Origin of the sequence: Amaricoccus tamworthensis, assembly GCF_049800875.1 — a bacterium.
GTDB classification, from domain to species: Bacteria; Pseudomonadota; Alphaproteobacteria; order Rhodobacterales; family Rhodobacteraceae; genus Amaricoccus; species Amaricoccus tamworthensis.
In genome coordinates this window covers 1-56,276 of sequence record NZ_JBNAFV010000015.1, presented here as the reverse complement: position 1 = coordinate 56,276, position 56,276 = coordinate 1, and the positions used below count along the sequence as shown (strand labels likewise).

Sequence of the window (56,276 nt, the reverse complement as noted above, 5' to 3'; positions counted from 1 at the left end):
GGCAATCAGCATCCCGTTCACGAACCCGACCAGCAGCGCGGCCAGGATTGCCACCATAGCCGACAGAAGGAACGAGTTCCCCCCCTCCATCAGAACCGAAATCACCATCGCCGCGAGCACAACCGTCGATCCGACCGAAAGGTCAATCCCCCCGGACGCGATCACGGCGGTCATGCCAATCGCGATGATGGCCACAAAGGCAAAGTTCCGCGCGACGTTAAAGAGATTGCGCTCGGTCGCGAAGGAATCCGTCATGAAGGTCAGCGCGAGGCAGGCAAGAACCGCGGCGACAAAGACCCAGAACGCCTGAATGTTGAGAATGCGGGACAGCACCGATTTGTGCTGGCTGTGTCCGATAACCTGTTCAATGGATGTCATGTCCGTCCCCCCTTACGCGGTCTCGATGGCGCCGGTGATGAGGCCGGTGACCTCCTCGGGCGAACTGGCGGCCGTGGCCTTGCTGGCCACCAGATGGCCGCGACGCAGCACGGAAATCCGGTCGCATACGGAAAACACGTCGGGCATCCTGTGACTGATCAGGATCACGCTGATCCCACGGTCCCGAAGCCTGCGGATCAGGTCGAGAACCTCCGCCACCTGGCGTACGGAAATGGCCGCGGTCGGCTCGTCCATCATGACGATCTTCGCCTCCGACAGCAGCGTGCGCGCAATTGCCACCGCCTGCCGCTGCCCACCGGACATGCGCCGCACCAAGTCGCGCGGGCGTGTTTCGGATTTCAGCTGTGCAAACAACTCCGCCGCCCGCCCGCTCATGGCCTTATAGTCGATCACGGATACCGGGCCGAATTTCCGCATGGGCTCGCGCCCCAGAAAAACGTTGGAGGCCGCCGAGAGATTGTCACACAGGGCCAGGTCCTGGTAGACGACCTCGATCCCGGACTGCTGCGCGTCGAGCGGTTTGGAAAACTCCACCACCTTATCGTCTATGCGGATTTCACCTTCGCTGGGGTGAAAGTTCCCGGCAACAATTTTGACAAGTGTGGATTTCCCCGCGCCGTTGTCTCCCATGAGGCCGAGCACCTCGCCGGGCGCGACCTCCAGGGACACGTCCTGCAGGGCCTGGATCGCGCCGAAATGCTTGGACAGCCCGATCAGTTTCAATCGTGACATCTTCCCTCCCAATATTTTTTTTGCCGCATCTGACCGCGTATTCCGGCGCTTGCGGCCGGTTCAACGAAGTCGCGGATGTATACTTCAGCAGTAACCACATACATACTTGACGGATTAATATTAGTAAATATTATTCAGTCATCAACCGGGGGCTATCATGGTGCTGCTTTCAACGGCAACGACCGGAAAAGCTGGCGAAAATGTTCCGGCGCGGCTGCGTCCCGGCAACGCATTTCCACCCGCCACATCACCGAACCCCGCACAGACGGATGTCAGAAAATGCGGATGATCCGGCAGCACCATTACATCGCGCACCGGCCATCCCACGAACAGGAGGAGCCTTTCAAACACCGGACCTGACACATCAACCACTCGCATGCGCCCCAGGGCCATCCGGCCAGGGGATAGCAGAGACGTTTTTGAGGATCAGATCGAGCGGGCGTGGATAACAAGAATCGCGGCACAGGCGACCCACGCAACAGCCGGCATCCGGATCAGCGGGTGCCGGAAACAAACCAAAGAATAAACCTAGGGAGCGACTGAATTGAAACGCAAAATTATACTCATGGCCGCGGGTGCGGCTCTTGCCCTCTCCGCCGGCGCGGGTCTGGCGCAGGATAAGAAAACCCTCGCCATCGTGGTCAAGGGCCTCGACAACCCCTTCTTCGAACAGATCAACCTCGGCTGTCAGCAGTGGATGGAGGAAAACGCCGACAGCGAATACGAGTGCATCTATACCGGCCCGGCCTCCTCCGCGGACGAGGCGGGCGAGGTTCAGATCGTTGACGACCTTCTGACCCGTGGTGTCGCCGCCATCGCCATTTCGCCCTCAAACGCGCCCGCAATGGCCAATCGCGTGCGTTCCATCGCGCCGGATGTGCCGGTTATGACGGTTGACGCGGATTTCCTTGAGGCCGACCGTGATCTGCGCGCCACCTATCTCGGCACGGACAACTACCTGATGGGCGTCTACATGGCGGAACAGGCCATGGCCCTGAAACCCGAGGGCGGGTCCGTCTGTCTGCAGCTCGGTAACGTGGCGGCTGACAACATCAACGCCCGCGCCCAGGGCTTCCGCGATACCGTTGGTGCGGCCGAGGGCATCGACCGTCTGGCGGGCGAAAACGGCTGGACCGAGGTTGAGGGCTGCCCGGTCTTCACCAATGACCAGGCCGATCTCGCCAACCAGCAGATGGCCGACACCTTCATCGCCAATCCGGACCTCGACGCCTTCATCCTGATCGGCGGCTGGGCCCAGTTCGCGCCGCAGGCCTACACCCAGGTGACGGACCAGGTGATGGACAAACTCGAGAGCAAAGAGCTGATCATCATCGCGGGCGACACCCTGCCGCCACAGACCCAGGCCTTCCGCGAGGGCCGCAGCCATGCACAGGTCGGCCAGCGTCCCTTCGAAATGGGCTACCGCGCGCCGGACGTGATGATCCAGCTGATCAATGGCGAGGAGGTTGAGGATCCGATCTTCACCGGCCTCGACGTCTGCAACGGCGAGGATCACGGCTTCTGCGCCGACAACTGATATCAAAACCCGTCGCGCCGGCTCCCTTGACGGGGTCGGCGCGGCGTCCATCGGGCTCAAATATTAGTAATATTAACTGATATGACCGGCATTTATGATGCCAGTCCACGGCGGAAAATGCGAGAGTAATCCCGCCCATCCCGCGGACCCAAATCAAGAACAGATCAGGTACGTCCGCAGCTTTCCTCCAATTCGTCGTTAACATTAATCAAAAAAGTTCATTGGCATGTGACGCCTTAAGGTTAATGTCCCTCCTGTTTCAGGGGGTACTACGACAGGGAGTGAGAAAATGGGGAAGATCTTTCTGGCGGCGATTGCCGCCGCTGCGCTGGGGACCATGACGTCCGCCGCCGAACTCAAGTTTGCCAACTTCACACCGCCATTCCACACCATCAACGCGTCCGTGATCGAAAAGCTCAACGCGGAGGTCAGTGCGGCCACCGATGGCGGGTTGACGGTACGCGGCTATCACGGCGGGGAACTCGGCGCGGGCCCGGCGGAACAGTATGTCCGCGTGCTGCAGGGTGTGACCGACATGGCCTGGGGTCTGCCCGGATACACCTCGTCGCAGTTTCCCAAAACCATGATTGCCGAACTGCCCGGCGCCATTCCGGTCGACGCGCCCGGCTATGAGGCACTGTGGAACGCCTATGAGGACAACCTCGCGGACGAGTTTCCCGGAACCGTGCCGCTGGCCCTGTGGGCGTCCGAGCCCAACATTATGATCATGAAGGATCACGAGATCCGTAAACCGGAAGACCTCGCCGGTCTGAAAATCCGCGTCGCGGGCGCAACCGCCGCGGATGTTGCCACGGCCCTCGGCGCAACCCCGGTTCAGATGCCGATCAGCCAGGTCTACAACGCGCTTCAGACCGGCCTGATCGACGGCGTTTTTACCGGCTCCTCCACGCTGACCGACTTCAAACTTGAGGAGATCGCCAACAGCTACACCTATGGCGCACCTCTCGGACGCCTGGTGTTCTACACCGTGCTGAATGAGAACGTGTACAACGCCCTGTCCGACGACCACCGGGCCGCCATCGACGCGGCCTCCGGCATCCCCCTCTCCCGCAGCGCCGAGGAGGCCTGGCTCGCCACCGCCGATGCGGCAACACAGGCTTCACGGGATGCGGGCGATAACGTCATCATTGAGCTGACCGACACGGAGATCGCGGCCTTTTCCGATGCGGTCGCGGATGTGGTGAACGCCTATGTCGGGGCCCATGACGGCGCCGCAACCCTGAGTGCGTTGCGCGGCGAATAGCCACATGAATGCGGTTCGCAACATCGCGGACAGGCTGATTGGCCTGTCCGCCATACTGGGGTCCATTGCCCTGCTGATCGAAGTCGGCATCATCCTGGTGGATGTGATCGGCCGCGCCTTCGGCGTTCCGCTTTACGGCTCCCAGGATTACGTGACCATGACCATGGTGATCCTCGTCTTCGGCGGGATGGCCGCCTGCGACCGGCGCGGGGGCCATATCGCGGTGGATCTGTTCCAGGGCAAAATGTCCGACCGCATGAACCGCATCATCAACATCCTCTCCGCCCTGCTCGGCGCCGTGGCCTTCCTGGCCATTGCCTGGGCGGTGCTGGAAAGCTCCCGTCTGTCGCAGATGCTCAACCTCTCCACCAACCTCATCCAGCTGCCCAAAGCCTGGTTCCAGTGGGCGCTTTCCGGCTTTGCCCTGCTGACGGCTTTGGGAATGCTCCTGCGGGCGGTTGAGCTGACTGTCACGGGCCGCAACATCCATGACGACACCGGCGCGGAGAGCCTGGCTTGAGTGCCGGAGCGGTCGGCACGCTGGGAATTGTCGTACTCTTCATCCTCCTGCTCATCCGCATCCCCGTGGCCTTCGCCATGTTCGCGGTGGGCTTCGCCGGCATCTGGGCCCTGAACGGCTGGAACGCGGCCATGGGGTTGATGGCCTCGGAGACCTTCACCCTCGCCTCCTCCCCCGAACTGGTCGTGGTGCCGCTCTTCATCCTCATGGGCAATGTCGCCAGCGCCACCGGCATGAGCCGGCGGCTCTACGACGCGGCCTATGCCATCGTGGGCCAGGTCCGCGGCGGGCTGGCCTCCGCCACGGTCATCGGCTGCGGCGGATTTGCGGCTCTGGCCGGATCCTCCGTGGCCTCCGCACTTACGATGGGCAAGGTCTCGCTCGCGGAAATGGACCGGTTCCACTACGACCGGCGGCTGGCAACCGGCGTGGTGGCCGCCGGGGGCACGCTCGGCATCCTGATCCCGCCATCCACCGGCTTTGTCATCTACGCCATCCTGACCGAACAGAGCATCGGGCGGCTGTTCCTGGGCGGCGTCCTGCCCGGCCTCCTGCTGCTCCTGGCATTTTTGATCACCGTCACCATAATCTGCACCATTCGCCCCGACCTTGGGCCCCGCGGTCCCGCGACCACGCTGCGCGAGAAACGGCGTGCGATGCTTGGCGCGCTGCCGGTCCTCGTGATCGTCTTCATGACCATCGGCGGCATATATGGCGGGTTTTTCTCGCCGGTGGAGGCCGCCGGTGTGGGCGCGGGTCTGGTGATCCTCTACGGCGTCCTGATCCGCACGCTGACCTTCGCCATCCTGTGGAAATCCACCCGCGACAGCGTGGTCACAACCGCCACCGTCATGCTGATCTTGATCGCCGCACACATGATCAATCCCTTCCTCGCACTAAGCCACATCCCCTCCGCAATAGGGGAGCAGATCGTCGCCCTCGACCTGTCCGCGACGGGGACCCTGGTGATGATCCTGGCGATCTACCTCGTGCTCGGCTGCTTCCTTGAGGGTTTCGCGATGCTGGTCCTGACGTTGCCGATCTTCTTCCCGGTGATTGTCGAGCTTGGCATCGATCCGGTCTGGTTTGGCGTTCTGGTTGTACTGACACTGGAAATGGGCCTGATTTCGCCCCCTGTCGGTCTCAATGTATTCATAGTCAAATCCGTTGCGCCGAAGGTTCCGCTGGGGGACATCTTTGTCGGAGTCATTCCGTTCTGGATCGCGATGCTGGCGACACTCGCGGTTCTGATCACCTTCCCGCAAATCTCCCTTATCCTGCCCAACACCATGATCGGATAGGCGGGCCAGCCGACTGCAATCCGCAGCCGGCGCTGGCCATGGCGACGCACCATTCTCCGTAAAGCAGGAGGCGAATCACCTGAAGTGCCCGCCTAAAAAACGCACTGTCCCGTGAGCAATCAGGCCGCCATCAACCACGCTGCGCCCGATTATTGAGACTTCCGGGTTCCGCCCTGAGCTTTCAGTGCCACAGCCGGGCCATCCGCACCAAAATATTACCGCATTGGACCCTACGTTAACCCAGAAAACATATGACGAACTCAATACACTTTTGTATGGTAGACTAGTGTATCAGTGAAATGGACATGCTTTTCCCGGTAGTGAGTGCAACATTGGGAAACCATTCCGTTGAAACCTTTAAAGAGGGGAGATGTGCTTTCCATGTTGCCTGATAATTTCAGCGACCCGGAAGGTCAGAAAGACCAGGAAGCCCGCAGAAAACGCGGCGACATCGTTCGGGAAATTCACGAGATGCTGCTCTCGTGGCCCAAACAGCCCGCCAATGCCAGCGGAAGTTCCACTGGCGCGGGCCAGATTCGACGCGGCGGATGGGTGAGAAAAGCCCTGCCCGGTCTCAAAACCTGAACTGCGACGGGCCGGGACCCGTCAGCCACCATAGGTTGACCAGTCGACCTTACTCCAGATTTCCGCTTCGGCCGCTGCGGTCAATGCGTCGAGGTTCCCACGGGCCTCATATACAATCCCCGTCCATTTTTCGACCAGCTCAACGAACCGTTCGGCCGCCGCCCCGCCCTGCGCAACACGCGCCGCCGTATCAGCTCGGATGAACGCCTCTGACGCCTCGTGCAGTGTCGGATCAGGCTCAATCGCCTCCACACCCTTCTCCACCAGGGTCATCGCAACCTCGAACGGCAATTCCTCCGCCCAGCGGGCGGTCAGGTCAAAATTGGCCCGCGCCGTCGCGCCGGTCAGGAACGCGCGTTCCTCCTCGGTCAGCGCCTCCCATGCGGGCCGCGCCACCGTGAAATTCGACGTCACGTAAAGCAGCCCCAAAGGCAGCAGCGTCACATGATCCACAACATCGAAAAACCGGTAGAGGTCCAGATCCACACTCCGCGCGATCGTCCCGTCAATGACGCCCCGCGACATGGCCTGAAACACCGCGCCATCGGGAAGCTCCACCGGCTCCGCACCGAAGTTCTCCGCCCACCTGGCGTGGGGCGCGGTTTCCGCGCGCAGCTTCAGCCCCTCCAGGTCCTGCGCCGTCCCGACCGGCGTGGTGGTCAAGAGACCATAGACGCCCGACGACCCGGACCCGAGATACACAAGCCCCGCCCTGGAAAACTCCTTCTGGCATGGCCTGCAGGTAACAACATACTCCGTCATCGCCAGCGCCATCGCATACGGGTTCTTCCCCATCAGCGCCAGGTCCGCGGGCATGATGGTGCTCTCCATCCCTTTCGGGAACCGCAGCGGCGGAAAGTATCCTATATCAATGAGATTGGTCTGCAGCGCGTCCATCATCTGCGGCATGGCGACCTCATCGCGGTCGAGGATGACCGCCGCCATCGTGCCGCCTGACGCCTCCTCCAGGTACTCCGCGAACCGCTCATACATGTAATGAGCCGGATGGTCGTCCGGCACGCCCGGCGCCACCCGCAGATCCCTCGCGTCCGCTCCCGTCGCCATCAGCGACGCGGCCAGCACCATGCCTGCGATCCTCGAAACCCCTGTCATCCCGCTTCCTTCCAATGCCATCTCAACGCCGACCCGCCGGGCCACGCTTTCGCGCACGCCGCTCAAAGCACTGAATGTGGCAAAACCAGATGCGACGATCCATCGTGCGGTCTCCAAATTCGATGATCGGACGCAGCAATTTATCCTTTTAAATTATCGCCTGGATATATCAATATGGACGACAGGGAGAAACGCCACATGAAAACAAAGGCCGCCAAACCAGGCCACCCGCCGCACATCATTCGCGGCCCGGTCCGTTCCGCTGACGCACACACCGGACGGCCCACGTAATGCGCATTTTCAGGGGAACGGACGCCGCGCTGCACTGGCGCGAGGATGGCGACCCGCAGGGAATGCCGGTCGTGTTCGCCAATTCCCTCGGCACCGATCTCCGGCTCTGGGACGGCATCATCGACCTCCTGTCGCCCGACCTGCGCCTGGTCCGCTTCGACAAGCGTGGCCACGGCCTGTCCTCCCGGCCGCCTGGCCCCTACAGCATCGGCGACCTGGCCGGCGACACCGCCGAACTGCTCGACCAAATCAACGCCGGCCCCTGCGTCTTTGTGGGTCTCTCCATCGGCGGCATGATCGCCCAGGCCCTCGCCGCCAGCCGCCCTGACCTCGTACGCGCCGCAGTGCTCTCCAACACCGCCGCCAAAATCGGCACGCCGGAGATGTGGCAGGAGCGCATCGACGCCGTCGAGGCGGGCGGCATCGAGGCCCTGGCGGATGGGGTCATGGACCGCTGGTTCAGCCCTGAATTCCTTGAGACCGACGAACTGATCCTGTGGCGCAACATGCTCACCGGCACCCCGCCCGCCGGCTACGCCGCCTGCTGCGCAGCGGTGGCATCCGCGGACCTGGCTGAAAGCACGTCCCGCCTGCGCCAGCCCGTGCTGGGCATTGCGGGCACGCTCGACCTCGCCACCCCACCCGAACTGGTGGCGGAAACCACGGCGCTGGTGACCGGCTCAAAATTCACTGAGATCCCCGGCGTCGGCCATCTACCCTGCGTCGAGGCGCCGGAGCACTATGCCGGCATCATAAGCGATTTCATTGAAGAGGTGCGCCCGTGACGGACCGTTATGAGAAGGGCATGGAAACCCGCCGCGCCGTTCTGGGCGACGCCCATGTGGACCGCGCCGAGGCCGCCAAAACGCCCCTCGACGAGGCCTTCCAGACCCTCATTACCGAGGGCGCCTGGGGCACGGTCTGGTCCGGCGACGGCATCAGCCGGCGCGAACGCTCCATGCTGACCCTCGCCCTGCTGGCGGCCTGCGGCAATTTCGACGAGATCCCCATGCATATCCGCGCCACCGCCCGCACCGGTGCCACGAAACAGGACGTGATCGAGACCTTCCAGCACGTCGCGATCTATGCAGGCGTCCCCAAGGCAAACCACGCGCTCAAACTCGCAAAAGCCACCTATGCGGAAATGGAAAGCGGGGGCGCGGACACGGACGGGAATAGGAAAGGCGGGTCCGGCGATGACGTATAAGGGCGAATTTTACCAGCGCGACCGGGAATGGCACCCGCCGTCCCTCACCCCCGACTACAAGACCAGCGTCGCACGGGCTCCGAAACACGCGCTGCTGTCGCTGCAAAACTCCGCCAGTGAAATCACCGGTCCGGTCTTCGGCCATGACGACATCGACCCGATGGACCGTGACCTGATCCACAATTACGCCCGGCCCGGCGAGGCCGCCATTGGCGAGCGCATCATCGTCCACGGGCACGTTCTGGACGAAAACCGCCGCCCCGTCCCCAACACCCTGGTGGAGGCCTGGCAGGCCAATGCGGGCGGGCGCTACCGCCACCGGAAGGATACCTATCTCGCTCCCATCGACCCCAATTTCGGCGGCTGCGGCCGGACCCTGACGGATGAAAACGGCTATTACTATTTCCGCACCGTCAAACCCGGTGCCTACCCCTGGCGCAACCGGGTCAACAACTGGCGTCCCGCCCATATCCACCTCTCGGTCTTTGGCACGGGCTTCGCGCAGCGGCTGATCACGCAGCTCTATTTCGAGGGCGACCCCCTGATCCCCAAATGCCCGATCCTCAACGCCATCCCCAATCCGGAGGCGGTGCAGAGCCTCGTTGCCGTGCTGGACATGAACGCCACCATCCCGCTCGATACCATGGCCTGGCGGTTCGACATTGTCCTGCGCGGCCGCCGCTCCACGCTCTTTGAAAACCGGCTGGAGGGCAACTGATGGCGCAGCACCTCGATTACCTGAAGGAAACCCCGTCCCAGACCGCGGGTCCCTACGTGCATATCGGCCTGGCGCCCGGGGCCGCGGGCTTTGACATCTACAAAACCGAACTGGGCAAGGACATCGCCGGTCCCAACGCGGCGGGCGAGCGCATCCGCGTCGAGGGCATGGTGACCGACGGCATCGGCGCGCCGGTGAAGGATGTGATGCTCGAGGTCTGGCAGGCCAATGCAAGCGGCGTCTACGCCCATCCCGAACACCCGGGCGAGGTTGAGGACGGCTTTCGCGGCTGGGGCCGCGTCATCTCCGACTTCAACACCGGCGAGTGGTTTTTCGACACGGTCAAACCCGGCCCGGTGATGGGCCGTTCCGGCCGGCCAATGGCCCCGCATATCAACCTCTGGATCGTCGCGCGCGGCATCAATATCGGGCTGAACACCCGCATCTATTTCGACGACGAGGCCGAGGCGAACGCCGCCGATCCCGTGATCAACCTCATCGAGTGGGAATCCAGGCGCAAAACGATCATTGCAAACCGCAGCGAAAAAGACGGTAAGGTTGTGTACCGCTTCGACATCCGGCTACAGGGTGAGAATGAGACCGTTTTCTTCGATATCTGAGCGCGGAGGCCGCCAATGACCAACCCCTGCATCATCTGTGTGGCCATCACCGGCTCCGTGCCCACCAAAGCCAACAATCCCGCCGTGCCGGTCACCGTGCCGGAGCAGATCGAGAGCACCCATGAGGCGTTTGAGGCCGGGGCCAGCATCGCTCACTGCCATGTGCGCAACGCCGATGAGACGCCAACCTCCGACCCGGAGAAATTTGCGCTGCTCAAGGAAGGCATCGAGAAACACTGCCCCGGCATGATCGTGCAGCTGTCCACCGGCGGACGCTCCGGCGCCGGTCACGAGCGCGGCGGCATGCTGCCCCTCAAACCTGACATGGCATCGCTCTCGGTGGGGTCCAACAACTTCCCCACCCGCGTCTATGAAAACAGCCCCGATCTCGTCTCCTGGCTCGCCAGCGAAATGCGCACGCACCAGGTCACGCCCGAGATCGAGGCGTTCGACCTAAGCCACATCATACAGGCCATCCGCCTGCATGGCGAGGGCGTGCTCTACGGCAAACTCTATGTCCAGTTCGTGATGGGCGTGAAGAACGCGATGCCGGTGGACCGGGAAGTCTTCGACTTCTACGTCTCGATCATGAAAACCCGTGCGCCGGATGCCAACTGGTGCGCGGCGGGCGTGGGACCGGGCCAAATCCTCGTCAACGAATGGGCCATCGCCGCCGGCGGTCACACCCGCACCGGGCTTGAGGACAACATGCGACTCGACCGTGAGACGCTCGCGCCGTCAAACGCCGCGCTGGTCAAACGCGCTGCGGATCTGTGTGAGAAATATGAGCGCCCCGTCGCCACGTGGGAGCAGGCCCGCGAGATTCTCGGGGTTCCCCTGCGGACCTGAGGGGGCGTTCGAGGCTTCAGAGAGCGTTCACAGGAACCTTCAGCATCGGATTGCCGTCTTTATCCTTCGGAACGTTACCTGCGCGCATGTTCACCTGGAGCGACGGGATGATGAGCTTCGGCATGTCGAGCTGCGCGTCCCGCTCGGTGCGGAATTTCACAAACTCCTCACGGGTTTTGCCTCCGCCCACATGGATGTTGTGCGCCTTCTCGTCGGCCACCGTGGTCTCCCACTGAATGTCCCGCCCGTTGGGGCCGTAATCATGGCACATGAAGAGCCGCATCTCGTCCGGCAGGCTCAGAACCTTCTGGATGCTGTCATAGAGCTGCGCCGCATCGCCGCCGGGGAAATCCGCCCGCGCCGACCCGCCATCGGGCATGAACAGCGTGTCGCCCACGAAGGCCGCATCCCCCATCACATGCACCATGCAGGCGGGCGTGTGACCCGGCGTGTAGATCGCAAAAGCCTGCATGTTTCCAATCTGATAGGTGTCGCCATCCTTGAAAAGGGCGTCGAACTGAGACCCGTCACGCTGGAATTCCGTGCCCTCGTTGAACACCTTCCCGAAGGTGTTCTGTACCACCATGATTTTGTCCCCAACCCCGATTTTGCCGCCCAGCTTCTGCTGGATGTAAGGCGCGGCGCTCAGGTGGTCGGCATGCACATGCGTCTCGATGATCCAGTCGAGGGTCAGGCCGCGTTTTTCAACCTCCGCGATCAGTGCGTCGGCATGGTCATAGGTGATCCGGCCCGCCGCGTAATCGATGTCCATCACGCTGTCCACGATGGCGCAGTGATCGCTGGACGGGTCCTTCACGATATAGCTGATGGTGTTGGTCGCTTCGTCAAAATGCGCCGAAACGTCCGGTTTGACGGTCATGTCCACAGGATATGTCAATTTTAACTCCCTCCCTCAGTTCTGCGAAACCACCTTCGGCTCGGGCGTGCGCGCGCGGATGGCGCGCGCCACAAGAATGCCCGCGACGAGCGAAACCATGAAGATCCAGACGCCCGGATGACCGGTGCCAAGCGCCGGCAGAGCGGCACCCGGACAGAAACCGGCAATGCCCCAGCCTATGCCAAACAGGGCCGATCCGCCCACCAGTGGCAGGTCGATATCCCGGCGCGTCGGCAGAGAGAATGACGTTCCAAGCAGCGGCGCGGGACGCTTCAAAACGAACCGGTAGCCCGCCCATGTCACCACCAGCGCACCGCCCATCACGAAGGCAAGACTGGGGTCCCAGCTGCCTGCGACGTCGAAAAAGTTCAGCACTTTCGCGGGGTTGATCATTCCGGACACCGCAATCCCCACCCCGAAAATCAAACCGATGACGTAGCTTGCAATCAGACGCATGGCTCAGCCTCCCAAAACATGGCGCACGACAAACACCGTGACACCGGTTGTCAGCATGAAGGTCACAACCGCAACGGCCGAGCGTGGCGACAGGCGTGCAAGGCCGCAAACCCCGTGGCCGGAGGTGCAGCCCGAGCCGTATGTCACGCCGATGCCCACCAGAAATCCACCGATGATCAGCATCGGGACCGAGAGCGGCACCTGCACGGCGGGCATGGATCCGGTGACCCACATCACGGCGAGCGGACCGGTCACCATTCCGGCCACCAGCGCGGCGCGCCAGGCGAATTCGGAGCCGCTGTCAGGCTGTATCAACCCGGCCAGAATGCCCGTGGCCCCCATGATTCTTCCCAGAAATGCCATCAGCAGAACGGCAGCGAATCCGATCAGCATACCGCCGCCAAGTGACTGAAAAGGTGTAAAAACCGTCTCCATAATTCCTTCCCCGCGGGTTCACCCGCACTGTTTGATGATGCCTTTATGACATATCACGTCCCCAATGGTCGGTGACGATGTCACCAAAGCCCGCGGAAACCATCAGGAGCCGTGCGTGGCCAGTTTTTCAAGCTTTGCCCGGTCGGTCAAAGTCACCTTTCCGCGGCTCTGTTCGATCCAGCCGCGGCGCTGGAATTCCTGGAGCTGGCGGGAGATCACCTCGCGGGCGGTGCCGAGCTCGACGGAGAGCTTTTGGTGGGTGATCGCGATGGTGTCGGAGCCGTTGGACAGGGTCACCAGTTTGTCGGCCAGACGGACGTCGAGACGCTGGAAAGCGACCTCGTCGATCATGCGGAAGAGGTCGGTGATGCGGCGGGAAAATGCAGCAAAAACAAAGCTTCGGAAGGGTTCGGAGCGGGCCACGAGGTCGTCGAACACGGCGCGGGGCACGGCGGCGGCGCGCACGTCGGTCTCGGCGATGCCTTCGGCGGAATAGTCCTCATAGGCCAGCAGACAGGCGGTGGTCAGAACACAGCTCTGCCCGGCCTGGATGCGGTAGAGCACGATCTCATGGCCGGTGTCGGAGACCTGCTGCACCCGTACGGTGCCGTCGAGCAGAAAAAGCATGTTTTCCGGGGAGTTACCGGGACCGAAGATCACCGTACCCCCCGGCACGTCGAGCACCGCGCTGCGGTCCAGAAGCAGCTTTTTCGTCTCAGGATCAAGCCGTGACAGGCCCGGAAACCTCTCGACCCACTGATCCTCACCCACCTGTTGTAGCGTCATTCCAATCCTCCACGTTTGGGATGGAGTTTGGGGATGTAACCGGCTGCGTCAATACGTCACACGGGGTCGTGCGAAGTGCGTTTTGGGTGCCCAGGTGGCACAGATGTGCAGAAAAGTGGCACAGATTGTGAGGCAAATGGCACAGATTGCTGGGGGTTTTGCAGTTTTGGGACGAAAAGCCCGCCAAAATGGCCGATTTTGCACGGGGTTTTGCCCCGCGACCGGTGTCGTCAGGCCGAGCGGTTTTTATTGGGTGGTCCGCTGTCGTTTGCGCCGGGATCGTCCTGATGGATGGTGTCCAGAAGTTCGGCGACGGAGTCGCGCGGGACGGAATGGCTGAAGTAGAACCCCTGAACCTCGGTGCAGCCCTCGTCGCGCAGACGCTGAAGCTGGCGGTCGGTCTCGACGCCCTCGGCGGTGGTGCTCATGCCGAGGCTCGCGCCGAGACCCGCGATGGCGCGGATGATGGCGGCGGCGTCGGGTGCCACGGCGATATCGTCGACGAAGGACTTGTCGATCTTGATTTTGTCGAGCGGGAATTTCTGCAGGTAGCTCAACGAGCAGTAACCGGTGCCAAAATCGTCCATCGAGATGCGCACGCCAAGCTCGCGGATGCGGTGCAGGATGCCGGTCGTGGTCTCGGTGTCCTGAAGCAGGACGGTCTCGGTGATTTCCAGTTCAAGCCGGTGCGGCTCCAGGCCTGAGCGGTTCAGCGCCATGACCACGTCCATCACCAGATCCTCGTCGCGGAACTGCATGGGCGAAAGGTTGACCGCGACGCGGATGTTCTCCGGCCAGGTTTTGGCGTCCATGCAGGCCTGCATCAGCACCCAGGAACCGATCTGGGTGATCAGGCCGGTTTCCTCGGCGACCGGGATGAAATCGTCCGGCGCGACGCGGCCGCGCTGGGGATGGTTCCAGCGGATGAGCGTCTCAAAACAGCTGACCCGGCTGGTTTCGATATTCACGATGGGCTGGTACTCGACCACGAATTCGCCGTTGGCGAGCGCGGCGCGCAGGTCGATCTCCAGAGCGCGGCGTTCCTGCATCCGCTCGTCCATGCCCGCCTCGAAGAAACGGTAGACGCCACGGCCGTCCCCCTTGGCGCGATAAAGCGCGAGGTCGGCCATTTTCACAAGCGAGTCGGCGTCATTCGCGTCCTGCGGCGCATGGGCGATGCCGATGCTGGAACCGATCACGACCTGATGGCCTTCCAGAACGTATGGCTCGCCCAGCGTGTCTATTATGCGCATTGCGAGTGCCGCCGGGGTCAGGCCGTCGCCGAAATCCTTCATGATGACGGCAAACTCGTCGCCGCCGAGACGGGCCACAAAATCCGTTTCGCGCAGTGTGCCACGCAGACGGTCGGCCACGGATTTCAGAAGCTTGTCGCCAACCGGATGGCCGAGCGTGTCATTGACCGGTTTGAACTGGTCGAGATCGAGACAGAACACGGCCAGTTCGCCACCCCGCTCCACGCCCTTGAGCGCATTGCCGAGTTCCGTGCGGAAGCTGGCGCGGTTGGGCAGGCCGGTGAGGTCGTCATAGCGGGCCATGTATTCGATTTTGGCCTCGGCCGCGCGGCGCTCGGTCACGTCCTCGAAGGTCACGACCCAACCTTCCTCGTTGCGCGGCGAGATGTGGATTGAGATGGTCTGGCCGTTGGAGAGATCATCCTGAAGCGTGCTTTCGCGGCCCGTGGACGCGGCGCGCTGATAGCGGTCCAGCAGCCTCGCAACCGTGGCGTCCCGGAAGGCGCCGGTGCCGATCATGGCCCGGACGATCCGTTCCAGCGACGTGCCATGCTCCGCGACGGAAGGGTCGAGCCGGTACATCTCAATGAAACGGTCGTTGCAGATGATGAGGTTAAAATCACCGTCGAACAGGCACAGCCCCTGGGACATGTTGTTCAGCGCGGCATCAAGGCGGCTGTTGCGTTTCTGAATCTCCGCCTCGGAACGGGCCTCAAGCTCATTCCGGGCCTGCGTGAGATCCTCCATCAGACATTTATAGCGTCGGGCCAGCTGCCCGATTTCGTCCCGGCGCTCCAGCAGGTCCTCCGGCAGGTCAACGTCGCCGGTGGCGGCGCGCCTGCTTACCATACTGTCGGCGAGCGTCACGATCGGCCGAACCACGACGTGGCGTATGGTCAACATCAGGATCTTGATGACCACCAGCGCCGATGCGGTGCCAATCACCGCCATCCGCATTGCGTGGTCCATCAGTCTGTCCATGGGCTGACTCTCATCCCATGCAACGGCGACCGAGCCGACGACCCGGTTGCCAACAATGGCCCTTACCGGCACGGCAATGAACTGGTGCGGGTGGGAATGCGCGTCGATCACCTCGCCTGCATCAATGGCGTTTGCTGCCATTTCAGCGAGCAGTTGGGTGTCGTCGCTCCCGGCCTGACCGGTCCGGTACTGCCTTAGAACCCTGCCGTCCGTGGTCTGTACGATGATGGCGGAAATCCTGGCGCCGTGACCGTCGCGCTTGTCCTGATTGTAGATAAAGTCATAGAGCACGTTTTCCAGATACTGCGTATCGCGGCGCTGGATGCCGTGACGGGCCTGCTGCGCGATGATCAGCGTCTGGTTCATGTCGGATTTGTGGACCACGTCGGTGGTGTGCCGGTACTCGGTCCAGACACCGATGCAGATCATGTAAGCGAAGGCCGCAAACAGCACGCCGGCCAGCAGGATCATCACCCTGCCGCCCAGGGACCTGCGGATCCCCGTGATTTTTGCCTTAAGCCCCGCCAGCATGCCCTATTCCGCCTTCACCTTACCGTGCAAACGGACGGGACAGCCGTGTGTGACAGCCGCATGACTGCGGGCCGCCAAACCTGTGCCAATCGCGAACCTGTCGTGTCGCATATCCGAGAACCCCATTTCCTGGCTGCGTGGCATATAGGGGCGGGGCGGTTTAATTTGAGTTATCGGGGTAGCACCAAGTATCCGGATTTTAGTTTGAAATTGAATGACTTGCGACATCAATTGTTCGCGTTCCGCCCCGTGCGGCCCGCTGCTGTTGCGAAAAATCGTGTGCTACGCGGCAAATTTCCTGCGTCAATTCCGCTCTGTGTCACGGAAACGACAAAGAGAATGGTTAATGGGCTGTGAACGAATGGACTGCCCAGCGGGGCGCCCAGCCAACACCTGTTAGCGAGGATTGACGACTATGGATATCAAATCAACCACGGACCTGTCTTGGGACGAGTTTGACGAGCTGCGCGACCCCCGCCCTGCCGGGAATGATTTTGACCGGGTTGTCGAAGCCGCTCTGTCCCGCCGTGGTTTCCTCAGCGGCGCCGTGGCCTTCGGTTCGGGTGCGATGGTATTCGGCTCCGGCGTTCTGGGCTCCGCCACTTCCGCCCAGGCACAGGCCGCAGGCTTCGCGTTTGAGCCAATTGGCACCGCGACCGATTTCGACGTTCACGTGCCGGAAGGTTACCAGTGGAAACCTCTGGTCCGCTGGGGTGACGCGCTGTTCTCCGAAGCCGACGGCGCTTATTCCCCCGAAATCGGTGTGCCGGTTGAAATGTCCGACAAGGTCTTCGGTGAGAATACCGACGGCATGGAACTGTTCGACGTGGACGGTAAGGAGATCATCACGATCAACTCCGAATACGTGAACCCGGACATCAACCTCCCCGCCGACAGCGAGGGCGTGCCGAAAAACGCTGACGAGGTAACCCTGCTGAAGAACATGCAGGGCGTAACGGTGATGGAAATCGCCGACAACGGCAACGGTTATGAGGTGGTCAAGGACAGCCCCTACAACCGTCGCATCACCCATGAGACCGAGATGACCATGGACGGCCCGGCCGCCGGGTCCGATCTCGTGAAAACCAATGCCGATCCGGAAGGCATGTCTCCCAAAGGCACCATGAACAACTGCGGTTCCGGCCGGACGCTCTGGGGCACCTATCTGACCTGTGAGGAAAACTTCAACGGTTACTTCGGTGCGACCGGCGAGTACGATGAGACTGATGGTTTCGTTCGCTACGGCATCGGTGCCGAGGGCCGTTACGCCTACGAAAAATTCGACGAGCGGTACGACCTGTCAAAAGAACCCAACGAGCCGAACCGTCATGGCTGGGTAACCGAGATCAACCCGTCCGACCCCGAAAGCACCCCGGTCAAGCACACCGCTCTGGGCCGTTTCAAGCACGAGAACGCCGCCATGGCCCAGGCCGCTGACGGTCGCATCGTGGTCTACATGGGCGACGACGAGCGTGGCGAGTTCATGTACAAGTATGTCTCGAACGGCACCTGGGCCGAGGGTCAGCCGACCGATGGTCTTCTGTCCGACGGCACCCTGTTCGTGGCGAAGTTCAACGAGGACCAAACCGGCGAGTGGCTGGCCCTGACACCGGAGTCCACCGGCATGGAACTGGCTGATCTGCTGGTGCATGCCCGTATCGCCGGCTCGAAGGTTGGTGCGACCACCATGGACCGTCCCGAGTGGATTGCCGTGAACCCGCTGAAGGCCGAGGCCTACTGCGCCCTGACCAATAACAAGAACCGTGGCGTCAAACCCAATGCCGGTGGTGACGAGACCCCGGTGGGCGGCCCGAACCCGCGTGAGACCAACAATTTCGGTCAGATCGTGCGCTGGCGCCCGGAAAACGACGACCACGGCACGGTTGATTTCACCTGGGATCTCTATGTCATGGCCGGCAACCCGGAGGTGTATGACAACGCCTATGCCGGTTCGGAAAACGTGACGCCGGGCAACATGTTCAACTCCCCCGACGGCATGATCTTCGACACCAAGGGCACGCTGTGGATCCAGACCGATGGCGACTACTCCAACGAGGGTGAGTTCGCCGGTCAGGGCAACAACCAGATGCTGGCCGGCAACACCGAAACCGGTGAGATCGCCCGCTTCCTGACCGCGCCTTACGGTGCCGAGGTAACAGGCCTGTGCTGGTCACTGGACAAGAAAGTTGCCTTCGTCGGCATCCAGCACCCCGGCGGTTCCTGGCCGGACGGTGAGGGCAAACCCCGCTCCTCCGTCATCGCCGTATGGCGTGAGGACGGCGAGGCCGTTGGCTAAGTAAGCGGTTTTTACCGAGTAATCAGTACCGACGGCGGGCGTTTCATGCGCCCGCCGTTTTTTTATGCACCGCCGTGACCCGAGGCGCGACGCGCCATGCCCGACTTTGGGAGGGCTCCGATCCGGGAGACCAGCGCGTTTCGATCAAACCCGCAGACGTGCTGAGCGAAGGCCGTCGTCGGGGATGCCCTCCCGGGGGGAAAGTCGGGCATAGCGTGTCGTGCCGACACGCCGGGAGGGTTGCGGGACCTTTGCCCCATACCCGGCGAGGCACGGGAAAACGCTCGCATTACGGGTGGTTGCCCCCCGTGGGCTTACATGCCTAAAGTGCGGCCATTCCGGAGGAGGGCCGCGACGGGTGGCCGTTCAATCAACAATGAAAACACTGAACAAAGGTGACCAATGTCCCTGACCGATCCACATCGTCTGTTTCCCACCGACCCCGCGACGCGGGGGATTGCGCGCAGGCTGTTCAACAGCCTGGAAGGCGTGCCGATCATCAGCCCGCACGGGCATTGCGACCCGCGCTGGTTTGCGGAAAACGGCCGTTTCCCCAACCCGGCGGAGCTGTTCGTGATCCCCGACCATTACGTGTTCCGGATGCTGGCAAGCCAGGGCGTGCCGATGACCGATCTGGGGATTCCGCGCATCGATGGCGGTGAGACGGAGACCGATCCGCGCGCGATCTGGCGGCGGTTTGCGGAACACAAGCACCTGTTCCGGGGCACGCCATCGGGCATGTGGCTCGACCATTCCTTCGAGCATCTGTTTGGCCTGACCGAGCGTCTGAGCGCCGGGACGGCGGACATGTACTACGACCATATCGACGCGAAACTGGCGACCGAGGAGTTCCGGCCGCGCGCGCTGTTTGAGCGCTTCAACATCGAGGTTCTGGCCACGACCGAGGGCGCGCTGGATGACCTGAAATGGCATAAGGCGATTAAGGAAAGCGGCTGGTCCGGCAATGTTGTCACAACCTACCGGCCCGATGCGGTTGTGGACCCGGAATTTGAGGGCTTTGCGGACAATATCGGCAAACTCTCGGATCTGACCGGCGAGGATGCGACCGCCTGGGACGGCTACCTGGCGGCGCACCGGGCGCGGCGGGCCTATTTCCAGGAACATGGCGGCGCGGTGGCCTCCGACCACGGCCACGCCACGGCCCGTACGGCGAACCTTGGGAAAGCGGATGCGGCGGCGCTGTTTGCAAAGGCGCTGAAGGGCGAATGCTCGGCGGAGGAGGCGGATCTGTTCCGCGGCCAGATGCTGACGGAGATGGCGCGGATGAGCCTCGACGATGGCATGACGCTGCAAATCCATGCGGGTTCACGGCGCGGGCATTCGGCGCAGGTCGCGGCAAAGCATGGACGGGACATGGGCTTCGACATCCCGGGCCGTACGGATTACGTGGGCGCGCTGAAACCGCTGCTCGACGAGGTGGGGCTGGAGCCGAACCTCACGGTTATCCTGTTCACATTGGACGAGACGGTGTATGGCCGCGAACTGGCGCCGCTGGCCGGGGCCTATCCGGCGCTGAAGCTGGGCCCGCCCTGGTGGTTCTTCGACAGCTATGAGGGCATCAAGCGGTTCCGGGAGACCACGACCGAGACCTGCGGCTTCTACAACACCGCCGGTTTCAATGACGACACGCGGGCGTTCTGTTCCATTCCGGCGCGCCATGACGTGGCCCGGCGCACGGATTGCGCGTATCTCGCGGAACTGGTCGCGACCGGGCGGCTGCATGAGGATGAGGCGTTTGAGGTCGCGCGTGAACTGACATACGACCTGGCGAAAAGCGCCTACGGGCTGTGAGCCCCAACGGATAACAGGGAGACAACCGTGACAACAGTAACTGACAGACGCCTTGAGCGTGGGGATGCCGTGCGGCCCGCCGCCAGCATCGTGCATCTGGGGCCGGGCGCGTTTTTCCGGGCATTCAATGCGGTCTACACCGCCGACGCGATGGAGGCGGAAGGCGGCGACTGGGGGATTGTGGCCGTCAGCCTCAAAAGTCCGACCGCGCGGGACCAGCTCAAACCGCAGGACGGGGTCTACACCTCGGTCAGCCTGACGCCCGAGGGCGCGGAATACCGGGTGATCCCCTCCATTGTGGACGTGCTGGTGGCACCTGAGGACCCGGAGGCGGTGCTGGAGGCGATGACAGCCCCGGCCACAAAAATCGTGTCGCTGACCGTGACCGAAAAAGGCTACTGCCACGAGCCGTCGACGGGGCGGCTGAACCTCAAGCACCCCGATATTGCCCATGACCTGGGTGGAGGTGCGCCGCGTTCCGCGCCGGGTTTCCTGGTGGAGGCACTGGCACGGCGGCGGGCGGCGGGACTTGCGCCGTTTACGGTTCTCTCCTGCGACAACCTGCCCTCGAACGGGCATCTGGCAAAGGCCATCGTGCTGGAATTTGCACGCAACCGCGATGCGGACCTGGCCGACTGGATCGAGGCGAATGTGCCTTTTCCCGCGACGATGGTCGACCGGATCACGCCCGCGACGACGGAAAGCGACGTGGAGGATCTGGCGGCGGCACAGGGCTATGCCGATCCGGGCTGCGTTCTGCATGAGCCGTTCCGGCAGTGGGTGATCGAGGATGATTTCGTCGCCGGTCGCCCGGCCTGGGAAGCGGGCGGCGCGCAGTTTGTGTCCGCGGTCGAGGCGCATGAAAACATGAAGCTGCGCTGTCTCAACGGGACGCATTCGACGCTGGCCTATCTCGGCTATCTGGCGGGATATGAGACGGTCGCGGAAACCGTGGCCGATCCGGCCTTCGCGAAACTCTGCCAGAAGCTCTGGCGCGAAGAGATCGTGCCGACGCTCGAAAAGCCCGAGGGCGAGGATCTGGAGGCCTATTGCGCGGCACTGCTCGAACGCTACCGCAACCCGGCCATCCGGCACCGCACCTGGCAAATCGCGATGGACGGCTCGCAGAAGCTGCCCCAGCGGATTTTGGGCACGGTGGCCGACAATCTCGCCGCCGAAAACCAGCCATCAGGCCTGATTTTGGCGGTGGCGGCCTGGATGCGCTATGTCGGCGGCGTGGATGAGAAGGGTGCCGTGATTGACGTGCGCGACCCGCTGGCCGACCGGCTGAAGGCGGCCTCTGACGGCGCGGCGGATGACGCGGCCACGGTCGATGCGCTGCTCGCGGAGCGGGAGGTGTTCAGCCCCGAACTCGCCGGTGATGCCCGGTTCCGGGACGCCCTGGTTAAGGCCTATTCGGACCTGAAAGCGCGGGGCTCGGCGGCGGTTGTGGCGGAGTTCGTCGCGTAAGGTCCAGGCGGGGAGCGGTGCGCCCCCTACTCCTCTGCGCGGTTCACCAGGGCATCGAACATGGCCTGCTGAACGGCCTCGGGCGTGGGGTGTCCGGTTGAGGGGCCGGTGGTCGGGACGAACTCACCACGGGCCTGTTTCCCGGCCCGGTAGGCGGCGAATTCATCCTCGCTGACATGCCCGTCACTGTTCAGGTCGAGCGCCTTCATCGCCTCGCTGGCATCGAAGTTTTTGAGCGTATCGGAGTCGAGACGCTGCGGGCCGGCACCGGGGTTTGCGGGCGCGACCGGAGGTGGGATTTTCATGACCGCTTCCTTCCGTTGCGGTGTGGAGATTGACCGCAGGGGACCAGACCGGGTTTAAGATCGTACTAACCGTTATCAGGCCGTCACGTTAACCAGTGTAAAGATGGATGGGGCGCCAGTTAGGCCCCCGTTAGGAATTTGAACCACATCCTGCCGCCACGTGCTGGCGGGGTGGCATGGGGCTGCAAAGCCCGGAAAGAGTTGTGGGAATTGCATGTCCAATCCTTTGAAATCCGTTGATGGATGGCTCTATTTTCTCGGCGATGTCGGGGAGGCGGAGGCCCAGGCCATCGGGGCGGATACCTCGCCGCTCGTGGTGATTGACCGCACCGACCTGTCGGGCGACACGCCGCGCGACCACACCCCGGACGATCTCGACGTCATGCGGGGCGGGCGGGAGAAGCTGATCACCAGCTATCTCAGCATCGGTGAGGCGGAGACCTACCGGGATTACTGGGACCCCGACTGGGAGAACAGCCCGCCGGACTGGCTCGACACGGCGAACGCCAACTGGGACGGCAATATCAAGGTCGAATACTGGGATGCCGACTGGCAGGAGATCGTGTTCGACATGGTCGACAGCGCGGTCGACCAGGGCTTCAACGGGGTCTATCTCGACATTATCGACGCCTTTGAGCATTTCGAGGATGCCGCGCCGGATGCGGGCATCGATTACCGTGCGGAGATGGTCGCTTTCGTGGAGGCGATTGGCGCAAGGGCCGACGCGCGCCTGGCGGATGTGGACCCGGACCGTGAGTTCGTCATTATCGGCCAGAACGGCGCGGACCTGGTGCGCGAGGACGGCTATCTCGATGCGATCGACGGGATCGGTCAGGAGGATCTGCGCTTCATCTATGACGATCCGGATGACGAGTCCGAATTCGCGAAGCAGAGCCGGGACGACTATGAGTATGTCCTGAACCTTCTCGAACGGGCCGAGGATGCGGGGACGGAGGTCTTCGTCGTTGAGTACATGACGCAGGCCCGTCAGGAGGAGCACGCCAAAACCCTCAGTGCCGAGATGGCGGATCTGGAGGAGGCCGGCATCCCGCTCTACGTGGCCGAGAGCCGTCACCTCGACGGGATCAGCGACCAGCCCGAAGGCGGCGACGCCGTCGATGACGCGGTTTACGGCAGCGGCGGGGCGGATGAGCTTTATGGCGGTGACGGGCGCGATACGATCATCGGCCGCAAGGGCCACGACACCATCGCCGGGGGCGACGGGCGCGACCATCTGCGCGGGCATTCAGGGCGCGACGAGCTGTTTGGCGAGGGTGGCAATGACAAACTCGGCGGCGGGCGCGGGCATGACTGGCTGGAGGGCGGCAAGGGACGCGACCGGCTGGAAGGCGGGCGGGCCGACGACATGCTGCTGGGCGGGCGGCATGACGACACCCTGATCGGCGGTCGCGGCGATGATGAGCTGAGCGGCGGCGACGGGGCCGATCACTTCGTCTTCAAGGGCCGGTTCGGCCATGACGTGATCACGGATTTCGAGATCGGCATCGACACCCTTCACGTTAAGGGCGCGGGAGACTGGGACGCGACGGAAACCGAAGACGGGGTGTTAATAGAATACCGGGGGGGCAAAAGCCTGGAGTTTACAGGGGTGGGACTGGATCAGCTGGACGATCTTCCCGGCCTGTGAACCTGGCCTCCGGTTCGGCGGGCCTGCCATCTACGGGTCGATGGCAGGTCCGCTGTAGTTTTTCAGACGTCCTCCGGCCCGGCGCCGGGGGTGCGGCACTGCCATGACGTGACCTGCCAGCCGGGATGGCCCTCCGACCAGGTCGCGAGGCGCGTGGGCCCCATCAGCAGACAGGCCGTTTGGGGCATGTCCAGAAGCAGCAGCGAGTAATCCTCGCACCTCTCCAGGTCAGCGGTCAGGCAGGCGACAAAGGCAAGTTCGATCATCATTCGGGCGCTCCTCCCGGTCGGGTGGAGCATGATCGGAGCAATCCGCGCCGATGGGCAAGGCAAAAAATGGTGATCGGGTTGGAGCCCGCCGGTTCAGATCTCGGCCGTGCGGGTGTCATGCACCTGACAGCGCCAGGATTTGATCTCCCAGCCCGGGTGCTGTTCGGTCCAGCTGGCCAACTGGGCCTGGCCCTGCATCATGCAGGCCATGACCGGCACATCCACATAGAGCAGCGACCTGTCCCGGCAGGTGTCGGGCTCTGTGGCGATACAGGCAACGAATGCGAGTTCGATCATCATCTGGCAGTCCTTCCGTCAGGCATGGGGACCAGGGGGGCAGGCTGCATGTCGAGCGGTTCTTCCGCCGCTTTGGAGCACGCGGGGGGCAGGCGCGGTCCGGGGGAACAGTGTGTCTGAGGAAACCCGAATATGATTGGGATTTGATTAAAAGGTCTGGCAGTGCGCCGGAGCAGCGATTTTGCTGCAATGCACAATTTTCAACGGAATTCGCCGGAGTTTGGGCAGGAATTCAGCGTAATGTTTGGTATTGTTGGGGGGGTTGCGGTGCGGCAACCGGGCCCTTGAGTCGGCCACCGCCCATCCGTTGAGGGCAGCGACGGCCGCGGGCGAAGCGGAGCGCCGCCCATGGGGGGGGCGGCGCTGCCCGGCGTTGCCGCCGGGCAAAAGGGGTGAATTAACACCCGGTATTTACATCCGCTGCGTGAAGGTCGGGCCCTTGACGGCCGTGGCGTAGTCCTTCGAGAGATCAAGAAATGCGTTGTAGCTTTCCTCGACCTTCGCGAAATCCGGGTTCGCGGCGGAGTTCTCGGCCATCACCTCAGCGGATGCGCTCTTCAGTGCGGCGATCACGTCGTCCGGGAACTGGGCGAAGGTGACACCGGCCTCCTGAAGCTGGCGCATGGCCGTGGCGTTGAAATAGTCGAACTGCGCCAGCGACGCGGATTCCGCCGCCTCGGCCGCGGCGGAGACAATCGCCTGAAGATGCGGGGGCAGGCTGTCCCAGGCGTCCTGGTTGACGACGATCTCAAGACCGGCCGAGGGCTCGTGGAAGGCGGGCACGTAGCAGTACTGCGCGACCTTCTGAAGGCCAAACGCCTGGTCGAGCATCGGGCCCACCCATTCGGCGGCATCGATAGTCCCGGACTGGAAGGCGGGGAAAATTTCCGGAGGCGGCAGGAGAACCGCGTTCACACCGACCCGGCGCATGGCCTCGCCGCCGAGACCCGCAATACGCATGTTCAGACCGGCCAGATCATCCACGCTTTCAATCGGGTTCTTGAACCAGCCTGCGGCCTGGATGCCGGAATTGCCGCTGTAGAACGGCTTGAGGCCACGGGCCGCGTAAATCTCGTCCCAGATCTCCTGACCCCCACCGTGGCGCAGCCACGCGGCGGTTTCCACGGCGGTCATGCCAAACGGCACGGCGGAGAAGAAATGCAGCGCGCTGTTTTTCGAGGCGGCGTAGTAGGGCGTGGAGTGACCAATCTCGGCCGTACCCTGCTGCACCGCGTCCTCAACACCGAAGGGCGGGACAAGTTCACCGCCGGAGAACACCTTGAGCGTCAGCTGCCCGTCGGACATGGCGTTCACGCGCTCGGCAAAGTTGGTGACATTGGTGCCGACGCCGGGCGCGTTGGACGGGAAGGAGGTGGGCAGCTTCCATTCCAGTTTGCCCTGGGCCACGGCGGGCGCGGCTAGTGCGGCGGCCGGTGCCGCGACCGCGGCGGTTTGCAGGAATTCACGACGTTTCATGCGGGAGTCCTCCCCTGTTTGGTGACGTTATGGTTTCAGAAAATCGCGTTGGGCAGCCAGGTGGCCAGGCCCGGGAACATGACGAGCACGGCAATGGCGGCAAGCTGGAGCGCCACGAACGGAATGATGGCGCGATAGATGGTCATGCCGGTAATCTCCGGCGGCGCGACCGAACGGAAATAAAACAGCGCAAAGCCGAAGGGCGGCGTGATGAATGACGTTTGCAGGTTCATGGCAATCAGGACGGCGAACCAGACCGGGCTGATGTCGGACTGGAGAATCACCGGCCCCACAATGGGAATGACAATGAAAATAATCTCCACGAACTCGAGCACGAAACCAAGCAGGAAAACCACCAGCATGGTGATGGCGAGCATCCCCCAGACACCTCCGGGCAGGCCGGTGAGAAACTCCTCAATGATCACGTCGCCCTCGAACCCGCGAAACACCAGCGCCAGAACGCTGGCCGCGACGATGATGCCGAAGACCATGCCGGAGATGACCAGCGTTTCGGTCATGGCGGGCACCAGCACGCGGTTGCGGTGCAGCCCGATGGCGGCAAACCCCACGCCCGCGATCAGCACGGCCATGAGCGCCAGGGTCACGATGGTCTGACCCGTCCAGGTGATCCGCCCCGCCTCAAAAGTCGCGCCGATAAGGTCAAACCGGCGCAGCACCAGCAGGGCGAGTGCGAAAACCGCGGTGGCAATGGCAACGCCCGCATGGGCGCGGGAATGTTTCGCCCCGGCGATCAGGACGGTGCCGGCCACACCAATCCCCGCCGCTTCGGTCGGCGTGGCGACACCCGCGAGGATAGAGCCGAGCACGGCGCAAATGAGCGAAAAGGTCGGCAGAATGTCGAGGATCAGCCCCCCCGCCCCCGGCACCGGCCCGGTCTCCACCGGTGTGGGCCGCTCGCGGTCCTGGCCGCGCAAGCGGAAGAAAACATAGATGCCGTAAAGCGCCACGAGCAAAAGCCCCGGAAACAGCGCCCCGGCAAACAAATCCCCCACCGTCACCGGATCGGGCGCGAAATTGCCCGCGGCCTGCTGCGCCTCGATATAGGCGTTGGAGACCTGGTCGCCGAGCAGGATCAGCACGATCGAGGGCGGAATGATCTGGCCCAGCGTCCCGCTCGCGCAGATGAGCCCCGTCGCGGTGTGTTTGTCGACCCCAGCGCGCAGGAGCGTGGGCAGGCTGATGGTGCCGAGCATGACAATCGTCGCCCCAATCACGCCGGTCGAGGCCGCGATCAGCGTCGAGACGATCAGAACCGACAGCGCCAGAACCACACGCCCGCCGCCGAACAGGCGGTTGATGCTGTCGAGCATGCGCTCCGCCTGCTGAGACCGGTCGAGCAGCACCCCCATGGCGATGAAAAGCGGCACGGCCAGCAGCAGCGGGTTTTCCATGATGCCGAACACCCGCTGCGGAATGGCCTGGAAATACACCAGGTCAAAATGCCCGAACAGCGCGGCGATGATGCCAATGGCCACGGGGATGCCGCTGATGGCGAGCATCACCGGAACGCCCGACATGATGCCGCCCAAAAGCCCCACGGCCAGACAGAGAATCCAGAACAGGTCGGTGCTCATCCCGGCGTCCCGGTCGAGTGGTCACTTGACTGCCGCGGTTTGCCAAACCAGGCCAGCCCGTGCACGAGAAACAGAACCGGCATCACCAGCAGGAAGCCGATCACCAGGAACCGCCCCGGCAGACCGCCGGTTTCCCGCGATCCCTCCAGAATGGCCCAGGAGGCGGAGACGAGCGGCCAGGAATGCCAGGCCATCAGCGCAAACACCGGCAGGGTCAGAAGCACATGCCCCAGCCCGTCGATCCGGCGGTTCACCCGGGGCGACATGCGTTCGCGCAGCACATCCACCCGCACATGCCGGTCGCGGGTCAGCGCCAACGGAATGGACAAAGCCACCACCACCGCGAAGCTGTAGGACACCGCGTCCTGCAATTCCAAAAACCCGATGCCGGTCAGATAGCGCAGCAGAACCACCAGGATCTGGCACGAGAACATCAGCCCCAGCAGAAACAGCGCCAGCACCAGCGTCGCCCGGTCCAACATGGCGGAAATTTTGGCCAGCCCAGTCACGGCCGGACCTGGTCCTGCGGTTTCATCCCAAGCGTTCCCTTCACCCACGCGATTTGCGGGCCCGTTAAATCTGAAATCGGGGCCGGGAACAATTGGGATAATTCCAGAGCGGCACGCGCTTAGACGGGGGCGTCCTTCCAGATCGCAAGCCGCCCGCCATCGCCCTCATCCGCAAACGAGGTCAGCACCATCGCGGGCCGGTCGAAGCAGGGCAGAAGCGCGGGCTTGGTCGGGGCCTCCACCGGTACCGCCCAGGTCGTCATTTCCGTCCCGTCGGGCGAGAAGCGGTAAATCACGCCACCGAACACCCCTGCGATCCAGTAGTTGCCGTCCCGGTCCAGCATACCCCCGTCCGGACGCCCGTCCAGGTCCTGGAACCTCGCGAACTCCCGGCGGTCGGAGAGATTGTCCTGAGCATCGACACTGCAGGTCCAGACGGTCTGCACCTCCATCCACGAATCCGACAGGAACAGACGGCTGTTTGCCCCGTCCCAGGCCAGCCCGTTGATGATGCGAAACCCGTCGAGGCGGGGTGTGAGCGTGCCGCGTTTGGGGTCGAACAGATACACGATCCCATTGTCGTGCTGCTTCCCCATATCCATCGTCCCGGCCCAGATCCTGCCCTGACTGTCCGTGCAGGCATCGTTGAACCGTTTGCCGTCCGGCTCCACGGAGACGAGACGGGTGAACTCCGCGCTTTCCTCATCGAACCGGAAAATCCCGGTTTCCATGCCCACCATGATGCCCTCCGGCACCACCTGGACGAAGCCGGGGATCTCGGGCGTGGTCCAGGCCCGGGTTTCGCCATCGGGGCGGGTGCGCAACAGCTGCCCGCCGTCGATATCGACCCAGAACACGGCATTATGCGCCTCCGACCAGACCGGGCTTTCGCCCAGTTTGGCGGTTTCGGTAGACAGCGGCTCAAACGCCGCCGTCGCGATTTCCAATTCCGCGCTGTCCATCGCGCTTCAAGCCGCCTCCACGCCGTCGGGCACCGCGGCGCCGGTCATGTAGGACACCGCGTCGGACATGGTGTGTTCCTTCGGGTCGATGACGCAGAGCCGTTTGGACAGGCGGTGGATGTGGATGCGGTCGGCCACCTCGAAGACATGGGGCATGTTGTGGCTGATCAGGACGATGGGGATGCCCCGCGATTTCACGTCCTGGATCAGTTCCAGCACGCGGCGGGACTCCTTCACCCCGAGCGCCGCGGTGGGCTCGTCGAGGATCACGACCTTGGAGCCAAACGCGGCGGCGCGGGCCACGGCCACACCCTGGCGCTGACCGCCCGAGAGGGTCTCGACCGCCTGGTTGATGTTCTGGATCGTCATCAGGCCAAGTTCCGAGAGCTTGTCGCGGGCGAATTTCTCCATCGCCTTGCGGTCAAGCTGGCGCAGGTACTTGCCCATGAAACCAGGTTTGCGCAATTCGCGGCCCATGAACATGTTGTCCGCGATGGAGAGCGCGGGCGACATGGCAAGCTGCTGGTAGACGGTCTCGATCCCGGCATCACGCGCATCAAGGGGCGAGTGGAACTGCACCCGTTTTCCCTCCAGATAGACCTCACCCTCATCGGGGATCACCGCCCCCGACACGGCCTTGATCATGGTCGACTTGCCCGCGCCATTGTCGCCGATCACGGCCAAAACCTCGCCGGGATAGAGCTCGAAATCCGCGTGGTCGAGTGCGGTGACCTTGCCATAGCGTTTGACAAGGTTTTTGCCCTGAAGAATGGGTTCCATTATGCCGCCACCTTTCTGATCCACTGGTCAACCGCAACCGCGCCGATGATGAGCACACCGATCAGCAGATAGGTCCATTGCGCATCGGCCCCCATGAGCCGAAGCCCCAGCGTGAACACGCCCACGATAAGTGCCCCGAAGAGCATCCCGAGAACCGAGCCGCGTCCACCGAAGAGCGAAATGCCCCCGATCACCACGGCGGTGATGCTCTCGATATTGCCAAGCTGACCGGATGTCGGGGAGACCGAGCCGATCCGCCCGATCAGCGCCCAGCCCGCAAAGGCACAGATCAGACCGGACAGCATGTAGACCGAGATCAGCACGCGATCGACCTGCACCCCGGACAGTTCCGCCGCTTCGGGGTCGTCACCGACCGCATATATATGTCGCCCATAGGCGGTGTATTTCAGCACATAGGCCAGGATCAGCACCAGCACGACCATGAAAATCGCACCGACCGTGAACACGGCCCCGCCGATGTTTATCTTGGCACCAAACAGATGCAGCAAAGGCGCCTGCTCGGCGATCTCCTGGCTGCGGATGGTCTCGTTCGCCGAATAGAGGAAGTTGGTGGCCAGAACGATCTGCCACATGCCGAGCGTCACAATGAACGGCGGCAGTTTCACCTTCGCCACAAGCCAGCCATTGATGAAGCCGCAAAGCGTGCCGACGCCAAGTCCGCCCGCCACCGCCAGGGGCACGGGAATGCCATAGCGGAATGCGAACTGGCCCATGATGACGGAGCTGAACACCATGATCGCGCCCACGCTCAGGTCGATGCCCGCCGTCAGGATGACCAGCGCCTGGGCCGCGCCGAGGATACCCACGATCTGAACCTGCTGCAGAATGAGTGTCAGGGCGAAGGGCGAAAAGAACTTCGAACCGAGCAAAAGGCCGAAGACGATGATGGCCGACACAAGCACGATCAGCGGCACAAGTGCCGGTGTTACGTGCAGCGTGTGTTGCAGCCGGTGCCCCAGACCGGTTCTTTCATCGACAAAACTGGCAACTTCCGAGGCGCTTTTCGACAGGCTTTTTTCGTAGTCCTGTCCCGTGTTGGTCTCTGACATGTTTGGTGCTCCATATCCCTGTTGGGACGCGGATTAATCCGTGCCCGGCGGCGGTATTACTGGACGGGAAGCGGGGAAGGCGGACATGGCTGCCCTCCCCTTTCAGGTCCGTTGTGCGGATGGTGCCAGGGCATCAGCCCCAGCAGAGATCCATGCCTTCCTCAACGGAAATGCTCTCCACACCGTCAACCGGTTCATCGGTGACAAGCGCCACGCCGGTGTCGAAGAAATCCTTGCCCGGTGTCGGCTCGGGTTTGGTTCCATCGGTAGCCCAGGCGTGAATGGCCTCAACACCCAGCGACGCCATCAGAAGCGGATACTGCTGCGAGGTTGCGCCGATCACGCCGTCCGCGACGTTCTGCACACCCGGGCAGCCGCCATCGACGGAGACGATCAGCACGTCGTTTTCACGACCAATGGATTTCAGCGCCTCATAGGCACCGGCTGCGGCCGGCTCATTGATGGTGTAGACCACGTTGATCATGGGATCAGCGGCGAGCAGGTTTTCCATGGCCTTGCGGCCGCCCTCCTCGTTACCGGCGGTCACATCGTTACCAACGATGCGCGGGTCTTCCTCGTCGCCCCATTTGTTGGGATCACCGAGTTCAATGCCGAAGCCCTGGAGGAAGCCCTGGTCGCGCAGAACACCCACGGTCGGCTGCGACACGGCAAGGTCGAGCATGGCGATTTTGGCATCCGCCGCCGCATCACCCAGCTTGGCCGCGGCCCACTGACCGATCAGTTCACCGGCGAGGAAGTTGTCGGTGGCGAAGGTGGCGTCCGCGGAATCGGCCGGACTGAGCGGCGTGTCGAGTGCGATCACAACCAGACCGGCATCGCGGGCCTGCTGTACCGAGGAGACAATGGAGGACGTGTCGGACGCGGTCAGAAGGATACCGCTGGCACCATCGGCGATGCAGGTCTCGATGGCCGCAACCTGGGTTTCGTGGTCGCCGTCAACCTTACCGGCGAAGGATTTCAGCTCGACGCCAAGCTCGGCCGCCTTGGCCTCCGCGCCCTCGCGCATTTTCACAAAGAACGGGTTGGTGTCGGTCTTGGTGATGAGGCAGGCGGAGATGTCCTGTGCAAACGCGGACCCGGACATGGTTGCAAGTGCCAGCGCGGTGCCGGCCATCAGTTTCTTCATGTGTTCCTCCCACGGAATCTATGATCTATTTACTGTAGCCGACTCTCAGGAACCGGTCAGTAAGCTTATTAACAACGATTCTCAGGCCTGTGTCAATTAATAAGTAAACCTGACTGATTAATTATTGCCGACTACCGTTCCGGTGGGAGATAACGCCAGTGAGCACCGAAAGAAAACAAAACAAGGTCAGCCCGCTCCGGTCCGGTCTCAACCAGAAGGAGCTGCGCTACCTCAATGAACGCCTGCTGCTGTCGATGATCCAGCGGTATGGCGGCATGCCGCGCAGTGAGCTGGCCCGCATTTCCGGCCTCTCAACCCAAACCGCCTCCGTGATCATCCGCAAGCTGGAGACCGACGGCATTCTGATCCCCGGCTCCCCGGTGAAGGGCCGCGTGGGCAAACCTTCCACCCCCATGGCACTGGCCCCGGACGGCGTGTTTTCCATCGGGCTCAAGATCGGCCGCCGCAATTCCGAGGTGGTCCTGCTCGATTTCGTTGGCACCATCCGCGACCGGCGCATCATACGCTACCGCTACCCCGAACCCGGCGCGATCCTGGAATTCCTCGACACCGCCATGACTGAGGTCACCGCCTCCCTGACCGCGGACCAGCGGCGCCGCGTGGCGGGCATCGGCATCGCCGCGCCTCATGACCTCTGGCAGTGGTACGAGAAAATGGGCGCCCCCGCCGCCCGGATCGAGGCCTGGCGCAACACGGATTTCCCCGCGGAAGTCGCCCGTTTCTCCGACCTGCCGGTGAGCATCGTCAACGACGCCACCGCCGCCTGCCGCGCCGAACACATCTATGGCCGCGGCCGGGAATACCGCGACTACGCCTATTTCCATGTGGGCACCTTCATCGGCGGCGGCATCGTCCTCAACCACGCGGTCCACGAGGGCAACCAGGGCAATGCCGGCGCCTTCGGCTCGCTGCGCACCCTCGACCGCGAGGGCCGGCCCGCCACCCTGATCGACACCGCCTCCATCCTCCTCCTGGAACAGCGCCTCGCGGCCGCGGGTCTCGACGCCGAACGGCTTTGCGCGGAACACGGCGACTGGTCGGGCATGGGCGAACATCTCGACCCCTGGATCGACCAGTTGGGGGGCGAGCTGGCCAGCGCCTCCCTCTCGATCTGCTCCGTGGTGGATTTCGAGGCGGTGTTCATCGACGGCTCGTTCCCCGCGTCGGTCCGCGCGCGCATCGTCGCCGCCGTCCGCCACCACATTGAAAACCGCGACCGCCGCGGCCTGATCCTGCCCGCCATCCGCGAGGGCACCATCGGCGTCGACGCCAAGGCCATGGGCGCCGCGACCGGCCCGATCTTCGACGGCTATTTCCTCAACCCCAACGCCCGCGCCACCGTGGTCTGAGCGGGGGCCCATGCGGTTTTGCTTGACTGAAAGCCCCCGCCCGGTCTATTGGCCCTCCCAGGAAAGGAGGACCACATGCATCGGAAAAGATACCATGACCGAACCCGTGGTCCCGTTTGTGCCCTGCAGACACGTTTGCAGGGCTGATCCTGGAATACAGTACATTTAGGCACTGATCCCTGATCCGCCCGGATTTTCCGCGCCCGTGACCCGTCACGGCGCATGACCATTCAGGATCGGATCATGTCCCTTATCAATGTCAAAGACCTCGGCGTAACCCTTGGCACCCCGCTCTTCTCCGGGCTCAGTTTCACCCTCAACCGTGGCGACCGCATGGGCCTCGTGGCCACTAACGGCGCGGGCAAGTCAACCCTGCTGCGCTGCCTCGCCGGAGACCTCGAACCCTCAGCCGGTGAGATCACCACATCCCGCGGCCTGACCCTGGGCCATGTGGAGCAGCACGCGCCGGAGCATGTACGCGCCCTGCCCATTTATGACGCCGTACTTGATGCGCTCTCCGCGGACGCGGCCGAAAATGAGAGCTGGCGGGTGGATATCGTGCTCGACGATCTCGAGGTACCCGCCGACCTGCGCCACCGGCCGCTCCATGACCTGAGCGGCGGCTGGCAGAGGGTGGCCCTGCTCGCGCGGGTCTGGGTGACGGAGCCGGATGTGCTGCTGCTCGATGAGCCGACCAACCATCTCGACCTGGGCCGTATCGGATTTCTTCAGGAATGGCTGCGCACCGCCGCGCGGTCCGTGCCGGTGCTGGTGGCAAGCCATGACCGGGCGTTTCTCGATGCGGTCACCAACCGCACGCTGTTCCTGCGCCAGACCGGCTCGGTGCTGTTCCCACTGCCGTTTACTCCGGCCCGCGCCGCCCTGTCCGAACGGGACGCGGCCGAGGCACGACGGTTTGAGAACGACATGAAGCAGGCCGAGCAACTGCGCCGCCAGGCCGCAAAGCTGAAAAACATCGGCGTCAATTCCGGCTCGGACCTGCTGATCACCAAGACCAAACAGCTCCGCGAACGCGCCGACCGGCTGGAGGAGGCCGCAAGGCCCGCCCATACCGAACGCTCCGCCGGGTCGATCCGGCTTGCCAACACCGCGTCGCACGCGAAGGCGCTGGTGACCATCGACGGCGTGGACGTGACCACTGCCGACGGGCGGCGGCTGTTTTCGACGGCCAGGCTCTGGATCAACCGGGGCGACCGCATCGTGGTTATGGGTTCCAACGGCACGGGCAAGTCGCACCTGATCTCGATGGTCCACCGCTCGCTCAGCGCCGACGTGCCGGGCATTCGCGCCAACCCCTCGATTGTGGTGGGCCATGCGGACCAGGGCATGACCCATCTCGACGACGCGGCCTCACCGCTGGAGGCGATCACGTCGCGGTTCGATGTGGGCGACAAACGGGCGCGGTCGCTGCTGGTGGGTGCGGGGTTTGAAATCGGGGTGCAGGACGCGAAAATGTCGGCCCTTTCGGGCGGGCAGAAGTCGCGCCTTGCCATGCTGGTCCTGCGCCTGACCTCGCCGGGGCTGTACCTGCTTGATGAGCCGACCAACCACCTGGACATTGACGGCCAGGAGGCGCTGGAGGCGGAACTGGACGACCCGGACGCCACCGCGCTGTTCGTCTCCCATGACCGCAGTTTCGTGCGCGGGGTCGCCAACCGCTTCTGGTGGATCTTCGACGGGAAACTTGAGGAGGTCGACGACCCGGAGGATTTCTTCGAGCTGTCACTGGCCGGCGGATGACCCACCTTTCGCCTGCCGCAAAGCCGCCGGGGATGCCGCTTTTGGACATGTCCCGGCGGCGTCCGACCGGCTATCCAGGGCCTGGACACATCGGATGGGGGAAACATGGCGGAACTCGACTGGCACGCGGAACGCACGGATCTGGCAGCCCTCGCGCTGCTCGACCGCGCGCCGGAGGATGAGGGGATCGACCTCGTCACCGTCCGCGCCCACCGTCTGGGCCGCGTGCGGACGGAAATGGCCCGGCGCGACATCGCCGCCGTTACCCTGTCCGACCCGGTCAACATCCGCTACGCCACCGGTGCCCGCAACATGCAGGTCTTCAGCCAGCGCAACACGCCGTCCCGCTATCTGCTTCTGACCGCCGACCGCTCGATCCTGTTCGAGTTCACCGGCTGCGCCCATCTGGCCGATGCTCTGGAGACCATCGACGAGGTGCGCCAGGCCAAAACCGCCAGCTTCGTTGCCGCCGGTCCCGACATTGCCGCGCGCGAAAAGGCCTGGGCCGCGGAGACCGCCGATCTGATCCACGGGCTGGTCGGGCGTGGTGCAACGGTGGGGCTGGAGCGTCTGAACGCCGGGTCGGCCATTGCCCTTTCCGGTCAGGACCTGCGTATCGTCGATGCCCAGGAACCGGTCGAAATGGCCCGCGCCATCAAATCCACCGAGGAGATGAAATGCGTCAACGCCTCGCTGCGGGCCACCGAGATTGCCGTCGCGAAACTTCGTGCCGCAATCCGGCCCGGCATCACCGAGGCGCAGCTCTGGTCGGTGCTCCACCAGTCCGTGATCGCGCAAAACGGTGACTATGTCGAAACCCGCCTGCTCAATGCCGGTGAGCGGACCAACCCCTGGTTCCAGGAAACCTCCGACAATATTATAGGCCCCAACGAGCTGATCGCGCTCGATACGGATGTGGTGGGCTGTCACGGTTACTATTCCGACTTTTCGCGGACCTTCCATTCCGGCCCCGACCGGCCCACGGATGTGCAGCGGGAACTCTACAAGGTCGCTTATGAGCAGGTTCACCACAATATGGGTATCCTGCGCCCCGGCATGACGTTCCGCGACTACGCCGACGCCGCCTGGGACATACCGGACAAGTATTACGCCAACCGCTATTACCTCTCGGCCCATGGCTGCGGCATGACCGGGGAATACCCCTATCTCTACCATCACGGCGACTTCCCCGATGCGGGCTATGACGGCGTGATCGAGCCTGGCATGACCCTCTGCGTGGAGAGTTTCATTGGCGCGGAGGATGGTGGCGAGGGCGTCAAACTGGAACAGCAGGTCCTGATGACCGACACCGGCATGGAGGTGCTGTCCCGGTTTCCGTTCGAGGAGGAACTGCTGCGCTGAAGATGGTTCGGGACCATACTTCGACGCCATAAAACCGCCTCACGGCGCTTTTATGGATTTTTGCGACTTTAACCGCCGCCCCATGACCAGGGCTGTCGCGTCCAATAACCCGCCTATTTCCCCGTCACCCGCACCCCGGTAACCGTCGGATCAAAACTCCGCAGCACGGCGGTCAGCCGCTCCGCGTAATGGTTCGTGACATAGGTCGCGTGGAACTGCGATGGCGCCTGCAGGCACTGCACATCGCCGGTTCGGCCCATGTCGTCAAGCCCGGCGAACCAGGCCGACCAGGTCGCGGGGTCACTCGCATGGAGCCGGCACCGCACGTGACCCCACAGGCTGCCATCCGGTTCGGGCGCACCGCCCGTTGGCTGGCGCTGGAACGGCACGACGCTGGACGGCTCCGGTGCGGGCTCGTCCGGTGACATGCGGGCCACGAAGTCCGGGCCGATGCTGTGCCAGCTTTCCTGGGTGTCCATGACGATCCGCCCGAGGTCAAGTTCGTGGACCGTCACCCGGCCCCGCGCCCCTGCCCTTTTGACCCGCAGCCAGCCGATCTCGCGGAAGCGGGTCATCTCCCGTTTCACCGTGCGCTGGTCCACCGACCACAGGCGGGCGATCTCCGCCTGGCCCATGGACAGTTCGTTCCTCTGCCAGTTGTATCGGGTGGTGATCAGGGAGATGAGTCGCAGGATCTGGCGCTGTCTGTGTTTGTCACGGGACAGGGCATGGGCCGAGAGGGCCGAGAGTATGTCATATTTCCGGGCGGCCGCGTTCGGACCGACCGCTTTTGGGACAAGCAACCTCGTTGCTCCTTACTGCCGGGACACATGCGCCCCTTAACCTCGATCACCGGGAACATTTGCGTCCCCGTAATTTTTGTCTGGTGGTCGCTTTGCCAACGCTCTTCCAGAAGTTGAGGCCATTAGCGTCCTCAACCACGATTCTGTCAAGCATCTTGTTGGCCGGGGTGCCGTTCGCCAGGTGATCGTGTCCCAATCAGGGAAAGAAAACTGGTAATATTGGTAATGGGGGACGTTCTGTATGTCACCCCAAATTTGACTTTTGTCACCCTATCGGTGGTGGGGCCCTTCAAACTGTCCCCCTATATATCCGCCCCTCCCCTGGGGCTGGCGGAGGGTTTGTCCGGCCTGTGTCCCCGAATCACCCGGGGTTCTGCCTCCGGATTTCTCCTGGTTTTTCATGGGGTTCGTTAAAACCGGAAAACCTGAGGTTTAGTGTAACTTGGGTTTTGCAATTGGTGCAAATTCCGCGTATTTTCCGGTTAACAGGTAATTTACGTCCAAATTGATGGAGCGCCCATGTACACCCATGAGGACCTGGCCGAACTTCAGGCCCAATCCCTCAAGATGCAGAGCTGGATCCGGCGGCAGACTTTCAGCCCGGAGCTGGAGAAGACGCTGCGCAGGTTCTCGAGCTGGGAGGTGTCGGAACTGATCTTCCAGATCAACCAGTCGACCTTCCGCGGGCGGCTGGCGGCGGACCCGAACCTTCCCGGCGGGGAAGTTGAGCCGGACGGGCGGCAGAGGTGGTTCAGTCTCGATGAGATCAATGACCTGCGTCGGCGGATGAAGATCAACCGCAAGACGCTGATGCCGCACCGGCCGGCGGGCAAGCGGGCGCTGCGTGCGGCGATTGCGAACTTCAAGGGGGGTGCGGGCAAGTCGACGGTGGCGCTGCACCTGGCGCATGCGGCGGCGCTGGACGGGTACCGGGTGCTGGTTGTGGATTTCGACCCGCAGGCCACGCTGAGCCATTCGATGGGCCTGACGGATGTGGCGGAGGACCATACGGTCTGGGGGATCATGGCGCGGGACCTGGTGCGGGAGACCGACAGGATGAACGCGGAGGTCGAGGGGGCGGAAAGCGGCACCACCCTGCCCCGGCGGCGTATTCCGGCGTCGATCCGGGATATGGGTCTCGACGTGTTGCGGGTCAGTGACTTCATCAAGACCACGGCCTGGTCGACGATCGATATTGTGCCGTCCTGTGCCAATGCGGCCTTCGTTGAGTTTGCCTCGGCGCAGTACCGGCATCTGAACCCGGAATGGTCGTTTTTCGGTGCGGTGTCGCGGTACCTGGATGCTCTGCCGGATGATGCCTATGACCTGATCATTTTCGACTGCCCGCCGGCGATTGGCTACCAGTCGATGAATGCGGTGTTTGCTGCGGACATGCTCTATATCCCGTCCGGGCCTGGATACTGGGAGTATGACTCGACGACCTCGTTCATTGGTCAGCTGTCGGAGGCGCTGGAGGATCTGAGTCACGGGTTTGACGAAAACTTCCCCGCGGGGAAGATTGGGCTGCCGAAGGCGTTTTGTGATATCAAGTTTCTGATGACGCGGTATGAGCCTGGTAATGAGCTGCACCGGGCCATGTTCGAGGCGTTCAAGAAGGTGTTCGGTGATCGGGTCGCGGAACACCCGATTGAGATGACCCGCGCGGTGGAGCAGTCGGGACGGTTTTTGAGTTCGGTCTATGAGATCGATTACCGTGACATGACGCGGGAAACCTGGCGGCGGGCAAGGGCGACGTTTGACCGGGCCTATGTGGAATTCAAGGGCTCGGTGGCGGAGGCCTGGGAAAAGATTGAGGTGACGAAATGAGCCGGAAACGCCGCATATTCGATATCGACATGCCGGAGGAGGGTTCCCCGGAAACCTTCCCCGCGGGGAAGAAAGAGGATGCGGGGAAGCCGGTGGAGGAGCCGAAACCTGCGAAAGAGGCCAGGCCCGCACGACGGGGGCCAATGGCGACGGCGATCAGTGAGACGGCCCAGAGCGTGCGTGAGCGGCAGGAGGCCGCGGCCAAAATCCGGGAGGAAAATGACAGCCTGGCGCGGGAGCATGTGCGGCTGAAAAAGCTGGGGCTCATCACCGACCTGGTGCCACTGGACAAAATCGCGACCCATAAACTGGTCCGGGACCGGGCCAAGGGGGATGATTTTGAACTGGCGGAACTGGTTGCGTCGATCCGGGCGATTGGGCTGTCGAACCCGATCCGGGTCGAAGCGCTGCCGGACGGGACATATGAGCTGATCCAGGGATACCGGCGGGTGTCGGCGTTTAAGGCGCTGCTCGATGAGACGGGGGACGCGGAAGCCTGGGGTAAAATTCCGGCGGGCATGGTGCCGCAGGGTGGGAACCTGGAAGGGCTCTACCGGCAGATGGTCGATGAGAACCTGGTGCGCAAGGACATCTCGTTTGCGGAGATGGCGCAACTGGCCCTGAACTACGCGGCGGACCCGCATACGGAGGAAAACGACCCGGACCGGGCGGTCGCGGTGCTGTTTCAGTCGGCGGGATACCAGAAGCGGAGCTATATCCGTCAGTTTATCAAGCTGGTCTCGGTGCTCGGAGAGGATCTGAACTACCCGGCCGAGATCCCGCGGGCCCTGGGGCTGAGCCTGGTGTCGCGAATGGAGGAGGTCGAGGGGGTGGCCACGGCGATCCGCCAGGAGCTGAAAGGCTGGGATAATCGCTCGATCAAGGACGAAATTGACGTGCTGAGACGGTACGCGGGCAGTGGTGCGCCCTCAGAGGCTCTCAGCAAGCCCGTGAAGGCCTCTACGCCTGGCGGACGGGCCAAGACCACCTTCCAGATTGACCGCCCTCAGGGGCGCGCTAAATGCGTCGCAGCGGCGGGGCGCCTGGAGGTGCGGATGGACCGGGACTTCACGGCGGTGGAGCGGCGCCGCCTGGAGCAGGCGGTGCGGGACCTGCTCGACAGCCTGGACCGGGGGCGGTGACCTTCCCCGCGGGGAAGGGCCGGGTCCATGGGGAAGGGGTCGCGGCGGTTTTGAGTAATATTCTTCATTAAAGCGCCGTTTGGCGACAAAATTTAAAATACGGAATTATCCGTAACTACGGGAGGAAAAGGAAATGAACGGAAAAGAATTGTTTTTCGGGGCCGGGCGCTGCGTATTCGGCAAAAATTTGCAACGAATTTTACTGGCCTCAACGGTCGCATTCCTGGCCACCACAATCAACGCAAAAGCGCAGACGGAACAGGACCGCCACCTGTGCGGTATCCTGTCACCCGCGATCCTCGGCGGCATTACCGGGTCGTGGAGCATCAGCCAGGGAGCCGGGGTGGCCGTGGCGGGGCCGGGGCTTGTGATCCCGTTGCCGCCACACCCGGCCCAGGCGATGGACCTGTCGCTCGATGGGGATTTGCACGCCGTTCGCATGGCGGGCGGGTCGCCGCGCCAGGAACTCCTGATGCTGCCGGTGGAGGGCACCGCCGCACGGATGGTGATGGAGACCATCAATGCGGAAGAGGCGGACGGGTTCATGGACACCGCGACCATGTGCGACACGGAGACGCTTCCCACACTGGTCGGGTCCACTGCCTACAGCTTCGCGGGACATGAGGAGAGGGAAACGGTAAATCAGGAAGCCATGTATTCGGTCGGCATAGCGACGGGAGACGGCTCGCACGCCACGTTCTGCGTCCCGCAGGCCGTTTTGGGCGAGGACGTCATGGGGGATACATCGGACAGCCTGTTTGGCACCAGAACCATGGGGGTCGAAGGAAAGTTCGCAGCAGCAATTGTCAAGGGAGGGACCTGTGAGGAGGCTGATGCACCGGAACCCGTAGATGGCAGTATGGTCATGACGGTGGTGCTGAAGTTTGAAACCGCCGAACGTGCCACCGGGTGGCTGAAGTTTAAGGGGAAGCAGGACGGGCACGCCTTCGCGGCCACGGCCCCCCTGACAATGACACGGTAAGGGGAGTGATATGATGAGCGTAGTGACTTGGATTGCGGGTGCCGGTGTTGCGGTGATGCTGTTGCCGGGGATGGCACTTGCGGATGGCGTGTCTGACATGTGTCGGGAGCGTGATGATGAGGCGGTGTGTGCCTGTGCCTCGGAGCGGCTGCTGGCTGAGGTTGGGGATGAGGATTACGGTCTCTATGAGGCGATTGGCGCGACGTACATGACGCGCATGGCGGCAGGGGAGGGGCGGTCCGAGGCCTGGACCGCCGCCAGCCAGGAGGTTGCCGCGGCGCGTGGTATTGAGGGCAGCACGATTTCGCGGACCAATGATATTGGCCGGGCGCACCGGGATGCCATCAAGGCGTGCGGCGGTTAGGTCCGGAGCGGTTACAGGGCGAAGATCTGGATGGCGATGGCCCCGCCATAGATGATGAGCAGCAGGAGGCTGTCAAAGCCGATGCCGCCGGGTCCGTGGCGCTCGCGGACCACCAGGCCGCCGAGCAGGGTGGCGGTCATCAGGGCGGATGTGACGACCCAGAAATAGTCCTGCATGTTGGCCGCGTGGTAGAGTGACCCGTCACGGTAGGAGACGTCCGCCGCGGTGAGGAACAGGGTGTCGAAGGTGTTGCCGCCGATGATACCGCCAACCGCGAGTTGCAGCGCGCCGCGCCGGACGGCGGCAAGTGTCGTGACCAGCTCGGGCAGGGAGGTCGCCACGGCGGTCATGAGCGCGCCGACGAGTGAGGCCGAGAGGCCCACCTGGGTGATGATGGCCGAGCCCGTGCGGGCGATGACAAAGCCCGCGACGCCCATGATGGCCATGAGACCGGCGAATTCCGCGAAGAGGCGCAGGGTGGATTTTTGAGCGGTCTGCTCGTCCTCCTCATCCGGTGAGTCCGTGCGGGTCTCGTCGGTTTCGACCGGCTGCCACATGGGTTCCTCACGCACCGCGCGGCTGACGAAGAGGCTTGCGATATACACCGCCGGGATGAGGAAGGAGACCGGGTGGATCGCGAAAAGCGACATTTCCGGGGTGACGAGAGCCGCGAGCGGCAGCATCAGCAGGAAGATCAGGACGATCCCTTGGATGATGTTGGTGGCCTCGGCGGCCGCATGTTCAAGGTTGGCGCGGCGGAAAGCCACGTCCGCAAGGGCCAAAAACGCCGTTTGGGCCGCAATTCCGCCGATGGAATTGGAAAACGCGAGCGAGGCCTGGCCGTCGAGAGCCGAGGTGATCGATACCACGGTGCCTGAAAGCGAGGTGGCGGCGCCGAGGATGAGGCCACCCACGATGGCTTCGCCCAGGCCCGTGCGGTCGGCCAGGCGGTCGGCCAGGTCGGTCATGACGGTGCCGCACACGCCGATGACGAGGGCGGATGCAAGGAACAGCACCGCAATCCACGGGAGGGACAGTGCTTCGATCATCGGGACGGGTGGTGTTCAGGCCTGGTCATGCAGGCCAAACGCGGGAGTGGGGGATGGGTTCCCGGGCTGCGTGCGCGTTTGGTTTTTTCGGGGGGGGGGGCACGGAACAGAGGGGTGAAACCCCGCCGTGCCTGCGGCGGACCGGACCGGCGGGCCGCCGCACCTTTGAAGTTTGCTCTTAGTTCGGAGGGAAGGGGTACCCGACGCCATAAAATCGCGACGCACGGGTGTTTGGCGCGTCGGCCCCCGGTCCGCCGCAGGCACGGCTGCCGGATGGGGAGTTGGTTCTGCCCGGCTTTGGGGCCGGGCAGGGGGCCGCTGTCAGCTGCCGATCAGGCGTTTGAGTTTGGCGACGGCGCGGTCGGTGCCCTCGCCGTAGCCGATGGGTTCAAACATGGAGCCGTTCTCGTCGAAGAGCAGCACGGCGGCAGAATGGTCCATCGTGTAGCTGCCATTGTCGAGCGGCACGCGCTTGGCGTAGACGCGGAAGGCGCGGATGGCCTTGCTGATCTCCTCTTGGCTGCCGGTGACGCCGGTCACGCCGGGCACCCAGGAGACATAGTCGCCCAGGATTTCCTGCGTATCCCGCTCGGGGTCGACGGTGACGAAGAACACGTTGAGTTCCTCGCTGTCGGGGCCCAGTTCCTCCTGCCAGGTCAGGATGTCGCCCAGTGTGGTGGGACAGACATCGGGGCAGTGGGTGAAGCCGAAGAACACGGCCGAGGGCGCGCCCTCCAGTGAGGCTTCGGTGAAGGGCTCTCCGTCCGTGGTCACGAGCTGGTAGTCGCCATGGCCAAACGTGTCGGCGAGGTCACTGCGCATCTGTGGCGCAATGACCTGGAACCACACCACCACGAGGGCCGCGATGGCGCAGACGCCCCACAGGATGTTCCGGAGCAGTTTGAGGTTCATTGTATCCGTGTTCCTTCGGGTCAGTGGCTGTGGGAATGGCCCCCGCCATGGTGGTCGTGGCCGCCGTCAGCATTGATCGCGCCAATGGCGAGCGGAATGTCGACATCGCCCGCCTTCTCAAAGGTCAGGGTCACGTTGACGGTTTCGCCTTCCTCAAGCGGGGTGTTCAGGTCCATGAACATGATATGGAACCCGCCCGGTTTGAGTTCAACGGTCTCACCGGCGGGGATGGTCAGGCCGTTTTCCAGCTCACGCATTTTCATCACGTCACCATCCATCTTCATCTCGTGGATCTCGGTGATGCCGGAGACGGGGGAGGTGGCGGCGATGAGGGTGTCGTCCTCGGTCCCGGTGTTGGTGATGGTCATGAAGCCGCCACCGACCGGTGCGTTGGGCAAGGTGGCGCGGGAAAAGCCGCCGGTGACCTCGATCGGGCCGGCCATTGACGCGTCCGCATGGGCGTCATGGGCACCATGGTCGTGATCCATGTCGCCCTCGGCGGCCACAACGGTCAGATTGGGCGCGGGATTGGGCACGTCATGGCTCCCGGAGGTGTCGGTCCAGTCGGCGACGCCATTGGCGCATTCCTGAACCGTGGGGAAGAACATCACGGAGCCCGCATCGACATTGGGGCCGACGGCGCCGCGGAAGACAAACTCGTCGTAGAATTCGTCCGGCAGGTTGCCGTTGGACCAGATGATCTCGCGGACGCCTTCGGTCATTTCAGTGCCGTGATTATTGTAGGGCGTCTCATAGGCGCCGGTCACGACCTCAAGGTCCCAGCCGGGTTTGGGCATGGGTTTGGCGGCGTAAAAGCCCTCGGGCAGGGCGATGCGAACCGTGTGGCTGGCCTCGCCGTCGCAGCCATGGGGCACGCGCATGACCAGTTTGGAGGTCGTGCCGACAGTCGCGAGCTTCTGTTTGAGGGTGGAATGGGCGCTGGCGGAGCCTGCGAGAAGGATGCCGAAGACGGTCAGGGAGTGTTTGAGCATGGTATTTCCAGTGGTTTGCGCAGGCGGAACGGCCGCTTTTTGCGCGAATTGGGGGCGGGGATTGTCCTGTCGCCCGGAAAAAGTCGGAAAAATGGCGCGGATTGCGCCGGTTTAGCTCAAAACCGGTGGTGCGCGGGCCGCATCGGGGCGGAACTGGCGGGCAAATGGCCGAAACTGGTCGTGAAACAGCGACCAGGTGATGTCAAAGGCGACAATCTGCGCACCCTCGGGCGCCTTGACCTGCGGTGGATCGGCCAGAAGGCGGCAGAAGGGACAGTGATGGTCCCCGTCGCCGGGCAGATCGCCGCAGTAATCCGACGCGCCAATGCCCCAGGCCATCATTTCCTGGTAGGCGGGATCGGCGGTCGCGGCATCGGGGGCCATGTGTTTTGCGAACAGGACACCGGACACCGCAATAATCAAAACGGCGGCGAGCGCGGTAACCTGGGATCGCAGGACATGGTTCATGGCGCGCTTATCGGATTTTGGGGGAGGAAAGGGAAGGGGATTCGGACGCGGCAAACGGAAAACGCCGCCCCCGGGGAGGGGCGGCGCCGTGTTTTTGGTAACCTTCGGGCGCGGAGCGCGCCCGGTGGGTTTAGCTGAAGAGGAAGTCGCTGGCCGACAGATCGGCAGCCATGACGTCGTCGAGACGTACACCGGCATCGCCGTCGCCCCACATGATTTTGACGCCGTAGTCCTTGTCCTTCATGGTCAGGTCGCCCATGCTGACATCGTTGCCGATCTGGATTTTGTCCGAACCAACTTCGAAGTCGTGGATACGGTTCATGCCGTCGAGGTCGGACCCTTTGAACATGAAGGTGTCAGCGTCGTCGCCGCCCCACATCTTGTCGTTGTCCTTACCACCGATCAGGCTGTCCTCACCGGCACCGCCATAGAGCTTGTCGTTGCCGTTGTTGCCGTAGATCCGGTCATCGCCGAGGTTACCACGAACCTTGTCGTTGCCGTTGCCACCGCGCATGAGGTCGTCGCCGTCGCCGCCGTAGACCTTGTCGTCGCCGTTGCCGCCGCGCATGTCGTCGTTGCCCTCGTCACCGCGAACGGTGTCGTTGCCACCAGCGGCCGACATTTCGTCGTCGCCGGCGCCACCGTCCATGGAGTCAGCACCGGTGGCGCCTTCCATGATGTCGTTGGCTTCGGTTCCAACACCGTCGGTGATGGTTGCCGGGTCACCGATGCCGGTGATGGTAACCGTCGCGGTGCTGACAAGACCGTCGCCGTCGATAACCTGGTAGACAAAGCTGTCCTCACCGGTTTCGCCCTCATCCGGGGTGTAGGTCAGGACGCCGTTGCCATCGTCGGTAACGGTGCCTTTTTCGCCCTGGGTGTAGACCTGAACCTCGAGGTCATCCTCGTTGTCGGCGTCGGTATCGTTGGCGAGAACCTCGATGTCGACGGAGTCGAGACCAGCAACGGATGCCGTGTCATCAACACCAACCGGAGCGTATTCGGTTTCAACGTTGATGTCGGAGAGGTAAACCATGGCGGAGGAGGTGCCGCCATTGCCGTCCGAGATGGTGTACTCGAAGCTGTCTTCCTCAGCGTAGATCGGATCACCTTCCTCATCGGTGCCGGTCGCTTCGGAGGTGTAGACGAACTTGCTGTTGACGTCATCATAGACGAGGTTGCCGTACATCGGCTGGAAGCCGAAGGTTACGGACAGAACGTCGCTGTTGGCGTCGGTGTCATTTGCGAGCAGGTCGGCGAAGTCGATGTCGATACCTGCCGTGCCGTCGTCACCCTCAACAGAGATGTAGTCGTCAGCCGCTTCAGGAGCGGTTTCCGGTACGTCGCTGATGTTGGAAACAGCAACAGTTGCCGTCGCGGAACCACCGGAACCGTCAGTGATGGTGTAGGTGAATTCGTCCGAGCCGTACTCGCCGTCGTTGACGGTGTAGACCAGGTCGCCGTCCTCGTTCATGGAAACCGAGCCGATTTCACCCTGGCTGTAGCTCAGGATGGTGATCGTATCCTCGATGTCCGGGTCGGAGTCGTTGTCGAGAACGTCCACGGTACCGGTCAGGCCGTTTCCGAGGTCCAGCGTGTCGTCAGCTGCGGTCGGTGCAACGTTCGATACAGCACCGATGTCGGTGATGATGACGGTTGCGGTGTCCGTAGCGGTGCCGTCGGAGACGGTGTAGGTGACGACGTCGGAGCCGGTTTCACCTTCGTTCGCGGTGTAGATGATCGACAGGCCGTCTTCAGCGATTTCAACGGTGCCTTTGGAACCATCCGTTTTGGCGGTGATCGCCAGGTCGTCGTTGAGGTTTGCGTCCGTGTCGTTTGCCAGAACGTCCAGGGTTGCCGTGGATGCACCCTCGATGGAGATGGTGTCGTCTTCGCCTACCGGGTCGGCGTTTGCGATGTCGCCGCCGATCTGGTCGATGGTGAAGGTTGCGGTTTCGCTGGTGAGACCTTCGTCATCCTCGATGTTGAAGCTGAACGAGAAGTCCGTGTCCGTACCGGAGTCGCGGGACCAGTTCAGTTCGCGGTTTACTTCGTCATTGGTGAGCGTGAACCCGTCCGGCGCGGAGCCGATGATGTTGACGATCAGGTTCGTGTTGTCGTCGGAGTAGTTCTCGTCCGAAGCAACCGCGTCGATGATGTCTTCCCAGGCGATGGTGCCGCTGGTGTCGGTGTCACCGCCATCGTTGGCGTCAAAATAGTAGTCTTCGACAACCGGTGCGACGTTTTCGGAAAGGGTGTCGATGTTGGTGACATCAATAGTCTGAGGGTCAGCACCGTCGCCGTCCTCGATGTGGAAGCCGAACTCGTCGGAGCCGGACTCTTCCTCGTCTGGCGTGTAGGTGATGGTGATCTGTGTGGCACTGTCCTCAACATAGGTGACAACGCCTTTTGCGCCCTGGTCAGTGATCAGGAAGTTCGCGATCGGCCCGTTGTCCGAAGTGATGACGAGCGTTTTTGAGGCATCGCCTTCCATGTCAAGCGTAGTGCTAACTGTAATTGTCATTTAGACAGGCTCCTGTTCGGATAGTCAGGTGCCGAAAACAAGCCGGCACTCGGTTGCGGTATTGGTTACTCACGGGGGTGGTGTAGAACACCGATTGTTAATTTTGGGTGAAACGTCGCGAAGGTACTTTACCTTAAGTTGATCGTGGCTTTCGGGACCGTGGTTTTTGGGTCGCGGTTGGGAATTCGGCTTTGGATTGAGGGGGCGAAAGCCTGTGGGGGCGGGGTTTGGCGGTGGTGCCCGCGGATGCGCTTTGGGGCGTGGTTTGGCGGGTGGCGCGCAATATCCTGCGGTTTGAGGAAAATTTTCCACAATCTTTTGGAGCAATTCCCGGGGGTGGCCTGGGGGTCGCTGCCGAGGTGGAGGCTGGCGGTCTGGCGTGGGGGTGGCATGGGTGCTGGTGTGGGGATTTGGTGCGCCAGGTGGGGTGCCGGGGGCCGGGTGCTGGAAATTTTCGGTGGGAAAATTTTTTGCGCGGGTGGTGATTCGTGTGGGAGGATTAAGCCGTTGCGCGAATTTTTGGGGCAGCGGACTGCCAGGGGGGGCGGAGCGCGTGGGAGGAGCGGGAGGTCAGGATGCGGTCGAGATGGGCGGCTCCGGTCCCGGCGGTGAGGCACTGGGCCCAGGAGGCGAGGGCCGCGCGGGTGTCGGGGTGGGGTTTGCCGGCGGCGATCGCGGTTTCCATGGCAGTGGTGAGGGCGGCGGGGTCTCCGGCGGGGAAGATCCGGCCGTAACCGCTGGCCTGTGCCACGCCTGCGGAGCCGCAGCGGTCGGAGCAGATGACGGGCGTGCCGGAGATCAGGGCCTCGGAGACGACCGCGCCCCAGCCGTCGTGGCGGCTGGGCAGGATCAGGCGGTCGGCCTGGGCCATCGCGGCGCGGGTGGCTTCCATTGGGAGCTGGCCGGGGAGGTCGATGTTCAGGCCCTGGGCGCGTTTGCGGATTTCGTCGGCGAGGAGACCGGTGCCGATGAGGGTGAGTCGGGCCGCGTCGCGGGGCAGGCGGGAGAAGGCTTCGATGAGCAGGAGCGGGTCCTTGCGGGGGATGAGCTGGCCGGCGAAGAGGAAGTGGAATGGGTCGGTACGGTCACGTTCATTCACGGAGGGTGGCGTTGACCTCGGGGGGTGCGATAGCGCCTCCCATGGGGGAGGTCGGCGCTGCCCGGCGGTGCCGCCGGGCGGGCTGGTTGAAACCGGAGCAAGGAAATAGGCGAAGGGGTGAACGGTGGCCGGGTTGGCGCCGCGGGCGGTGAGCCAGGCGGGGGTGGTGTGGCCGGTGGCGAGCCAGCCCTCGACGCCCTGGCGCGTGGCCCGGCGTACCAGACGGCCGTAGAGGGCGCGTTTGAGGGGGCCGGTGCGGCCATAATCCTCGACGGTTTCCATGAAAACGTACCAGCGGGCGCGACGGCGGGCGAATTCGGCCTGGGCTTCGGCGACGGTGCCGTTTTTGCGCAGGCCCTCGCAGATATGGACGGCGTGGGGCGGGGCGCTGGCGGCGAGGCTGCGGGCGGCTTCGGGTGTGGGGGCGAACTCGAGCTTCGCGCCGCCGGTGGAGGGCGGGGTCCAGCCCTGGGCGGCGCGGCGGGCGGACATGGGGTGTTCCGCGACATAGCGCACGGCATTGCCACGGGCGGCCAGGGCGGCGGCGAGGCCGGCCATGTGGGGGGAGATGATGCGCTGCCAGAACCAGATTTCGTGGGTCATCGCGAAGTCCCCGCATTGACGCCGGTGGCGTGGGTCCATCCATAGAGCAGGAGGGGCAGAAGGCCGAACCCGCCGGGGGAGAACAGCACGGCTTCACCGAGGTTCAGGAGGAGCGCCATGACAGTGACGGAGAAGACAACGAGGCCGCCATCGGCCGATTTGCGGATCAGCAGGACGATCCAGCCAATGGCGAGCAGGACACCCATCAGGCCGGTTTCCTCGATGATGGCGAGATAGATGACGCCCTTTTCGACGGAGGAACTGACGGGCAGACCGAAGAACGGGTCGCGGATGACGATAAGGTCGCTGGGGTCGGAGGCAACACCGAAACCGATGCCGAAGGGGAAATGCAGGCGGATGTTGTGGAGCATCCGGTCGATCAGCGCGCCGCGGGAGCTGTCATAGGCTTCCAGCAGGTTGTCGGCGCTGGAGCGGCCGGATTTGGTGAGGAAATGTTCGGTGGCGTCGACGATGTTGGGCAGGAACACCACGGCGAGAGCCAGGGCCGCGACCACGGGCACCCAGGTTGTCCAGGCGGTGATGGCCGGGGCAAGGCGTTTGAGCGGGGTGCGGCGGTAGAAGGGCAGGACGCCGAGGCCGAGGGCCAGACCGAGCAGAAAGGCGAGACCGGCGGTGCGGGATTCGCTGAGCACGATGGCGGTCATGCAGAGCGGGCCGAGGAGCGCGTTGAGCCAGGGGCGTCCCTGGCCGGAGAGGTAGCGGGTCAGGGACCAGACGCCGAGGATGGCGACCATGGGGCCGAAATACTGCGGGTGTTTGAGAATGCCCTGAAAGCCGGTGCCATTGCGCAGGTAGCCCAAGGGCGAGGCGACGAGGGGCAGGCTGACGAGCAGGATGAGGGCGAGACCGGCCAAAATCTGGAGCGAGAGGCGGTCGGCGGCCTCCGGGGGGAGGTTGGACCAGCCGGAGAGGATGGCAAAGGTGACGAGGGTCCAGACGCCCGCCTTGAGCAGCGAGACCTCGGGCATGGTGCTGAACACCAGCGAGTGCATCACGAGGAACAGGCCCATCAGCAGCGTGGCCGCGGGCAGGGGTTTGAGCGCAAGGCCCGAGCGCAGAATGATCGAGGCGGAGGCGGGGAACAGGACCACGTAGCGCAGGGCGCTGGGAACCTCCGGCGCGAGGCCAGGGCTGAGCATGGCCTGAAGCCAGAGCAGGGCGAGGGCCTGGAGCGCCTGGCGGGTGCCGAGCAGGGAGAAGGCGGCGAGTGCCAAGTATGCCAGCGCGGCACCGGGGGTGGAGGACAGGCGCAGGACGGTCACGGTGACCGCGAAGGCGAGGGTGTAGCGCTCCATCCTGTCCATGGCTTGTCCGGGTCCGCCGCTCTCAGGGCCGCATCAGGCGAGGGAGCGGATGACGCGGGCCGGGCATCCGCCGATCAGGGATTTGGCGGGGAAGTCGCCTTTGACCATCGCGTTTGCGGCAACGATGCTGGCGTCTCCGATCGTGCTGCCGCCGAGTATGGTGGCGTTGGCCCCGATCCAGCAGCCGTCACCGATTTTGACGGGAAGCGAATAGCCTGGGCCTGCGGCTTTGCGGCCGGATGTGGCGATCTCGTGGTGGCCCGTGGCCATCAGGACGCGGGGGGCGATGTCGACCTCCTCGCCTATCGTCACATCCGATTTTCCGCCGACGATCAGGGTCTGGTGGCCGATCCAGCTTCCCTTTCCGATGGTCAGTTTGCCGCCGAGATAGACGCGGACCGAGGAGACCAGTTTGACCTCCGCTGCAATGTCGGCCCCGGCGCAGCGCAACAGGGCCCGCTTCACGCCGAAAAACCTGGTGGCGGGCAGGATGGCAAAGAGCGGCAGGATGGCGCTGTAGATCCAACTTTTCATAAATTGTTTCTTTGCACGTGAATCTGAACAAATCCCAAACCGGACAGCGCCGTTCCCGCGAGGCCGAAGCCGATGGCGGCGGCAATGTAGCCAAGCGGGCTTAGCACCCAGGTGGTGGCGCAGAGAATTGCGAGCCAGATCAGCGAAAACAGGAGCCAGCGTTTTTGCAGCCGTCGTGCGACGATCTCGTTGCCGATGATGTTGGCGACGGAAAAGGGCACGGCGGCGAGCAGGAACCCCGCGATCATCCAGGGGCTGCCCGCGAAGGCGGGGCCGTAGAGGCGGGTGAGCCAGGGCTCCGCGATGAGGCCGAGGCAGGCAAAGCTAAGGCTGGCCGCGAGGGCGGCGAGGATGCCGTGGTTGAGGATCCTGGGGGAGGCGGTGCCGCCCGTGGCGGCGGCGACCTGGCGGGAGAAGATGACTTTTGACAGGACCGATGGCAGGAAGAGGCCGAGCCCGTACCACTGCACGCCGATGGCATAGGCTGCGAACTGCGCCTCGCCGGTGGTGCGCAGGATGATCTGGCCCGCGAGCCAGGCCCCGGAGGCGGCGAGGACCGAGACGAGGGCCATGGGGCCGATCATGGAGAGCACGCGGTGCAGCGCGGGGAGGCTGCGGTGAAGCGGTGTGAAACGGGGCGGGCCGGTGCGGCGCAGGATCGTGAGGGTCTCGCCCGCGACCCGGACGCTGACCGCGGCGATGAAGGTCAGGATGGCGGTCTCAATCGAGCCGGTGAGGCGGGCGGTGACGGCCCCGGCGATGGTGATGGCGGCGGCGGCGAGGCTCGCGAGGAATGCGCCGCGAAAGGCCGCAAGCCCCGCGATGCCGCCCTGGGGGACGATACCCATGACGATGATCGCCACAGCGGACGCGTAATATAGTGTGGGGACGGTGGGGCCTTCGCCGCCGAGCCAGCGGGGGACGAGGAGAATCAGGAGGGCGGCGGCGAGCGCGGAGAGGGCGGAGATCTGCCAGAGGGTGGCGATGTCCCCGCGGCTTTGATTGTCGGTTTCCGTGGCGAAGGCCCGGGCGGCGGTGACGGAGATGCCAAGGGCCGCGCAGGTGGCGAGCATGTTCACGGTGAGGTGGAAATTGGCGTAGCCCGCGAAGTCCGAAACGCTGAGACCTCCGGCGAGGATGAGGCTCGCGAGCACAAGGCTGCCGCGGCCAAGGATCTGGGCGAGGACGGCGAAGACCAGGTTGCCAAAAAGCGCCTTCACAAGCGTCCTCCGGATGTGGACGCCGGGGAAGGCCCGGCGCCCTGGGGTGGGGTTTACTGCATCGAGATGATCAATGCCGCGATCTGGTCGTCGGACATGCCTTTAATGTTGGGGCAGTCCTGCGCCAGGGCCGTCAAATCATAGACGCCCGACTTATTGGTTAATTCAAATGCGTGGGATTCATCATTTGTGCGGCCCGCGCCGAAATACCAGCCGAAGCTGCCGTCGTGACCTGCCGTGGCGCGGTGGAAGAACACGCCGGAGCCGGTGGCGTCGAGGGTGTCGTATCCGAAGGTCTCGGTGCCCGATCCGGTGATGGTGCTGAGCGCCTCCATGTTGCGGTAGGGGGTGCCGTTCACGACATGGATGAGCGCGAAATACTGCCCGCCCTCCGTCAGGGGGATGTGGTATTTCAGGCGTTTGCCGCCGGAATTGCCGGAGGTGAAGTTCGAGACGTAGCGCTGGCGGCCGTCGACGATGCTGGCCTCGTAGGTTTCGCCGTTGGTTTCCGTGGTGCCCCAGCCGACGATGCCGAGACCGTCCGACATGCCGTCGCCGTTCGTGTCGAGGCCGATTGTCAGGCTGTTTGCCGCCTTGAATTTTTCAGATGCGAAGGCCAGTCCCTGGAGGGGGAGCAGGGCGTCATTCATGGGGTTCTTCCAACCGTCCTCCGGGTTCCGTCCAGCGGCAAAGACCACGCCCTGGCCGATGGCGCAGCTTGCGCCGGTGAACTTGCCGCGGGTGTTCACGAAGGAGGTGTGGTCGAGCAGTTCGGCCTCGGTCGCCACCCAGTCCACCGGGTGGGAACGGTCGATGTACGGCACCCATTTGGCGAGAGTTGCGGTCTGGGAGTTGGACGCGGTGCCGCCGGGTTTCATGATGATGGGGCGGATGCCATCGGCCTGGCAGAGGGCCACGAGCTTGTTGATGTTGGCGACCCAGAGATCGCGGGACTGGTCGAGGGAGAGGCCATCGGGCCAGGTCTCAACCTCGTTTCCATCGGGGTCGGTGAAGGTGCCGCCGACGCGGTTGCGGTCGTTGATGAAGAAATGGATCACGCAGGCCTGGTAGCCGCGGCCGCGGATCAGATCGTTGAACCAGGCGACGGCGTACTCAGTCGTCATGCCACCTTTGGCGTGGTTCTCGACCCGGCAGCCGGTGGCGGTGGCGAGGGTTTTGGCGAAGAGGCCGTCGAACTGGTCGAACCAGCTGTCGCCGAAGGTGGCGATTTTGGCGCCGCGCGGGAAGAGCTTGCCGACATGGGCGATCTGGCGGGCGGTGAGTTCCGCGACGGCGATGTGGTAGATGCCGCCATCGGTGTTGGTGATCTCGATGGTAACGGTGTCGGTGGCGTGGGTGAGGAAGGCGTGGCGTTTGAGGATGTGGTCGGTGGTGGTGCGGTAGATCTCGACGCCGTTGGCTTTGGCGACCACGGTGATGGCCACGTCCTTCAGTGCGATGCCGGGGCGGTAGGCGCCGGTCCAGAACTCGATGCAGGCGTCCTCGGCCTTGGTGCGCAGGGTGGCGATGGCGCCATGGCCGGCCGCGTGGGTGCCGATGGTCACGCCCATCCGGTTGAGGCCGGAGGTGCGGGCGGGCAGGCCGTCGGAGCTTTCGATCAGGTTGCGGGCGGAGGCGGATTTCAGACCGGACTGCACCGGGGGCGACGCGCTGTTGGAGACGCCATAGGCTTCAAGCGCGGGGTTTTTTGTCCAGACATCCTCGAAATAGATGCCGTTGCGCAGGCTCCAGACCCCGTCGAGCGTGCCGCCGAGACAGCATTCGGTAGCGGACTGCCGGGCCAGGTGCGCGGCATAGGCAATCGTGCCGTTGCGGGTGAGATGCTGGCTGTTGGCCTCGGCGTATTTGGCGGAGATCACACCGGTAAAGTCGGCAGTCAGCGGGTGGCGCAGGTCGATGCGGGTGGAGCCGTCATGGCCGAGCACGGTGTCGAAAAAGGCGGTGCCGTCGTCCGCCACCAGGGCGGCCTCCCAGGGGTCGGTGCCCAGGCCCGCCACTTTGGACGTCTGGGTTGATGTGACGAAACGCTCGCCGGCGGTGCCGGTGACCTGGATTTCCAGCTCCTCCACGAAGCCGCCGCCGGGGGCGGTGGCGGTGGAGAGGCCGGTGCGCAGGTTGGCGGGGGTGGTCTCGGTCAGACCGGTGGAGGCGGTCTCCACATAGGCGGCGTGGGTGGAGATGCTGCCCCGGTCCTGGGCGCCGAGATATGAGCCGATGGTGTCGGCCCAGGTTTTCTGCCTCGGGTCGGTCCAGGTCTCGAAGTCGCCTGTTCGGAAGTTGAGTGTCATTGGTCGAGCTCCACTGTTTCGCCGTCGATCAGCAACCGTTCACCGTCGATCCGGATTTCCGTGTCCGGGGTGGGCTCCGGCTCGGGCAGCTCCGTGTCCCGGATGCCCCTTCGGACCGTCAGCCCCACGTCCACACCTGTGTTTATTCCGAACATGCAAATGATCTCCCGCGACCGTGCCTGACGCCTGGCCGCACTAATGAACTGATTTCTCGATTGGGTTTTGCAGGGACCTGGGGCCCTGGCAGGGGCGGCGGTCACGGTTGCGGGCCGGAGCATACCCGTACGTGATTAACACTTTACCAATGAAATTGTTGGGGGGGGGTGGGGTGAAATGGCGCTGCTATGCCCCCGGCACGGAATCAAGGGGTGGAACCCCGCCGTGCCTGCGTCGGTCCGGCCCATTGGCAACTGTATCGTTTGAGCGTGGTGTCAGGTGGCGGGCTGCCAGGGTTTCTGGTCGCGCAGGACGGCGTTGGCGATGGTGAGCAGCTTTCGGGCGACGGCCACGGCGATCACCTTGCCCGGCTTTCCCTTCGCGCGCAGGCGTTCCACGAAAGCCGGGCAAAGCCTGCGGTGGCTCATGGCGCTGACCGCTGCCATGTAGAGCCCGCGCCGGATCTGTCGCCTGCCGTCGCCGGTGAACCGTTGTCCACGCCAGCGTCCACTTTCCCGCGCCCGTGGTGCGAGGCCTCCCAGTGAGGCGACCGTGTGGCGGTCGAGCGTGCCCAGCTCGGGCATGTGCGACAGGAGCGTGACGGAGGTCACCCGCGCGATGCCGGGCACGGTCTCGAGCAGGTCGAGCTGCCTCGCAAGACGCGGGTGTGCGGCGACGAAGGCGTCGATGGCGGCCTCGATTTTGCGAATGCGACGGGCGATCGCCCTGAGAGAGGCCGTGATGTCGGCGCGGATCGCGGCGGTGGAGGCTTTGGCAAGCCGGTTTCTTTCCTGCGTTTCCATGCGTTTGAGCTGGTCCCTGCGTCCGGAGAGCTCCGCCAGTTCCGCCCGTTCGGGCAGGAAAACCGGAGAGGGCCCAAACGCGCGTTCCGCCCCCATCCGCGCCAGCATGCGGGCGTCAACACGGTCGGTTTTTGGGAGGTTGAGCGAGCGGGCGAAGTGCCAGGCGTGCAGCGGGTTGACCCTGTGGAAGGGAATTCCCGCCCCCAGGGCGGAGCGCAGCAGAAGCCCGTCGCAGCCGCTCGTGGCCTCGAAGACCACCATGTCTCCGCGGTCGAGTTCCGACAGAAAGCGTTTCACCCCTGCCGGGGTGTTCGCACGGCGGATGTTGCCGCGGCGCGGGTCGAAAATGTCGAGCCAGTCCTTCGAAAGGTCGACGCCAACAAAGATCCGTGTCATCCTGGGTTCCTGTCCATGTCTTCGTGCTCATGCGGCACATGCAACTGTTCAGGCTGGTCAGACCAACCGGCGGCGGCCCAATCCCATGGCCGGGGTCAATCCCCCCAGGCCGACGCACGGGCTCGCCGCCGGTCCCAGGCATACCACATTCACGATAGACAGG

General features: G+C 63.5%; 53 protein-coding genes (1 of these 53 running past the window's edge). 22 read left to right on the top strand and 31 right to left on the bottom strand.

Annotated elements, in window-relative coordinates; translation table 11 throughout:
- Window positions 1–378: the start of an ABC transporter permease gene (locus tag ACP15P_RS18480; protein WP_424929957.1), read on the bottom strand. The gene continues 618 nt to the left of window position 1, outside the view; 378 of the gene's 996 nt are visible here — the first part of the coding sequence; its start codon is at window positions 376–378; its stop codon lies off the left edge, out of view.
- 12 nt (window positions 379–390) lie between these two features.
- Window positions 391–1,131 carry an ATP-binding cassette domain-containing protein gene (locus ACP15P_RS18475; RefSeq protein ID WP_424929956.1) on the bottom strand — a complete coding sequence of 247 codons (741 nt, stop codon included), beginning with the start codon at window positions 1,129–1,131 and terminating at the stop codon, window positions 391–393.
- A gap of 544 nt (window positions 1,132–1,675) precedes the next feature.
- On the opposite strand from ACP15P_RS18475, the gene ACP15P_RS18470 reads away from it, so the two are divergent.
- The 5 genes from ACP15P_RS18470 (at window position 1,676) to ACP15P_RS18450 (ending at window position 6,338) form a co-directional block, all read left to right on the top strand.
- Window positions 1,676–2,668, top strand: coding sequence for a substrate-binding domain-containing protein (locus ACP15P_RS18470; protein WP_424929955.1), 993 nt, complete (start codon window positions 1,676–1,678; stop codon window positions 2,666–2,668).
- A gap of 289 nt (window positions 2,669–2,957) precedes the next feature.
- A complete protein-coding gene (locus tag ACP15P_RS18465; RefSeq protein WP_424929954.1) occupies window positions 2,958–3,932 on the top strand; it encodes a TRAP transporter substrate-binding protein in 975 nt (324 codons plus the stop codon).
- A 4-nt stretch (window positions 3,933–3,936) separates the two neighbouring features.
- Window positions 3,937–4,452, top strand: coding sequence for a TRAP transporter small permease (locus tag ACP15P_RS18460; RefSeq protein WP_424929953.1), 516 nt, complete (start codon window positions 3,937–3,939; stop codon window positions 4,450–4,452).
- Complete coding sequence (locus ACP15P_RS18455; RefSeq protein WP_424929952.1) at window positions 4,449–5,753, top strand: TRAP transporter large permease; 1,305 nt, start codon at window positions 4,449–4,451, stop codon at window positions 5,751–5,753. Before ACP15P_RS18460 ends, ACP15P_RS18455 begins: the two co-directional genes overlap by 4 nt.
- Window positions 5,754–6,134: 381 nt before the next feature.
- Window positions 6,135–6,338, top strand: a complete 204-nt coding sequence (locus ACP15P_RS18450; RefSeq protein WP_424929951.1) for a hypothetical protein — start codon at window positions 6,135–6,137, stop codon at window positions 6,336–6,338.
- Window positions 6,339–6,359: 21 nt separating this feature from the next.
- Here the strand turns inward: ACP15P_RS18450 and dctP are convergent, their stop codons facing one another.
- Window positions 6,360–7,451 carry a TRAP transporter substrate-binding protein DctP gene (gene dctP, locus ACP15P_RS18445; protein WP_424929950.1) on the bottom strand — a complete coding sequence of 364 codons (1,092 nt, stop codon included), beginning with the start codon at window positions 7,449–7,451 and terminating at the stop codon, window positions 6,360–6,362.
- A 290-nt stretch (window positions 7,452–7,741) separates the two neighbouring features.
- On the opposite strand from dctP, the gene pcaD reads away from it, so the two are divergent.
- From pcaD to ACP15P_RS18420, 5 genes are read left to right on the top strand one after another with little or no spacing between them, the layout of a single operon-like run.
- Entirely contained in the window at window positions 7,742–8,527 is a 786-nt protein-coding gene (gene pcaD, locus ACP15P_RS18440) for a 3-oxoadipate enol-lactonase (protein ID WP_424929949.1), read from the top strand.
- Complete coding sequence (pcaC, locus tag ACP15P_RS18435; RefSeq protein WP_424929948.1) at window positions 8,524–8,949, top strand: 4-carboxymuconolactone decarboxylase; 426 nt, start codon at window positions 8,524–8,526, stop codon at window positions 8,947–8,949. Before pcaD ends, pcaC begins: the two co-directional genes overlap by 4 nt.
- The gene (pcaH, locus tag ACP15P_RS18430) at window positions 8,939–9,667 is read left to right on the top strand and encodes a protocatechuate 3,4-dioxygenase subunit beta (RefSeq protein ID WP_424929947.1); all 729 of its coding nucleotides are present in this window, start codon (window positions 8,939–8,941) and stop codon (window positions 9,665–9,667) included. The genes pcaC and pcaH overlap by 11 nt, the downstream gene beginning before the upstream one ends.
- On the top strand, window positions 9,667–10,287 hold the full coding sequence (gene pcaG, locus ACP15P_RS18425; protein ID WP_424929946.1) for a protocatechuate 3,4-dioxygenase subunit alpha: 621 nt from the start codon (window positions 9,667–9,669) through the stop codon (window positions 10,285–10,287). Before pcaH ends, pcaG begins: the two co-directional genes overlap by 1 nt.
- Before the next feature lie 15 nt (window positions 10,288–10,302).
- Entirely contained in the window at window positions 10,303–11,136 is an 834-nt protein-coding gene (locus ACP15P_RS18420; RefSeq protein WP_424929945.1) for a 3-oxoadipate:acetyl-CoA acetyltransferase, read from the top strand.
- Between the two features lie 16 nt (window positions 11,137–11,152).
- Here the strand turns inward: ACP15P_RS18420 and ACP15P_RS18415 are convergent, their stop codons facing one another.
- The 5 genes from ACP15P_RS18415 to ACP15P_RS18395 all read right to left on the bottom strand — a co-directional run bounded on the left by ACP15P_RS18415 (window position 11,153) and on the right by ACP15P_RS18395 (window position 16,476).
- Window positions 11,153–12,016, bottom strand: a complete 864-nt coding sequence (locus ACP15P_RS18415; protein ID WP_424930016.1) for an MBL fold metallo-hydrolase — start codon at window positions 12,014–12,016, stop codon at window positions 11,153–11,155.
- A 33-nt stretch (window positions 12,017–12,049) separates the two neighbouring features.
- Window positions 12,050–12,490, bottom strand: coding sequence for a DUF6691 family protein (locus tag ACP15P_RS18410; protein WP_424929944.1), 441 nt, complete (start codon window positions 12,488–12,490; stop codon window positions 12,050–12,052).
- A 3-nt stretch (window positions 12,491–12,493) separates the two neighbouring features.
- Window positions 12,494–12,925: a YeeE/YedE family protein gene (locus ACP15P_RS18405; RefSeq protein ID WP_424929943.1), complete on the bottom strand. Its 432-nt coding sequence runs from the start codon at window positions 12,923–12,925 to the stop codon at window positions 12,494–12,496.
- A gap of 102 nt (window positions 12,926–13,027) precedes the next feature.
- Window positions 13,028–13,711, bottom strand: a complete 684-nt coding sequence (locus ACP15P_RS18400; protein WP_424929941.1) for a Crp/Fnr family transcriptional regulator — start codon at window positions 13,709–13,711, stop codon at window positions 13,028–13,030.
- Window positions 13,712–13,941: 230 nt separating this feature from the next.
- A complete protein-coding gene (locus ACP15P_RS18395; protein WP_424929940.1) occupies window positions 13,942–16,476 on the bottom strand; it encodes a putative bifunctional diguanylate cyclase/phosphodiesterase in 2,535 nt (844 codons plus the stop codon).
- Between the two features lie 415 nt (window positions 16,477–16,891).
- Here ACP15P_RS18395 and ACP15P_RS18390 point away from each other — a divergent pair, with 415 nt between their 5' ends.
- From ACP15P_RS18390 to ACP15P_RS18380, 3 genes are all read left to right on the top strand, one after another.
- Window positions 16,892–18,772, top strand: a complete 1,881-nt coding sequence (locus ACP15P_RS18390; RefSeq protein WP_424929938.1) for a PhoX family protein — start codon at window positions 16,892–16,894, stop codon at window positions 18,770–18,772.
- A 402-nt stretch (window positions 18,773–19,174) separates the two neighbouring features.
- Complete coding sequence (gene uxaC, locus ACP15P_RS18385; protein ID WP_424929937.1) at window positions 19,175–20,584, top strand: glucuronate isomerase; 1,410 nt, start codon at window positions 19,175–19,177, stop codon at window positions 20,582–20,584.
- Between the two features lie 27 nt (window positions 20,585–20,611).
- Complete coding sequence (locus tag ACP15P_RS18380; protein ID WP_424929936.1) at window positions 20,612–22,054, top strand: mannitol dehydrogenase family protein; 1,443 nt, start codon at window positions 20,612–20,614, stop codon at window positions 22,052–22,054.
- 26 nt (window positions 22,055–22,080) lie between these two features.
- Here the strand turns inward: ACP15P_RS18380 and ACP15P_RS18375 are convergent, their stop codons facing one another.
- The gene (locus tag ACP15P_RS18375) at window positions 22,081–22,359 is read right to left on the bottom strand and encodes a hypothetical protein (protein ID WP_424929935.1); all 279 of its coding nucleotides are present in this window, start codon (window positions 22,357–22,359) and stop codon (window positions 22,081–22,083) included.
- A gap of 214 nt (window positions 22,360–22,573) precedes the next feature.
- Between ACP15P_RS18375 and ACP15P_RS18370 the strand changes: the two genes are divergently transcribed.
- Window positions 22,574–24,007 carry an endo alpha-1,4 polygalactosaminidase gene (locus tag ACP15P_RS18370; RefSeq protein ID WP_424929934.1) on the top strand — a complete coding sequence of 478 codons (1,434 nt, stop codon included), beginning with the start codon at window positions 22,574–22,576 and terminating at the stop codon, window positions 24,005–24,007.
- A gap of 62 nt (window positions 24,008–24,069) precedes the next feature.
- Here ACP15P_RS18370 and ACP15P_RS18365 read toward each other — a convergent pair whose 3' ends face one another.
- The 9 genes from ACP15P_RS18365 to ACP15P_RS18325 all read right to left on the bottom strand — a co-directional run bounded on the left by ACP15P_RS18365 (window position 24,070) and on the right by ACP15P_RS18325 (window position 32,112).
- Entirely contained in the window at window positions 24,070–24,276 is a 207-nt protein-coding gene (locus tag ACP15P_RS18365) for a hypothetical protein (RefSeq protein WP_424929933.1), read from the bottom strand.
- A gap of 93 nt (window positions 24,277–24,369) precedes the next feature.
- Window positions 24,370–24,576 carry a hypothetical protein gene (locus ACP15P_RS18360; RefSeq protein ID WP_424929932.1) on the bottom strand — a complete coding sequence of 69 codons (207 nt, stop codon included), beginning with the start codon at window positions 24,574–24,576 and terminating at the stop codon, window positions 24,370–24,372.
- Between the two features lie 408 nt (window positions 24,577–24,984).
- A complete protein-coding gene (locus ACP15P_RS18355; protein WP_424929931.1) occupies window positions 24,985–26,049 on the bottom strand; it encodes a TRAP transporter substrate-binding protein in 1,065 nt (354 codons plus the stop codon).
- Between the two features lie 35 nt (window positions 26,050–26,084).
- Complete coding sequence (locus ACP15P_RS18350; RefSeq protein WP_424929930.1) at window positions 26,085–27,644, bottom strand: TRAP transporter large permease; 1,560 nt, start codon at window positions 27,642–27,644, stop codon at window positions 26,085–26,087.
- On the bottom strand, window positions 27,641–28,153 hold the full coding sequence (locus tag ACP15P_RS18345) for a TRAP transporter small permease subunit (RefSeq protein WP_424929929.1): 513 nt from the start codon (window positions 28,151–28,153) through the stop codon (window positions 27,641–27,643). Before ACP15P_RS18345 ends, ACP15P_RS18350 begins: the two co-directional genes overlap by 4 nt.
- Before the next feature lie 119 nt (window positions 28,154–28,272).
- Window positions 28,273–29,115 (bottom strand): SMP-30/gluconolactonase/LRE family protein, encoded by an 843-nt coding sequence (locus tag ACP15P_RS18340; protein ID WP_424929928.1) that lies wholly within the window; start codon window positions 29,113–29,115, stop codon window positions 28,273–28,275.
- Window positions 29,116–29,121: 6 nt separating this feature from the next.
- Entirely contained in the window at window positions 29,122–29,895 is a 774-nt protein-coding gene (locus tag ACP15P_RS18335) for an ATP-binding cassette domain-containing protein (protein ID WP_424929927.1), read from the bottom strand.
- Window positions 29,895–30,965, bottom strand: coding sequence for an ABC transporter permease (locus tag ACP15P_RS18330; protein ID WP_424929926.1), 1,071 nt, complete (start codon window positions 30,963–30,965; stop codon window positions 29,895–29,897). Before ACP15P_RS18330 ends, ACP15P_RS18335 begins: the two co-directional genes overlap by 1 nt.
- Before the next feature lie 133 nt (window positions 30,966–31,098).
- Window positions 31,099–32,112 (bottom strand): sugar ABC transporter substrate-binding protein, encoded by a 1,014-nt coding sequence (locus ACP15P_RS18325; protein WP_424929925.1) that lies wholly within the window; start codon window positions 32,110–32,112, stop codon window positions 31,099–31,101.
- Between the two features lie 158 nt (window positions 32,113–32,270).
- Here ACP15P_RS18325 and ACP15P_RS18320 point away from each other — a divergent pair, with 158 nt between their 5' ends.
- The 3 genes from ACP15P_RS18320 to ACP15P_RS18310 all read left to right on the top strand — a co-directional run bounded on the left by ACP15P_RS18320 (window position 32,271) and on the right by ACP15P_RS18310 (window position 36,605).
- Window positions 32,271–33,482: an ROK family transcriptional regulator gene (locus tag ACP15P_RS18320; protein ID WP_424929924.1), complete on the top strand. Its 1,212-nt coding sequence runs from the start codon at window positions 32,271–32,273 to the stop codon at window positions 33,480–33,482.
- A gap of 243 nt (window positions 33,483–33,725) precedes the next feature.
- The gene (locus ACP15P_RS18315; RefSeq protein WP_424929923.1) at window positions 33,726–35,243 is read left to right on the top strand and encodes an ABC-F family ATP-binding cassette domain-containing protein; all 1,518 of its coding nucleotides are present in this window, start codon (window positions 33,726–33,728) and stop codon (window positions 35,241–35,243) included.
- 105 nt (window positions 35,244–35,348) lie between these two features.
- Window positions 35,349–36,605, top strand: coding sequence for a M24 family metallopeptidase (locus ACP15P_RS18310; RefSeq protein WP_424929922.1), 1,257 nt, complete (start codon window positions 35,349–35,351; stop codon window positions 36,603–36,605).
- Between the two features lie 113 nt (window positions 36,606–36,718).
- Here the strand turns inward: ACP15P_RS18310 and ACP15P_RS18305 are convergent, their stop codons facing one another.
- Window positions 36,719–37,408 (bottom strand): hypothetical protein, encoded by a 690-nt coding sequence (locus ACP15P_RS18305; protein ID WP_424929921.1) that lies wholly within the window; start codon window positions 37,406–37,408, stop codon window positions 36,719–36,721.
- Between the two features lie 519 nt (window positions 37,409–37,927).
- Here ACP15P_RS18305 and ACP15P_RS18300 point away from each other — a divergent pair.
- The 4 genes from ACP15P_RS18300 (at window position 37,928) to ACP15P_RS18285 (ending at window position 41,723) form a co-directional block, all read left to right on the top strand.
- Window positions 37,928–39,235, top strand: a complete 1,308-nt coding sequence (locus ACP15P_RS18300) for an AAA family ATPase (protein ID WP_424929920.1) — start codon at window positions 37,928–37,930, stop codon at window positions 39,233–39,235.
- Window positions 39,232–40,377, top strand: a complete 1,146-nt coding sequence (locus ACP15P_RS18295; protein WP_424929919.1) for a ParB/RepB/Spo0J family partition protein — start codon at window positions 39,232–39,234, stop codon at window positions 40,375–40,377. Before ACP15P_RS18300 ends, ACP15P_RS18295 begins: the two co-directional genes overlap by 4 nt.
- Window positions 40,378–40,510: 133 nt before the next feature.
- Complete coding sequence (locus tag ACP15P_RS18290) at window positions 40,511–41,359, top strand: hypothetical protein (RefSeq protein ID WP_424929918.1); 849 nt, start codon at window positions 40,511–40,513, stop codon at window positions 41,357–41,359.
- Between the two features lie 13 nt (window positions 41,360–41,372).
- Window positions 41,373–41,723: a hypothetical protein gene (locus tag ACP15P_RS18285; protein WP_424929917.1), complete on the top strand. Its 351-nt coding sequence runs from the start codon at window positions 41,373–41,375 to the stop codon at window positions 41,721–41,723.
- A gap of 11 nt (window positions 41,724–41,734) precedes the next feature.
- On the opposite strand, the gene ACP15P_RS18280 is transcribed toward ACP15P_RS18285, so the two are convergent.
- The 6 genes from ACP15P_RS18280 to ACP15P_RS18255 form a co-directional block, all read right to left on the bottom strand.
- Complete coding sequence (locus tag ACP15P_RS18280; RefSeq protein ID WP_424929916.1) at window positions 41,735–42,772, bottom strand: sodium:calcium antiporter; 1,038 nt, start codon at window positions 42,770–42,772, stop codon at window positions 41,735–41,737.
- 321 nt (window positions 42,773–43,093) lie between these two features.
- Window positions 43,094–43,684, bottom strand: coding sequence for an SCO family protein (locus tag ACP15P_RS18275; protein WP_424929915.1), 591 nt, complete (start codon window positions 43,682–43,684; stop codon window positions 43,094–43,096).
- A 20-nt stretch (window positions 43,685–43,704) separates the two neighbouring features.
- The gene (locus tag ACP15P_RS18270; RefSeq protein WP_424929914.1) at window positions 43,705–44,676 is read right to left on the bottom strand and encodes a copper chaperone PCu(A)C domain-containing protein; all 972 of its coding nucleotides are present in this window, start codon (window positions 44,674–44,676) and stop codon (window positions 43,705–43,707) included.
- A gap of 111 nt (window positions 44,677–44,787) precedes the next feature.
- The gene (locus tag ACP15P_RS18265; RefSeq protein ID WP_424929913.1) at window positions 44,788–45,144 is read right to left on the bottom strand and encodes a hypothetical protein; all 357 of its coding nucleotides are present in this window, start codon (window positions 45,142–45,144) and stop codon (window positions 44,788–44,790) included.
- Between the two features lie 130 nt (window positions 45,145–45,274).
- Window positions 45,275–47,668: an Ig-like domain-containing protein gene (locus ACP15P_RS18260; protein WP_424929911.1), complete on the bottom strand. Its 2,394-nt coding sequence runs from the start codon at window positions 47,666–47,668 to the stop codon at window positions 45,275–45,277.
- A 499-nt stretch (window positions 47,669–48,167) separates the two neighbouring features.
- Window positions 48,168–48,767 carry a glycosyltransferase family 4 protein gene (locus tag ACP15P_RS18255; RefSeq protein WP_424929910.1) on the bottom strand — a complete coding sequence of 200 codons (600 nt, stop codon included), beginning with the start codon at window positions 48,765–48,767 and terminating at the stop codon, window positions 48,168–48,170.
- Between the two features lie 117 nt (window positions 48,768–48,884).
- On the opposite strand from ACP15P_RS18255, the gene ACP15P_RS18250 reads away from it, so the two are divergent.
- A complete protein-coding gene (locus ACP15P_RS18250; RefSeq protein ID WP_424929909.1) occupies window positions 48,885–49,415 on the top strand; it encodes a hypothetical protein in 531 nt (176 codons plus the stop codon).
- Here ACP15P_RS18250 and ACP15P_RS18245 read toward each other — a convergent pair.
- The 6 genes from ACP15P_RS18245 to ACP15P_RS18220 all read right to left on the bottom strand — a co-directional run bounded on the left by ACP15P_RS18245 (window position 49,367) and on the right by ACP15P_RS18220 (window position 56,113).
- A complete protein-coding gene (locus ACP15P_RS18245) occupies window positions 49,367–50,695 on the bottom strand; it encodes a hypothetical protein (RefSeq protein WP_424929908.1) in 1,329 nt (442 codons plus the stop codon). The two genes, ACP15P_RS18250 and ACP15P_RS18245, sit on opposite strands and share 49 nt — an antisense overlap.
- Window positions 50,696–50,728: 33 nt before the next feature.
- Window positions 50,729–51,229 (bottom strand): acyltransferase, encoded by a 501-nt coding sequence (locus ACP15P_RS18240; protein WP_424929907.1) that lies wholly within the window; start codon window positions 51,227–51,229, stop codon window positions 50,729–50,731.
- Entirely contained in the window at window positions 51,226–52,449 is a 1,224-nt protein-coding gene (locus ACP15P_RS18235; RefSeq protein WP_424929906.1) for an MATE family efflux transporter, read from the bottom strand. Before ACP15P_RS18235 ends, ACP15P_RS18240 begins: the two co-directional genes overlap by 4 nt.
- 53 nt (window positions 52,450–52,502) lie before the next feature.
- Entirely contained in the window at window positions 52,503–54,758 is a 2,256-nt protein-coding gene (locus ACP15P_RS18230; protein ID WP_424929905.1) for a hypothetical protein, read from the bottom strand.
- Complete coding sequence (locus ACP15P_RS18225; protein ID WP_424929904.1) at window positions 54,755–54,913, bottom strand: hypothetical protein; 159 nt, start codon at window positions 54,911–54,913, stop codon at window positions 54,755–54,757. Before ACP15P_RS18225 ends, ACP15P_RS18230 begins: the two co-directional genes overlap by 4 nt.
- A gap of 276 nt (window positions 54,914–55,189) precedes the next feature.
- Window positions 55,190–56,113, bottom strand: a complete 924-nt coding sequence (locus tag ACP15P_RS18220) for an IS110 family RNA-guided transposase (protein ID WP_424928833.1) — start codon at window positions 56,111–56,113, stop codon at window positions 55,190–55,192.
- Window positions 56,114–56,276 lie beyond the last annotated feature (163 nt).

What these genes read in the sequence shown, in the direction of transcription:
- ACP15P_RS18475 (WP_424929956.1), bottom strand. Translation starts at nt 1,131, where the DNA reads ATGTCACGATTGAAACTGATCGGGCTGTCCAAGCATTTCGGCGCGATC.
- ACP15P_RS18465 (WP_424929954.1), top strand. Translation starts at nt 2,958, where the DNA reads ATGGGGAAGATCTTTCTGGCGGCGATTGCCGCCGCTGCGCTGGGGACC.
- ACP15P_RS18460 (WP_424929953.1), top strand. Translation starts at nt 3,937, where the DNA reads ATGAATGCGGTTCGCAACATCGCGGACAGGCTGATTGGCCTGTCCGCC.
- ACP15P_RS18450 (WP_424929951.1), top strand. Translation starts at nt 6,135, where the DNA reads ATGTTGCCTGATAATTTCAGCGACCCGGAAGGTCAGAAAGACCAGGAA.
- dctP (WP_424929950.1), bottom strand. Translation starts at nt 7,451, where the DNA reads ATGACAGGGGTTTCGAGGATCGCAGGCATGGTGCTGGCCGCGTCGCTG.
- pcaD (WP_424929949.1), top strand. Translation starts at nt 7,742, where the DNA reads ATGCGCATTTTCAGGGGAACGGACGCCGCGCTGCACTGGCGCGAGGAT.
- pcaH (WP_424929947.1), top strand. Translation starts at nt 8,939, where the DNA reads ATGACGTATAAGGGCGAATTTTACCAGCGCGACCGGGAATGGCACCCG.
- pcaG (WP_424929946.1), top strand. Translation starts at nt 9,667, where the DNA reads ATGGCGCAGCACCTCGATTACCTGAAGGAAACCCCGTCCCAGACCGCG.
- ACP15P_RS18420 (WP_424929945.1), top strand. Translation starts at nt 10,303, where the DNA reads ATGACCAACCCCTGCATCATCTGTGTGGCCATCACCGGCTCCGTGCCC.
- ACP15P_RS18415 (WP_424930016.1), bottom strand. Translation starts at nt 12,016, where the DNA reads ATGACCGTCAAACCGGACGTTTCGGCGCATTTTGACGAAGCGACCAAC.
- ACP15P_RS18410 (WP_424929944.1), bottom strand. Translation starts at nt 12,490, where the DNA reads ATGCGTCTGATTGCAAGCTACGTCATCGGTTTGATTTTCGGGGTGGGG.
- ACP15P_RS18405 (WP_424929943.1), bottom strand. Translation starts at nt 12,925, where the DNA reads ATGGAGACGGTTTTTACACCTTTTCAGTCACTTGGCGGCGGTATGCTG.
- ACP15P_RS18400 (WP_424929941.1), bottom strand. Translation starts at nt 13,711, where the DNA reads ATGACGCTACAACAGGTGGGTGAGGATCAGTGGGTCGAGAGGTTTCCG.
- ACP15P_RS18395 (WP_424929940.1), bottom strand. Translation starts at nt 16,476, where the DNA reads ATGCTGGCGGGGCTTAAGGCAAAAATCACGGGGATCCGCAGGTCCCTG.
- ACP15P_RS18390 (WP_424929938.1), top strand. Translation starts at nt 16,892, where the DNA reads ATGGATATCAAATCAACCACGGACCTGTCTTGGGACGAGTTTGACGAG.
- uxaC (WP_424929937.1), top strand. Translation starts at nt 19,175, where the DNA reads ATGTCCCTGACCGATCCACATCGTCTGTTTCCCACCGACCCCGCGACG.
- ACP15P_RS18375 (WP_424929935.1), bottom strand. Translation starts at nt 22,359, where the DNA reads ATGAAAATCCCACCTCCGGTCGCGCCCGCAAACCCCGGTGCCGGCCCG.
- ACP15P_RS18370 (WP_424929934.1), top strand. Translation starts at nt 22,574, where the DNA reads ATGTCCAATCCTTTGAAATCCGTTGATGGATGGCTCTATTTTCTCGGC.
- ACP15P_RS18365 (WP_424929933.1), bottom strand. Translation starts at nt 24,276, where the DNA reads ATGATGATCGAACTTGCCTTTGTCGCCTGCCTGACCGCTGACCTGGAG.
- ACP15P_RS18360 (WP_424929932.1), bottom strand. Translation starts at nt 24,576, where the DNA reads ATGATGATCGAACTCGCATTCGTTGCCTGTATCGCCACAGAGCCCGAC.
- ACP15P_RS18355 (WP_424929931.1), bottom strand. Translation starts at nt 26,049, where the DNA reads ATGAAACGTCGTGAATTCCTGCAAACCGCCGCGGTCGCGGCACCGGCC.
- ACP15P_RS18350 (WP_424929930.1), bottom strand. Translation starts at nt 27,644, where the DNA reads ATGAGCACCGACCTGTTCTGGATTCTCTGTCTGGCCGTGGGGCTTTTG.
- ACP15P_RS18340 (WP_424929928.1), bottom strand. Translation starts at nt 29,115, where the DNA reads ATGGACAGCGCGGAATTGGAAATCGCGACGGCGGCGTTTGAGCCGCTG.
- ACP15P_RS18335 (WP_424929927.1), bottom strand. Translation starts at nt 29,895, where the DNA reads ATGGAACCCATTCTTCAGGGCAAAAACCTTGTCAAACGCTATGGCAAG.
- ACP15P_RS18330 (WP_424929926.1), bottom strand. Translation starts at nt 30,965, where the DNA reads ATGTCAGAGACCAACACGGGACAGGACTACGAAAAAAGCCTGTCGAAA.
- ACP15P_RS18325 (WP_424929925.1), bottom strand. Translation starts at nt 32,112, where the DNA reads ATGAAGAAACTGATGGCCGGCACCGCGCTGGCACTTGCAACCATGTCC.
- ACP15P_RS18315 (WP_424929923.1), top strand. Translation starts at nt 33,726, where the DNA reads ATGTCCCTTATCAATGTCAAAGACCTCGGCGTAACCCTTGGCACCCCG.
- ACP15P_RS18310 (WP_424929922.1), top strand. Translation starts at nt 35,349, where the DNA reads ATGGCGGAACTCGACTGGCACGCGGAACGCACGGATCTGGCAGCCCTC.
- ACP15P_RS18300 (WP_424929920.1), top strand. Translation starts at nt 37,928, where the DNA reads ATGTACACCCATGAGGACCTGGCCGAACTTCAGGCCCAATCCCTCAAG.
- ACP15P_RS18295 (WP_424929919.1), top strand. Translation starts at nt 39,232, where the DNA reads ATGAGCCGGAAACGCCGCATATTCGATATCGACATGCCGGAGGAGGGT.
- ACP15P_RS18290 (WP_424929918.1), top strand. Translation starts at nt 40,511, where the DNA reads ATGAACGGAAAAGAATTGTTTTTCGGGGCCGGGCGCTGCGTATTCGGC.
- ACP15P_RS18285 (WP_424929917.1), top strand. Translation starts at nt 41,373, where the DNA reads ATGAGCGTAGTGACTTGGATTGCGGGTGCCGGTGTTGCGGTGATGCTG.
- ACP15P_RS18280 (WP_424929916.1), bottom strand. Translation starts at nt 42,772, where the DNA reads ATGATCGAAGCACTGTCCCTCCCGTGGATTGCGGTGCTGTTCCTTGCA.
- ACP15P_RS18275 (WP_424929915.1), bottom strand. Translation starts at nt 43,684, where the DNA reads ATGAACCTCAAACTGCTCCGGAACATCCTGTGGGGCGTCTGCGCCATC.
- ACP15P_RS18270 (WP_424929914.1), bottom strand. Translation starts at nt 44,676, where the DNA reads ATGCTCAAACACTCCCTGACCGTCTTCGGCATCCTTCTCGCAGGCTCC.
- ACP15P_RS18265 (WP_424929913.1), bottom strand. Translation starts at nt 45,144, where the DNA reads ATGAACCATGTCCTGCGATCCCAGGTTACCGCGCTCGCCGCCGTTTTG.
- ACP15P_RS18260 (WP_424929911.1), bottom strand. Translation starts at nt 47,668, where the DNA reads ATGACAATTACAGTTAGCACTACGCTTGACATGGAAGGCGATGCCTCA.
- ACP15P_RS18245 (WP_424929908.1), bottom strand. Translation starts at nt 50,695, where the DNA reads ATGGACAGGATGGAGCGCTACACCCTCGCCTTCGCGGTCACCGTGACC.
- ACP15P_RS18240 (WP_424929907.1), bottom strand. Translation starts at nt 51,229, where the DNA reads ATGAAAAGTTGGATCTACAGCGCCATCCTGCCGCTCTTTGCCATCCTG.
- ACP15P_RS18230 (WP_424929905.1), bottom strand. Translation starts at nt 54,758, where the DNA reads ATGACACTCAACTTCCGAACAGGCGACTTCGAGACCTGGACCGACCCG.
- ACP15P_RS18225 (WP_424929904.1), bottom strand. Translation starts at nt 54,913, where the DNA reads ATGTTCGGAATAAACACAGGTGTGGACGTGGGGCTGACGGTCCGAAGG.
- ACP15P_RS18220 (WP_424928833.1), bottom strand. Translation starts at nt 56,113, where the DNA reads ATGACACGGATCTTTGTTGGCGTCGACCTTTCGAAGGACTGGCTCGAC.